Here is a 43,679-nt window from a genome sequence, read left to right as displayed (position 1 = left end):
GAAACAGATATGTTACCATTTCCATCTGCTTTTACCTGGCCCATGGCCTTTAATTGTGAATTTACTGTGTCCACTATCCTCACTGTGTAGCTGGTGCCGCTTGTAAAGCCTGACCCAACCACTTCCACCACTCCGTCAGAATAGGTTGCTTCAACAGTTCCTGACGCTGCTTTCGAAACCAGGGGCAGTGTGATACATATGAGTATTACCAGCATTACTGATAAAATTCGCTTATACATTGCTCTCCTCCTTTTCCGGAATTAATGGGTTGGAAACACAGAAGCGCGGGCAGAAGCGCGGGGACGGTTCTCTTGCTTCTGAGACAGTCGGGAAACGAGGGGGGACAGTTCTCTTGCTTTTGAGACTGTTGTAAGCAGGAGAACCGTCCCTCTACTTCGAGACCGTTGGAAGCAAGAAAACCGTCCCTCTGCTTCCATCAGTTTGTGCTGACGTAAGCATAAACTGTAACACCCATGTCTTCCCCTAAAAGATCAGGCATTCCGCTTGCGAGCCAGGCTTCAACCCTTGTTCCCTCAACCTGGTATGATACTGTGGCTTCACGGCTTAATGCAGACATCATTATCAGTGTTACATTTGCATTTACACCTGTTCCTTCCGTAAATTGTACAACCAGGTATTTTCCAGTCAGATCATCGGCTTTGGTTCCTCTTATGGTGATTGTACGGATATATCCTGCACCACCGGTATTTTCATCCCCTATTTCAAGAATGTAATCTTTTTCCTTCTGTTTTACATTAATAGTAAATTCTTTAGTATCACTTGCAGAACCTTTAGTAATAGTTGCTGTTAATGTTACGACTTCATCTCCTGATTCCAGCCTTGTAACCTTTCCATCAGGAGCAATAACTGCTTCATTGCTGGAAGTCCAGCTAATGGTACAGCCTGCTCCACCAGGTATGCTGGTAATCAGGTTAAGGTCTTCAGTTACGTTGTCAAGATTTGCATTATTTCCTCTAATGAGCTCTTCCGTCAATGCTTCCTTATCTGTCTCAACTGCTACAGTATCAGGTATATATTGCATTTCCTTAAATTCAAAGGAATACAACTCACTGTTTTTACAGTAGAATCTAATCTTTATGGTCTGTCCCTCAAGATTTATCAAATTGATTTTTCCGCCCCACCTTACAATATGATCAACCTGATCACCCTCAATAGCTGTACAACTGTCTTTTTCAAAGCCTTGAATAACATTATCATTCTCATCGAGAAGCTCAACTTTTATATAGCCTCCACTTTCAACCTTTGCATTGACATGCAGTGTACTACCATTGAAAATAAGAAATGACGTTGTAATAACTCCTTCTTCTGAACCACAATCAAGAGAGGCAAAACCGTTTAATCTCCATTTTGCTATACCTATTTCAGAACTTCTGTTGCTAGTGCCGTGGTCACCGTTCCAGCCGCCGTAGTAAAGCCAGGTTTCATTCCCTACGCGAATGGGGTAGGATGCAGTGTAAATAAGGTGAGAGTCGAATTCACCAACCTCGCCCAGGGGGATTATCGGCTCTGCAAATGGGCGTTGCCAGTCCTCAGTAAGATCCCTGGAAAACATTAGCATCACATCGTTAATACCGTACATTGTTCCCTGGGTGATTAGAAATCTCCAATCGAACCCAACATAAGAGTCACCCAACGGGTAAAGCCCCGCACCGTAGCTGTCCGCCCGCAGCACTCCCAGAGAATCAAGGGGCGTAGCCACTGAAAACATTCTCACTGGTTCATTCCAATTTATTAGATCATTGCTGACCGCCATACTGTGTGTACGCTTTGAATTCACAGGATTCTTAAACATGGCAATATACTGGGAATTTACCTCATCATAGGCTACTGTTACCACATCCAGCCCGTACATAATCTCCCCCTGATAGTCCCAGAGTATACCGTCAGGTGAGGTGTACAACACATAGCATCCCTCTGCAAGGGTGGAAATGCCGTTGAAAGCTATCATCTTGTAGCGTTTATTTGGATCTGGTTCCTTCATGTCTTTTATTACAGTAGGCGATGGCATACAGCCGTTATCTTCAGCGTCCAGCTTGCCTGAAATGCCAACAACGTTATTATCAGTGCTACCTCCATATTTGTATACGCCAAGGTTAAGCGGTTTATTCCAGTTTATGCCGTCTGCCGATGTAGCATAGCATACCCTGTATCCGGTCACCTGATACCACATCTTGTAGATCTGCTCTTCTTCATCATACAGTACAGATCCGTATAAATATGGCTTGCCTCCCTCCCAGGGATATTCTGCTTTAATAACTCCAGGAATTTTTTGTGCCTTATGGAAGGTCCGGGTTATATTGCTCGAACTTTCGATAATATAGTCATCAATTAACAACTGAGTATTTGATCCAATATCTTTCACAACCGGAACTATTGAAGCCTCGTCAATGTATGCCTTTCCATGGGTATCCTGCCTACAGCTCAATGAAATCGACATGAATGCTGACCCTTGAGGAGCTTGAGCTCTTACTTTGTATTCAGTCCATGCATCACCTGATATGACAGTTGAATTTCCACCAAGATAAGCAAAGTTTTCATCCCAAAACTCAAGGTTAAATATATAGCCTTCGACATCCGTACGTGCTTTTATTGAAGCTTCATATCTTTTTTCTGGTTCAACCGTGTTTAACATTGAAGAGCGTACACCGCCCTCACCTAAGCCAAAAGTTTCAATAGAAATTCCTTTTATACCATCAGTATACTGGCCTTTCATCCCGGCAACTTGAGATACAGCCATTCCATACGGTTTCCAGTTGAAAGGGAACGTACCGGCACCGGTATTACTTCTTCCAATGGTGTATTACCATATTTAAGTTTCCAACGAGTAAAATATGAATCTCCATAAAATAGAATTTTACCTTTTTGAACAGGCCTTTTTTTAAATTCAATTATTTCATTCTCCAGACGCAAAAGATCAACTTTTACAGGCATTTAGGCAGCCTCCTTACCACTTATTATTCCATTCATCATTCCATTTGAGCATTTGATCATCCTCTTTCATTACACGAAGTACCCTGGCAAGCTGCTCAGATGCAATTCTGATGCAACAATCCCCTATTCTTTTGTTGCATCCCTCAGGGGGATGACCATGATAAGCATTAGGATAGTTAACTCCCCAAAAACGTGTGGATTCAGTTAGTCCAACCTCGTCCAAATGTTTTATTTTATTCGTCGACAATCCATCAAGAGCATATATTCTGTCCATGCGTACAAGTTCCAGATAACTTCCTAGCATAAGGGCAGTCTCGCCGAAGCATGCATGTCCACATTCTTTCTTCTTTTCAACGAAATCTCGCAAAATTTCTATATCTTCATCTGTCAATTCAAATAAATATTCTCTGCCATACTTTCCAATTAGGTCCAATAACATGTATGGTGTTGTAAGTTTAATATTATATGATAAAACTACATAATCCTTCTTTTCATACTGGGTGCTGCGGATGAAGTAAGTCAAGAATGCTTTGTTACCACCATGGCTATTAACCAAAAGTATTTTTTTAAACCCGTTCCTTGCAATTTCTGCACATAGTTCCTTCATAAGCTGCATTTCAAGTTCCGGTGAAAGGCGCACTCCACCTTTATGAGTAGTGTGTCCCGGTATATTTCCAAATTTATAGTCAGGGAAGACACACACAGGTTCAATTTCTGCAGCTTTTTTTAATATATATGATGCTTTCAAAATGTCTGTTCCTACAGGCAGGTGTTGGCCATGCATCTCTAAGCAACCTACAGGCATAGCGCATACACTTTTTGAAATTCTTATTGCTTCTTCGAATTCTTCTTCTCTAAGATACTCCCAGATCAAGATATTTCTCTCACTTTCGTATATTCATATTTATCTTATTTTTTCCTAGGATTTATTTAGAATGATTTTTATAAATTTAAATTGCGCCAATTTATTCCTGTTTAATAAACCTGAAATAACTTGACGCCCTGCCTAAATATGCATTATTAATTTTTTCTTGTTTGATGGTTTCATATATAATTACATAAAAATTATATATTACGGAAACTTAATCCTACAATGAACAAACAATATTGAATTTTGACCAAAGAATACATTCAAGAAAAAGAAGCAGAGGAAGCATTAGAACTTTCCTCCGCTTCTAATGTCATGACATCAATTAACTTTTTCAAGTGCAGTATAATATAATTTCATATATTTTTCTGCAGAACTTTTCCATGAAAAATCATGAGACATTGCCCTCTTTACCAGTCTGCTCCATTCCTCAGGATTTCCGGTATAAAGGCTTAACGCTCTTTCAATTGTATTTACCATCTGTTCTGATGAGAATTCATTAAAAGAAAATCCATTGCCTTTTTCATTATCTGAATCGTAATCGGTAATGGTTTCTGCAAGGCCGCCTGTAGCCCGTACTATTGGTATGGTGCCGAACCTTAAACTAATCAATTGGCCAAGTCCGCAGGGTTCAAATCGGGATGGCATTAAGAACATATCACTTCCGGCATATATTCTCTGAGCAAGAGGAAAGTTTAATTCCAGCCGGGCTCTGAATTTTTCCTTATATTTTTTCTCAATTTCCCGAAAGGCATTCTGATAATACTCATCCCCTTTACCCAGAAGAATAAATTGAAGATCCAGGCTCATAATACGGTCTATTTCTTTAATTATTAGATCTAATCCCTTTTGACTGGATAAACGGGAAATCAGCCCAACAACAGGCATATCTCCCACAGGCAGTCCTAATTCCTTCTGAAGTGCATATTTGTTTTGTTTTTTATAATCTACACTGTCCACATTATAATTTTTAATAATACTTTTATCTGTTTCAGGATTAAATTCTTCATAACTTATACCATTGACAATGCCATAGAGGTCTTCAGATCTTTTTCTAAGGAGCCCGTCCAGTCTTTCCCCGTACTCAGAAGTCTGAATTTCTCTGGCATATACCCCGCTCACGGTATTTATTATATCTGCATATACAATGCCTGCTTTCATAAAACTAAACATACCATAAAACTCTACTTTATCTGGCGTAAACACTTCTTTGCCCAGATTAGTAAATTTGAGTATATCTTCTGGGAAATTACCCTGGTATTCCAGATTGTGTATGGTAAAAACGGTAGCAATTCCATTGTAAAAAGGCTGCCTGTTGTATTGTTCTTTAATCATCATACATACAGGACCGGTATGCCAGTCATTACAGTGAATAATATCCGGCTGGAAATTTATTCTAGGCAACATCTCAAGTACAGCCTTGCATAAAAATAAAAACCTTTCTCCATCATCAAAATGCCCGTATATACCTTCTTTATCATAATAATTATAATTATCTACAAAATATACCGGATATTTCGTCATACCTTCTGATCCTGTGGCTAAAACTTCTGTTTCTCTAATTATGCATGTATCTTTTCTCTCTCCCATTTGTACAGGAAAATCGGTGACATAATTCATAGTTGCCTTTATACTTTTATATCTTGGCATAACTACCCTTACATCATTTCCTTTGAAAGCAAGTGCTTTTGGAAGTGAACCAGCCACATCCGCCAGACCTCCAGTTTTTGCAAAGGGTGAAACCTCAGCTGAAACAAAAAGAATCTTTAATTTTTTATTATAAGTCATTAACTAGCCCCCATCTCAATGAATGTTATGTCTAATGTTATTCTAATGTATTTTAATGTTATTTTAATGGTATTCTAATGTTATTTCTAACATTATATACTCTTTTATACAACATGCTATAACCGCAAGGTAAACAATAATGTTCATGAATTCGTACTTATAACCTAACATACAGGTTAATAAATATCAATAGATTTATATGGCAGAAAAATTGGCTGGAAATATTTATAAATAAACTGAATAAAATTTACAAGAAAAGAGGGATTGAGACTATAATTTGTCTCTCCCTCTATTAGAAATTATCCGGGAATACTCGGTTATACAATCTCATTCAACTTCCGGCATTTCCTCCATTGTAATATTAAATGTATAAGTCTTTTTATCGCTGTCTCTGTACACCTCTACTTCAACCACATCGCCGACTTTTAATTTATCCTTTTCTGCTTCAAGTTCATCAAAGGTCTTCATACTCTTTTTATTAAACTTTGTAATAATGTCATTTTCCCTTATTCCTGCTTTGTATGCGGCACTCATTGGTTCAACCTGGACTACCAGCAGGCCTACAGGAAGATTATATCTTTTTGCAAAAACTTCATTATAGTTTGGATTAATAGATATTCCCAAATACAGTCTTCCTTTGACTCTTTTGTACTCAATCAAACTATTTGCAATGTCCAAAGCTGTATTTGAAGGGATGGCAAAGCCTAATCCTTCGTATCCACTGGCAGCAATTTTTATAGTATTAATTCCTATAACCTCTCCTTTGGAATTAACGAGGGCGCCCCCACTATTACCAGGATTAATGGCTGCATCTGTCTGTATCAGAGTCAGGACTTTGCCATCCTCGGTCTTTATTGACCGGTTAAGACCACTGATAACACCTGCTGTAACCGAACCCATAAAATCTAAGCCACCAGGATTTCCAATGGCAACAGCAAGTTCCCCTGGCCTTAATTCATCTGAATCTCCAAAAGTTGCGGCAGGCAAACCTGTTGCTTCTATTTTAAGTACTGCAAGATCAGTTTTAGGATCCCTTCCTACTACCTTTGCTTCATAGGGTGTATCTTTTTTGCCCGGAAGGAATACTTCTATCTTCGCACCTCTTACCAAAGTGTTGGACATATTGTCAGCCATAGCTGCTTCGATCACATGATTATTGGTCAAAATATATCCGTCGCTTCTCAGTATTATACCCGACCCTTCTCCCGGGACAGTCATTGTTCCATAGAAGAAATTTTGGATGGTTGTCGTAGTCCGTACTCCAACTATGGATGGACTTACTTCTTCAGCAATTGCAATTACTGGAGAATCTACTTTTTCAATCTCATATCTTCTTATAGTATTATCAACTGCCTGTGTTTTATTGCTTTCATAAACATTTTGTCCCAGCACATTTCCAAGATAACCGTTTATTGCCGGCTGTATAGCAGGTGCCACGAATTGGAAAGCTGCAAATACTACAGATCCTCCAAGTATTGAACTCAATATTGCGACCAGAATTAACTGTCCTATATTGCTTTTATTCTTCTTCTGTTTTGCTTTAGAATAATTCTCGGTATAAAATACAGGTATTCTGTCGCTGCCGCTTTCCCTTAGGTACGGATTACTTGAATATGAAAATATGTTATCTGAATTATTACTATCATTTGAATTATTTGAATAGTTATTATTTAGGTTATTATCATCTATATTCCATTCACTCACATCAACCGCCTCCTTGTTACAATCTACTTTTCCTATTTTATTTTACGATTTTATTCTAAGCAATCATTTTGAAAAAAGTATGAATATTTTGTTAACATTAATTATTTGAATTTTTAGCCTTTTCAAGTGTAAAAATAAATTTTGAACCATATCCAGGTTCACTTTCCACCCAAATAGTTTCTTTGTGGTCATTTATAATATTTTTTACTATGGCAAGACCAAGACCAGTACCAGTTTTATCCTGGCTTCTTGATCTGTCTGATTTATGAAATCTTTCCCAGATTAAATCAATTTCTTGTTTTTCAATTCCCATTCCACTATCTTCTATTGAAACATACACCTTCTCTTTATCGCTCCAGGTTCTGGCTACAATCATTCCTTCCTCAGGAGTAAATTTTATAGCGTTATGTATTAGATTTATTAATACCCTTTCTATGGCATCAGGATCTGCAAGTACCTTCATGTTTTCTTGTTCAAAATTAGCAGAAACTTCTATTTTCTTTTCAGTAATAAATCTTTCCATTTTTATAATAGATATTCGTATAAGTTCATTTATATCAAAAATTCTAATATTTAGTTTCTTTTCACCTGCTTCCATTTTTGCAAGGTCCAGTAAATCATTTACCAGCCTGTTTAGTCTGTTTGTCTCTTCTCTTACAATATTCAGATAATAACCATGTTTTTCTTCAGGTATTGTACCATCCAATATACCTTCTATAAAACCTCTTATTGAAGTCATTGGTGTTCTGAGCTCATGTGACACATTGGCAATAAAACCTTTTCTCATCTGCTCCAGGTTTTCAAGAGAGGATGCCATTTGATTAAAACTTCGTCCCAGTTCTCCTATTTCATCCGTAGATTTTATTACTAATCTTTCTCCAAAATTACCCTGTGTTATGCTTCTTGCTGTATTATTAATTTCCCTTAGAGGCTTGGTTATTCTCTGGGAGAAAAAATATATCAATACCAACGATACTAAAGTTGCAACAATAGCTGAAATTAAAAAGAATTTAAAAACTTCCGCCCTGGCTTTAAGTATTTCTGGTACGGGTGTATGCAAATAGACCGCATAAACAATTTTCTCGTCACTATAAGAAGGGGTATATGTATATGGATTCTGAACTGTCAGCCATTTGTTTCCAAAATCTTTAAATGCTTTGTTGCTGAAAAAACCATAAAAATCACCGATTTCTTTTATAACTTTATTCTGTCCGGACATTGCTTTTTGATATTGCCTCTCATCAGGGAGTTTAATATTACCCTGAATATCCATCATACTTTCCTTGATTTGCTGGGGTATATCAGGTTCTGAAAACAAGATATAACCTTCCTTGGAAACTATCCAGATATATGAATTTGTATATCTGCTGTAGAGCTTCAGAGAGGTTTGAAATATGTTTCTTGTTAATAATCTTGATATAAGATTATTATAGTTTTCTAAATATACTTCATATGAATTACTTACTATGTCTCCACTTTGTTCAAGAGAAGCGGCTTTTTGTTCTGTAATAAAATCATCGAGAAAAATTATCAGCATTATGCCTACGATTAAGAATGCTAATAGTAAAATGCTGATAAAAATAATTACTAATTTGCTAAAAATGGTTTTGAACATTATTTCACCTCAAATTTATAGCCAACACCCCATACTGTTTTCAACTGAAATGATTGATTCTGAGAATCAAGCTTCTCTCTAAGCCTTTTTATATGAACATCAACAGTTCTTGAATCTCCATAAAAATCAAATCCCCATACCTGGTCAAGCAGTTGTTCCCTTGTAAACACCTTATTGGGGTTAGTAGCCAGAAAATATAACAGTTCAAGTTCTTTTGGAGGCATTTCAATTTCCTTGCCATTTAGTTTAACGGTATAATTTGTTTTATTAATCACCAGATTGGGATACACTACTTCCTGGGAATTGACATCTTTATGTTCATACCTTCTTAAAACTGCTTTAATTCTTGCCACAAGTTCCTTTGGTTCAAAAGGTTTTACAATATAATCATCGGCACCTAACTCCAGGCCAAGTACTTTATCAAATATTTCTCCTTTTGCAGAAAGCATTATAATTGGTATGTTGCTTATTTTTCTAATTTCTCTGCATACCTGCCAGCCATCAGAACCAGGGAGCATAATATCAAGAATAACTATATTTGGCGCAAAATCTGAGAAAACTTCTATGGCTTTATTACCATTGTAAACAGTTAATACTTCATAGCCTTCTTTTTCAAGGTATAATCTGATAAGCTCACAAATGTTTATATCATCATCAATAACCAACACTTTTGTGTTATTGTGCATTCTCAAACTCAGCCCCCTTGTTCTGATATTTTGCCAATAAGTCATTTAATTCATTGCTGTCCATGATTTTATCCAGATTTATTATGTAAACTAACTCCTCTCCTTTTATACATATAAAATCCAGGTATGAATTGCTACTGTTAAGTACTATCTTTGGCAATGCTTTAATATTCTGGCCGCCAATGTTTAATACTTCACGGACATCATTAACAACAAATCCCAGATTCCCGTTTCCACCATTTCCAATTATTATTTTTGTTTTTTCAGTAATTTTTTCTTCCCCAAATCCAAGCTTCTTATTCATGCTAACAACTAAGGTATCGGTTCCTCTAATATTTACAATACCTTCCGTGAATTCAGGAATATCTTCCATTTTATAAATGTCATCATAGCTGATAATCTCCTTTATTTGCATCGCATCTACACCAAAAACTTGATTGTCATTCAAATTGAAAAATAAAACCTGCATATCTTTCATTATCATATCCTCCTTCGGTTTATCTCCTTTTAAACACCATGAAGTTTTTAGTAAATATCTGAAGATTCTTTCTTTTTATAGTACCATTATATTACATATTCCATTATCTATCTATAGCAAGTTAAGGGGACAGCAAACTCGCTTCGCCCGGGGATTCAGTGGGGGCTTGCAATCCCCACTGAACAAGGTTTAAAGGATAGGGGCACTCCTTTCCACTTTCTTAACCTTTAGTAAAGAAGCGTCATTTAAACTTTCAAGGAGTGTCCTCTTAACTTTTCATCTTGACATTATACTCCAGCTGTGGTATGTTATATCGCAACGAAATATAAGTTTTTCACTTCTTACAGAGGCAGAGAAAAAACTGCTTCTGATTATTAAAAATATTTTAATGGCAATGAAAAGGGAAAGTAGGTGTATAAGCTTCTTAAGCGAGCCGGAGATGGTGGGAGCCCGGTGAGGTAGTACAACTGAAGTTCCCCTTTGAGCTGCGGGCTGAAACATTTTAGTAGGCCTGGCCGGAACTTCCCCGTTACAGGAAGAGTGTATCGGATTATTTCGAGTACATCGGATTAATTCCCGTACATGGAAAGTGGGTTTTACACCAATTTGGGTGGTACCGCGTGGATTAATGCTCCTCGTCCCATAGGATGAGGAGTTTATTTTTTATAAATTTTTCTATTGTAATTTATTACACATAATATTGATTGAATTCTAATAAAGATAATAGCTAAAGGAGGTTTTTCTATGATAGTAATAATGAGTCAGTATGCCACTAAGGAAGATATAAATAATGTTGAAAAAAAATTGTCTCAACTTGGTTTTAAAACACATCCCATTTTCGGTCAGGTTAAGACAGTAATAGGTGCAATCGGTGATAAAAGGCTATTAAATACACGGGATATTATATCAATGCCTGGTGTTGAAAACATAGTACCTATAATGAAACCTTTTAAACTGGCCAGCCGTGAGTTTAAGCAAATACCAAGTATTATAGATATAGAAGGTGTAAAGGTCGGAGATAATGAAGTAGTTGTAATAGCCGGTCCATGTGCAATTGAAAATGAGAATATTTTTTTGGAAACTGCAATCAAAGTAAAAGAAGCAGGAGCTAAAATTTTGAGAGGAGGTGCTTTCAAGCCAAGAACTTCACCCTATGATTTTCAGGGGCTTCAGGAAGATGGTTTGAAAATAATGGCCTCAGCTAAAGAAGTTACAGGTTTGAAGCTTGTTACCGAGGTTCTCGATACAAGGGATGTGGAATTGGTATCGTCCTATGTAGATATCCTTCAGATTGGTGCCAGAAATATGCACAATTATAGGCTGTTACAGGAGGCAGGCATGTCCGGCAAGCCGGTTTTGCTCAAAAGGGGGCTTTCTGCCACAATAGAGGAATGGCTTATGGCTGCTGAATATATTATGGCTGCCGGCAATCATAAGGTTATCTTGTGTGAAAGAGGAATCCGGACCTTTGAAACCGCCACAAGAAACACCATTGACATGAGCGCCATACCTGTAATAAAAGAAAACTCTCATCTTCCAATTGTATTGGATCCAAGTCATGCCACCGGAAACTGGAAATATGTAAGTGCCCTGGCAAAGGGAGCCATAGCTACAGGAGCTGACGGACTAATAATTGAAGTGCATTCTGAACCTTGCCAGGCACTATGCGACGGTGCTCAGTCCTTAAGACCTTCAAAGTTCGCCCAGCTTATGCAAGAACTAAAACCCGTCGCAAATGCTGTAGGCAGAATTATATAAGCCTTCATCCCATGACCAAAGTCATGGGCTTTCGGCCAGGCTTTTGTAAGTTATCCATAGAGAAACTTGTAAATAGAATAATATATTTTAACCCTTTTAAGAAAAGTTTCTGTTTCTCTGAATGGAATTCTATTCAGTGACTGACCTGTCATGCTATATTCTTCATTTTTAAGCCATTGGGAAACATTGCCGCTTCCTCCGTTGTAAGCGGCAATGACCAAATCTGTATTATTATTGAATTCATCCATTAATTTTCTCAAATACCAGCAGCCTATTTTTATATTTATCTCCGGTGTAAACAGACTTTCCTGCGTATAATTCTCCAGCTTTAGTTCAGCGGCTCCCCATTCTCCGGTGATCTTGGAAATCTGCATTAGCCCGCGGGCATCCTTTTTGGATACGGCATCCGGCCTGAAATTGCTTTCCGCCTTTATTATTGCATATACTAAAAAAGGATCTATGTTATGCTGCCTGGAATATTCAATTACAAATCCCTGGAATTTTAGCGGAAAAATTCTTTTTGCAGTATACTCAATGGCAAACACGATTACCAGGGCTGCTGCCAAAACTAACAGCATACCTTTAAAAACTTTTATAATTAATCTATTCAAAGTATCACCTAAATATCAGAATATCACTTTAATAATAGTAACATTACTTTCTGTTTTCACTCTTTGAAAAATACAATTTTACTACCTTTTGTTCTAACTCTTCTACACTTCCATTGTTTTCAATTACTTCATTGGCAACAGCCAAATAATCTGACTGAGCAATCTGGGAATTAATCCTGCTTACAGCTTCTTCATAGGACATATTACTTCGTTCCATAATTCTCTTTATCCTTACATCTCTTTCAGCATCAACAACCCATACTTCATCAACAGTATCCAGAAAACCATGTTCTACCGGAATTGGAGCATCAATTGCAATTACTCCATTATATCCTTCCTTAGCTTTTGCATCTATCATTTTTAATATTCTGTCAATTATATGTTTATGGGTAATGCTATTTAATAATTTGAGTTTATCTGGGTGGCTAAAGACCAAAGCAGCAAGCTTTTTCCTGTCTAATTGGCCATTTTGTCCTATATATTCCTCTCCAAAACAGTTTACAATCTCATTAAAAGCTTGTTCACCAGGAGATGTAACCTCCCTTGAAATTTTATCTGCATCAATTACTACAGCCCCCAGATCCTCTAAAATCCTGGAAACTGTGCTTTTCCCACTTCCTATACCGCCTGTAACGCCTATAATCCTCAAAATCCTTTCCTCCACAAAATAATTTTAGTTCAACTCATCTTTCCGATGTTATGTAATTATATCGGAACATTTGAATGGCATCCCCCCTACTTGGTCTCAAACCAGCTCTTTCCGGTCTTTACCTCAACAACCAACGGCACTTTCAGTATTGCTGCGTTTTCCATACATTCCTTTATTATATCTTCAACTTCTTCTTTTTCATTTATATGAGTTTCTACAATAAGCTCATCGTGTACTTGCAGAATCAGCCTTGAACGCAAATGTCTGGCCTTTAATTCTTTGTATACCTTCACCATTGCAATTTTAATAATATCTGCAGCACTTCCCTGGATGGGGGCATTCAGTGCGACCCTTTCGCCAAAAGACCTGATAGTATAATTCTTTGACTTTAATTCAGGAAGATATCGTCTTCTGTTAAATAATGTTGTCACATATCCTTTTTCTGAAGCTTCGGCAACAATATCATGCATATACTGTTTAACCTTTGGATATCTGCTCAGATACCCGTCAATGTATCTTCTAGCTTCTTTCCTGGTAATACCTAAATCCTTGGCAAGGCTGAAATCACTTATTCCATATACTATTCCGAAATTAACTGCCTTTGCGTTTGATCTCATAATGGGCGTGACCTTTTTAATGGGTACCCCAAAAACACTGGCCGCAGTAGATGTATGAATATCCTCATTGTTGACAAAAGCTTTAATCATGTTCTCATCCCCGGTAATATGGGCAAGTACCCTTAGCTCTATCTGAGAATAATCTGCATCTGATAATATATATTCATCTCCGTCAGGTATAAATACCTTTCTTATTTCCCTGCCTGCTACAAGCTTTATAGGAATATTTTGCAAATTTGGTTCTGTACTGCTTATTCTTCCTGTTGAAGTGACAGTTTGATTAAAACTGGAATGTATTCTTCCTGTATATGGATTAATCAATGGCAGCAATCCATCCACATAAGTGGATTTAAGTTTTACCAATTGTCTGTATTCCAGTATTTTTGATACAATCTCATGACGGTCAGATAGCTCTTCAAGCACTTCTGCATCAGTTGAATAACCAGTTTTTGTTTTTTTCAGTATAGGCAGTTTAAGCTTTTCAAACAGTATTACCCCTAACTGTTTGGTTGAATTAATATTAAACTGCTCGCCTGCCAGCATATATATTTCTTGAGTAAGTAAATCAATCTTTTCCTGCAATTCACCAGAAAGTTTCTTTAACTTTTCAGTATCAATCTTGAATCCCCAGTTCTCCATATCTGCCAACACTTCGACAAGAGGAAGCTCTATCTCGTAATACAATTCTCTCTGATTGCATTGGATAATCAGAGAATCAAGCCTGGGATAAAGCTTCAGTATAGCATCTGCATAGGCTGCTGCGGCAGGAGAAATTATTTCTGTTTTCATATTTGAAAAATGTACAAAGTTTTTTCCCTTTCCTGCCAGGTCTTCAACGGATGTTATTGTACTTTCCAGATACTCTCCTGCCAACTCTGATACTGTATATGTATCCCTTGAAGGATTTATTAAATATGCTGCAATCATAGTATCAAAGGCAAGTCCTTTTAATTCTATATCCTTTTTCTTAAGATAGACCAGAAGACTTTTTAAGTCATGACCGATTTTTTTAATATTTTCGTTTTCTAATATGTCTTTAAAATTAATTAAAAAATCATCTTCCTTTAAGTTCCCGTTTAGGCTTATATAACATGCTTTATCCTCGTCACAGGAGATACCTGCCCCAATAATTTTAGATTCAAAATTATTGATTCTGTCAATAAGAGGAAATATTGAAAACATCCCTGACTCTATTATTCTTTTTTTTAGGGAAATCAAGTCATCTGAATGATTAACAACCCATAATTCAATTTTTGGTGCTTCTGAAGAAACTTTTTCTTCAAGCCCGAATTTTTCAATCATACTTTTAAATTCAAGCCGGGTGAATAATTTATACAGTCTTTCATTATTAAATTCTTTAATCTTTAATTCTTCTATCTTGCATAATTGCGGCATTTGCCTGTCTATGCATGCTAATTTTCTGCTTAAAAAAGCCTGTTCTTTATATTCAATAAGATTTTTTCTGATACTGGGCTTTTTTATATTATCAATATTATTAAATACATTATCAATACTTCCGTAAGTTTTTATAAGTTCCAAGGCTGTTTTTTCACCAATACCCGGTACACCTGGAATATTATCCGAAGGATCTCCCATAAGGCCTTTAACATCTATAAATTGTGAAGGCGTTATTCCATATCGTTCTATTACTTTGTTATAATCATATTCTTCGGTATCAGTTGATTTTCCTCTTGTAACAGGAAGCTTAATTCTGGTGGTCTCCGAAGCCAACTGCAGAGAGTCCCTGTCCCCTGTCAGTATTACAACTTCCAGTCCCTGTTCTTCAGCACACCGGGATACTGACCCCAGTATATCATCGGCTTCAAAACCTTCATATTCCAATCTTTTAATATTCATACAATCAAGCACTTCTTTTATTATAGGGACCTGCATGGCTAATTCTTCCGGCATACCTTTTCTGTTTGCCTTATAGTCCGAGAACTCTTTATGGCGGAAGGTTGGACCTTTCAAATCAAAAGCCACTCCCAGGTAATCTGGTTTTTCTTCCTCCATATACTTATAAAGAATATTAATGAAACCATATACACCATTAACATATGTACCATCTGAAGTAGCAAGCATACTCCCTCCCTTCAGAGCGTAAAATGCCCTGTTGAGTATACTATTACCATCTACCAGCATTAATTTCCCATTTTTCATAAGTATATCCCCAATCGATAACCTTCATTTATTAATGTCCTATTATATACATAAAAAGCATATCTTAATTATTATTTTATCCTATATGGTTTATTCTACACGAAAAAAGAACAGGCGTCCATATGACCTGTTCTTCAAATGACATATCTTAAACACAAGACTCACATCTGATAGTTCCTACTCTAGTTTTTATATAGCAATTCATCTATTCCTTTTTTTATTATTCTTCTTTTTCAACGACCTTTACGTTAATATACATATAACCTGCATTAAAGACTAACTTCTCAATTTCATCTCTTATAGATTGTTTCATTACATCGATATCCTGAGCATTTTTGTATTCTTTATCAATATTATTCAATGTGTCAGTCAGAGCTTTCTTCAAGGGAGCAATATCCTGGGAGTTAATATTCTCAATAATTAAGTTTTCAGTACCATATCTTTTTGTAAGTTTCTCCATTAAGCTGTCATATAACATATCCGGCACTTTTGCATTGATAACATTATATTTTTGCGTTGGTCCGGTACAGATTGAATACTGCTGCAATGCATCACTTTTATCGCTGTTCTCTTCCTTTTTTATGTCCTCTTCTTTTTCCACGGGTTCAGCACCGTTATCCATGATAAAAAGCCTTAAATCTTCAAATCTGGAATCTGCGTTATCTAACTTCAATACTATATCTACAGTGGTAATGCTCTCATCGGCGGCCCCTTCACCACTCTTGGTTGTCGCTGACATGCCTCTTTCTACAAAAGACCGGGCAGAATCTGTAGTGGCTGCAGAATGTTGCATTACTTCTCCCTCTGCCATAATAAAAAACTCATTACCAGAATTATCTGCCTCCATTGCAGAATCTTCTGCAACATTTGGCTCTTCCTGGCTTACTGAGGCTGAATAAGCCGCAGATGAAAGTTTACCGGATGAATCATCCATTTTTACCTTTGTATTAAATATATACTGGTTAAGAAATACTCCTCTGAAAAGTATTACTAAAAGCAATCCTGCAGCCAGTGCAGTAAATGTCTTAATATATTTACTGCTGAATAAGGATTTTCTGGAAAAATCTATTTTATTATTACTTTCATTTATTAACCTTTCATGCAATTTAGCTTTAAAATCTGATGGAAGTTCCTCTTCTTCAATATCCTTACACAATCCTATTATTAATTCATATTTATACAGTTCATCTCTGCATGAACTGCAATTTTTAAGGTGCTCTTCAAATTGGCTACGTTGCTGATAATCAAGTTGATTATCTATATAATCAAACATTAGCATATTTACTTTAGCACAATTCATCTTATCCGCACCTCCTTTTTATCTGATTTGACGTAATATCCGTCGATAAGTTCCAGCTTTTTTTCAAGCATCTCCTTCAATGTTTTTCTTCCTCTGTTTATCCGGGATTTAACCGTACCTTCAGGACACTCTAATATCCTTGCTATCTCCTCATAACTAAATCCCTGAATATCCCTTAATATCAAGGCTGATTTATGCTGATCCGGTAGTTTTTCTATGGCATTATAGATTATTCTCTTTATTTCTTTCTTTTCAGTTATTAAATCTGGAGTAGGACCGCTATCTTCTAATTGCCGTTTCATGTCACTATCTTCGGATTTAATATCTTCATCTATATATACAATGTTTTTATTTTTTCTTCTTCTCAATTCATCAAGGCATGTATTGGTGGCAATTCTATAAATCCATGTTGAAAAAGAGGACTCTTCCTTAAAGTTTTTTATAGCCTTATATACCTTAATAAATACTTCCTGGGCAATGTCATATGCATCTTCATGATTGCCAAGCATTCTTAAAGCCAAATTAAATACCTTTTTTTGATGTTTTTCAATTAACTCTTCAAAGGCCACTACATCCCCATTTTTAGCTCTGTCCAAAAGTTTTTTTTCAAGTTCTTCCACTCTTAGTCCTCTCCCCTCCTTATGAAAAAACGTCTGTTTAATTATTAAATTACAGCCCTGATACAAATTTTGATAACTTCCCAATTATAATTGGTAAATAATGGATATTATTTTGAAGTTATAGTTCAGAACTATTATACATGTTTTGCGCTTTGTTTTAAACCATATATTAAATATTTCATATAAACTTAATATATTTTGTCAATAAAGTAACACATCCACCCGGATAGCTTATAGTAACTTTTCCGCACCTGGCAAGCATAGGTCCCAGAAAAATAATGGATGACCTCATTTCGGTAGCAAGGTCTACAGGAATCTTCGTCTCAGTTATGGTAGAACTATCTACCGTTACTACATCTTTTTCCCATTTAATCTTACAACCTACACTTTTTAATATCTCCAATGCAACTTCAACATCCCTGAGTTTAGGACAGTTTTTAATGACACTAATGCCACTGTTTAATACAGTGGCAGCAAGAATGGGCAATACGGCATTTTTTGAGCCCTCAACCAAAATTTCACCATTTAATTTCTTACCACCTGTTATAATTAATTTGCTCATACACTTCCACCTCGCACTACAATAATATACTATGCAAGGCTGGAAAAATTGTTACATTACATAAAAAAAATGGGACATACCTCAATTTATTAATACAAGGAGGTGTGTCCCATTTCCTTAATTTAGGACATACCTCAAATTACTGTTTTAGGGAAGTGTGTCCCATTATACACCCCTATTCGTTACTTATTAACTTTTCTATAACTTCATAAATCTTTTCAGATGCATTTTGAATGCCAATTTTCTTAGAATTAGCAGACATTTTATGTAACTTTGTTTCATCCATAAGCAATTTATCTATTTGACTATACAACACCTCTTCATTAAAATCCTTTTCAAGAATAACCACAGCAGCCCCTTGTTTTTCTAATGATCTGGCATTATACTCCTGGTGGTTTGCGACAACATTTGGTGAGGGTATCATTATGGCCGGAAGTCCAAGTACAGTAACTTCACTGCAGGTAATTGCACCGGACCGGCATACCATAATATCGGCGGCGGCATACACATCAGCCGCATCATATATATAAGGAACAATCTTTATAGAAGGTTTGGAAAAACCCTCCAAGGATTTCTTTACGGTTTCATATTGGGAGTTGCCTGTTGAAAATATAATATTGTAATCAATTAATTTCCCATACTTCAAAAGCATGCTGGTTACAACCTGATTTATTTTCTGAGCTCCAAGGCTTCCTCCCGCAATTACCACAAGCTTTTCTCCAGGTTTTAAACCAAGCTTTTCTCTAGCAGAGGACCTCTTAGACTGTATTATTTCCTGTCTGATAGGGTTGCCTGTATATACCAGTTTCTCAGGATGTTTGAAGTACTTCTCCGATTCTTTGAAACTTATTGCTACAGCATTAACAAACCTGGCTAAAATCCTGTTAGTAACCCCAGGGAAAGCATTCTGCTCATGAATAAGCGTTGGTATCTTCATTCTCCAGGCCATATATACCACAGGTCCGCATACATATCCTCCTGTTCCTATTACAATATCAGGTTTAAACTCATTTATTATTTTTTTAGCCTCTCTCAGGCCTTCAAAAAGCTCCTTCACCACAACCAGATTGTCAAAGGAAAGGCTCCTTTTAAATCCCCTTACTTTTATGAACTTTATATTAAATCCTTCTGCAGGTACCAGTTTCCCTTCCATGCCTCTCCTGGTACCAACAAATAGAATATTAGCATCCGGGTGCTTGCTCCTGACAAATTTGGCTATGGCAATTCCGGGATTAATGTGTCCCGCTGTTCCGCCTCCTGATATTAATACATTCAATTTTCTACACCTCAAATCTTCTCAATATTAGAGTACCTGGATATATTAAGCAAAATTCCCACTTCATATAAAAACAACAAAAGTGAAGTACCTCCTGAACTGAAGAAAGGCAAGGATACTCCTGTCGGTGGTACTGATGCGGTTACAACCGCAACATTAAACAAGCTCTGTACTGCTATCAGCGAAGTAATACCTAGAGCTACCAGGCATCCAAACATATCTGGCGCATTTAATGCCACTCTTATTCCTCTCCATATAAAAATCAGAAAAAGCATCAGTACTGCCAGCACTCCTATAAAACCGAGCTCCTCGGCCATTACAGAAAAAATAAAATCATTATGGGGTTCAGGTAAATACAGGAATTTTTGCATACTTCTGCCCAGACCCCGTCCAAAAAGTCCTCCGGAGCCTATGGCATACAAAGATTGTACAGCTTGCCATCCTGCTCCCTGAAGATCACTCCAGGGGTTAATGTATGCTTCTATTCTGTCTCTCATATAATCTGTAAAAAATATTATTATTCCAATCCCGGCTACTGCAGGAATTACCATTATTAAGAAATGGCGTATTTTAGCTCCTGCACCGAATAACAGAATAAATGCAACGGACACAATAATTATAGTTGCACTCATATGCCTTTGATATCTTAATATAATAACAAATATTCCTAACAACACCAGATAAGGAAAAAGGCCCTTAAAGAAGGAATCAAGTTTATCTTTCCTCTTTGAAAGGCTATGTGAGAAGAACAGAATTATAGCAAGCTTGGCAACTTCAGAGGGTTGGAACTGAAAATTTCCTATATAAATCCATCTCCATGTACCCTTTGTTTCTCTTCCAATTCCAGGAACTAAGGCAAGAATCATGAGACCTATGCTAAGTACAAGTATTAACGGAGATAATTTTCTGAGTTTCCTGTAATCGATAACAGACGCCACTAGCATCCCTATAACTCCTATCACCGCATATAGAAGCTGTCTTTTTAATATGTAATATGCATCCTGGGTTGTATTATAAGCTGTCGGAGCACTTGCACTAAAAACCATTACCAATCCAACTGACAACAATATCAGCACCGACATAAATATCCAAAAATCTACAGGCTTCTGGGCTTTCATCCATTGCCTCCTTAAAATGAATTATTCCTCTTTAGTAATATACTCAGCAAATTTATTTATTAGAATCCTAGTTTAATATTCAATGTTTGGTATGCTAAAACATAATCCGTAAAGCAGTTAATGCAATAATACAGAAAATCACAGTTACTGTCCAAAAAACCCCCACAACCTTTGTTTCCTTCCAACCTAATAGCTCAAAATGATGGTGGAGAGGTGCCATTTTAAAAATCCTTTTACCTCTTGTCTTGAAAGAAACCACCTGAATTATTACCGAGGCAGTTTCAACAAGATATACAATACCAACTAAAAGTAGAACCCATGGCATTTTTGTTATGACAGCCACGGTTCCTACAGCTCCTCCGAGAGCAAGTGAGCCAGTGTCTCCCATAAAAACTCTGGCTGGATATTTGTTAAATATCAAAAACCCCAGACAACCACCTGCAACAATAGAAGAGAACATTTTCACATATGACCATCCGGGAAATGCCATGGTTATTATGGCAAAAAATACCATAACTATTAATGTAATTCCTGCAGCAAGCCCATCAACTCCATCAGTTAGATTTACTGCATTGGTCATAGTTAAGAGCACAAGAATATTAAAAGGTATAAATATCCATACTGGCAATTCAAGAGTATGTTCCAGTCCATAAAAAGGAAGGATTATATCTGTCCCCAGTTCAGGGTTAAATGAAACATAGGCTACAAAAACTGTACTTACTGCAAATAGCCCCAGCATCTTTTGACTGGGATTCAATCCATCTTTCCTCTTTCTTGTAACCTTGATAAAATCATCAATAAAACCAACCAGGCCAAAGCCTACAGTTACAAAAACAAGAGGCAGCATTTGAGGATATTCGAAATAATATATAGAAGCTACAATTATTATAGGTATTAAAAAAATAATTCCCCCCATTGTTGGGGTTCCTTTTTTTCTAAGGTGTGTGGAAGGTCCATCATCCCTTACTGTCTGACCAAATTTCAGCTTTCTTAGTATAGGTATAATAATAGGACCTACAACAAGTGCTAATGCGAATGTTAATGCAAAAGCCTTTGCCTGTGCCGAAAAATATATTGAAATATCAGGCAAATCTAATCTCCCCTTTTATTGTATAGTATTTCTGTCTGTCATTAGTTTATTTACAATTTCCTCCATCTTCATACTCCGGGAACCTTTTACAAGTATTACATCCCCAGACATAATTAATTCTTTCAGGTAATTCCATCCTTGAGCATTATTCTCAAAAGTTTTCACATTTTCAGGGTTTGCTCCGGAATTCAATGCACCTTCAGCTATTTTTTTAGCATTGTTTCCTACGGTTATAATATAATTTATGCCCTTTGAAAAAGCAAGTTTTCCAATACCGTAGTGAGCCTGATCAGCCCATTCCCCCATTTCCAGCATGTCACCTAATACAGCTATTTTTCTTGAATTTCCTGCCACATCTTTTAAAACATTTAATGCTGCTTCCATTGACTGGGGATTGGCATTATATGTATCATCTATTATCTTTATATCTTTTAGTTCAATGATATTTAATCTCATTTTTTCAGGTTTATATTCTCTTATACCTTTTATAATATCATCAACAGGTATATTTAGTTCAATTCCTGAAGCTATTGCAGCAAGAGCATTATATACATTATGTATTCCAGGTGCAGGTACATAAATTTCATAATCCACACCATCTATTCTGATTTCAAAATAAGAACCTTTTTCACCGGCTAATCTGATATTTTCTGCTTTATAGTCTACTTCTTCCTCGGTTCCGAAATACTTTGTCCTAAATCCCAGCAAACCTCTCATACCCGATAAAAGCTTGTCATCACCGTTAAGTATAACCAGTCCCTCTTTACTTAAACCTTCAAGTATCTCCAGTTTTGCTTTTAGAATATTCTGCCTGGAACCAAGTTTCTCAATATGAGCCATACCTATATTAGTAATTATCGCAACATCAGGTTTTACAATAGAAGTCAGACGGCTGATTTCTCCGAAGCTATTCATGCCCATTTCAAAAACAGCAGCCTGATAGCGTGAGTCCAGATTTAATACTGATAGTGGCAGGCCTATCTCATTATTATAGTTTCCCATGGTTTTAAGTGTATTTAGATGCTGACCGAGAACACAGGCTACCATTTCCTTGGTGCTGGTTTTACCAACACTTCCTGTTATTCCGATAAATGGTATATTGAACTTGCTTCTATAGTAAGCCGCTAAATCTCCAAGAGCCTTCTTAGTGTCATTGACTTTTATTACTACAATACTACCTCCGTCAATCTTGATATCCTTACTTGTTAATACGGCTTTTGCTCCTGAATTAACTGCTTGTTCTATAAAGTCATGGCCGTCATAACGTTCACCTTTTATAGGTATAAATAGGTCTCCATCCATTATTTTTCTTGAGTCTATAGACACACCTGTTATTTCGGCATCAGGAGTTCCATTTAGTAAAACTCCCCTTACGGCAGCTAGTATTTCACTACATTTTAAAGCCAGCATTAATCATCACTCCAAATTCTTGCCTCTTATTTCATACAGTATTTCTTTTACCACTTCTCTTTCGTCAAAATTAATAGTCTTGTCTTTAAAAGTCTGATATGTTTCATGCCCTTTACCGGCCAGGACAATAATGTCACCAGGTTGAGCATTCATTATAGCGTATTTTATTGCTTCCCTGCGGTCTACTATCACTATGTATTTTCCGTCTGTCTCCTTAATTCCTGCCTCTATATCCTTCACTATTGCAGAAGGTTCTTCAGTTCTTGGATTGTCCGATGTTATTATTGTAAAATCAGCTATTCTACCTGATACTGCTCCCATAAGTGGTCTCTTTGTTTTATCCCGGTCTCCTCCGCAACCGAATAAACTGATAACCCTTCCCGGAGCAAAATCCTTTACTGTGCTTAATATGTTTTCCAGACTGTCAGGTGTATGAGCATAATCAATCATTACTGTAAAGTCAGTACCTGTATTTACCACCTCTGCTCTTCCCGGAACATTAACTCTTTCCAGTCCTGCTTTAATATCTATATAGGATATTCCCATCATACCGCATATACCAATTGCAGCCAGTGAATTGTATACAGAAAATATTCCTGGAATGTTAACTGTAATTTTCCCCTCAAACCATGGAGTTATAGCTTTATATTCCACCTTGTCCGGATATTTGACAATATCTACAGCCCTGATATCTGCATCTTTATATATTCCATAGGTTGTAATACCGCATTCAGCACCTGCTATTATTCTCTGGCTGTATTCACTGTCTGCATTCACAAGGCCTTGTTTGCACATTTTAAACAGTTTGGTTTTGGCCAGGAAATATTCCTCCATATTTGCATGTTCTCCGGGAGCTATATGATCTTTTGACAGGTTTGTGAATACACCGATATCAAAATCAGTGCAGCTTACTCTATGAAGGGCAAGCCCCTGGGAAGACACTTCCATCACAGCAGAATCCACAACCCTTTCCGCCATCTCAGCAAATAAATGCTGGAGATTATATGATTCAGGAGTTGTCCTTTCGGTATATATAATCTCATTTCCTATGTGATTTGCTATAGTTCCTATAAGTCCTACCTTCTGGCCGGATTTTTCCAAAATGGACTTAACCATATAGGTTGTTGTGGTTTTTCCTTTTGTTCCTGTAATTCCTGTTAAGTGGAATTTTGTTGAGGGATACCCGAAAAAAACACTGGAAACATAAGCTAGTGCATATCTTGAGTTCTTTACCAAAATTACAGGTATATTCTCAGGAACGTTTACTTCTTTTTGTACAATTAATGCAACAGCTCCATTTTCAATGGCATCTTGAACAAACAAATGTCCGTCCGTCTTAGCTCCTTCCATACAAACAAAAAGGAAGTCTTTCTTTACTTTTCGGGAGTCATATGCAATATCTTTTATCCTGATATCCATATCACCCCTGGCTGATACTATTTCCATTCCATCAATAAGTTCTCTTAATTTCATAAATATGTACCTCCACTTAAGCCAACTTTGTTGGTTACTCAATATTATCTACATGTTGAAAATCAACTGCTATTACCTCACCAAGTGGTACAGCCTCTCCTGGTTGGACATATTGTTTAACCGCAATACCCATGCCTGATATTTTAATATTCAAACCAACCTGCTCCAAAGCTTCAGTGGCTTCATCAATAGTTTTATTCAATACATTCGGCACTGCAACTTTAGTTTGTTCTGCAGGCTTATATGTATATAATATAACAAGGGATTTCTCGGTCAAGATAGCATTTGGCAGGGGTGTTTGCTCCAGAACCAATGCATCTTTATTATTAGCATCTCCTTCCACTCTGTATTTCAAACCATATTCCGCCAATTTTTTTGCTGCTTCAGCTACAGTCATATTTCTTACCTCAGGAACATATACTTCCCTCAGCATCATTTCCTTGTCCTTTTCAGTATACCTTCTCTCAACCCCGAGATAGCTTAACACTTCTTCAACTAATTTCCCTGCTGTAGGAGCTGCTATTGCGCCGCCCATATAAGATTCTCCTCTTGGGTCAAACAGAGCTACCAATGCACATATAACCGGGTTATCTGCAGGAGCTATGGCTACAAAAGAAGCTATATAAACATTATTTTGTGTTGTCTGCGATGTTCCTGTCTTTCCTGCCACCCTGTATCCTTTAACATAAGCATTGCTTCCCGTACCTTCAGATACAACACCTTCTAATATATTCAACATTGTACTTGCAGTCTGCTCGGATATTACAGTTCTTACCACCTCAGGTTCAAATTTCTTTACTATGTTACCTTCAGAATCAGTAAGTTCTTTTACAAGTCTTGGTTTCATCAGTTTACCACCATTAGCAATAGCGGTATAGCTGGTAATCATTTGAATTGGGGTAACTGTAAGTCTCTGTCCGAAGGAGGCTACTGCCATGTCAATTTCAGTAGGTTTTTCATGAACAACACCAATTTCCTCCTTAGTAACTTCAATTCCTGTTTTACTAAAAAAACCAAAAGCTCTTACATAAGAATAAAACCTGTCTATCCCTAAACTTTGCGCTATCTTAACGAATACAGGGTTACATGAATTGTATACTCCTTCTCTGAATGTTTCATTGCCATGGGGATTTGCCCTCCAACAACTGATGGTCCATCCGGCAAGTTTTACAGGAAAATCATTAACAGGAGTATCAGGTGTTATAATACCTTCTTCCAGAGCTGCAGCTGAAGTAATTGTCTTGAAGGTTGACCCTGGCTCATAAGTGTCCATTACATTTTTGTTTCTCCATACAGTTTGCCTTAAGATGTCTACGTCATCGTTACTGGCAGAGCCCCTCCATGTTGTGGCATCTACAAAAGGAGGTGGAGCATAGGGATCGTTTAAATCGTAGTCAGGTTTTGATACCATGGCCAGTATATCACCATTTCTTGGATCCATTACAATTATTACGCCACCACCTGCCACTTTATAATCGTTTATTGCAGTCTCCAATATATTCTGGGCTATATACTGAATGGTTTCATCAATTGTAAGAACTACATTTAAGCCATCCTGTGCTTCTATCCGCTTCTCAACACTAAAAGGAAGTGCTCTTCCTCCCGCATCCATTTCGCTTAATATCTTTCCGGGGACTCCCTTCAGATATTTTTCCATTACTGCTTCAATGCCTTCAATGCCCCGGTTATCTATATCTGTGAATCCTATAACCTGGCATGCCAGGTTTCTGCCGGGATAAAACCTCTTAGTATCTTCATCAATATATATTCCCTTTATATTTTCCTTCTCAGCCCATTCCCTTACTTTATCACCAATTTCTTTATCAACTCTTCTTTTAATGTATTCATACTGTGTATTCTTTGATAGTTTCTTAAGTACATCTTCCTTATTAAGATTCAATATGTCTGAAAGGCCTTCAGCAATCATATCAAGAGACTTTCCTGATTTTGCAATATCATTGGGATTGACAGAAATAGTCTCTACTGAAGCACTTATTGCCAATTCTCTTCCGTTTCTGTCATAAATTATTCCTCTGGCAGGGCTTATTGTCCTTCCCATTTGTTGCTGTTGAAAAGCTTTTTTCTGAAGCTCGTCTCCCTGAACTATCTGTATGTATGCTATTCTACCTATTAAAGCTACCACAACAAGAAAGTAACATAACAAAATAAATAATAATCTTTTCTTGGTAGTTATACTTGCTCCTGCCAATATTTACCCCCCTGTCAAAGTCCATTTATAAAAAAAGACCGCAGATTGTGCAAAAATATTTACACTTATCTAAAGTCTCTGTCTTATGTCATTCCATATTTTTGTATAATTTATAAACATGTTGATAAACATTAGTCTATTAATCCTATCATTTTATTCACTATATTCATAAGAAACGCAAATAATTTATTGCTTTTATCGTTTTCTTCCATGTAGTTTTTTGCAACCTTCGTAACATCATTCTTTGGAACCCTTATATATACCTTCTGGTATCTGTCCGGGCTTTGCATTCCTAATCTTGTCTCGGCCATTTCTTTTACTTTTGACAGACTCATTTCGGTTTCTATTTGAACTTTAAGTCTTGAATTTTCATTTTTTATTTCGTTATATTTTCTATCCAGATCACTAACCTGGTAATTAAGTTCTGTTATTAAGGCATACCTGGACATTAAAAGTAAACTGGCTGCGAACACGAAAATAATGGTAAAAACTATCCTCAGCCTTACTTTATATTTTGCCTTTTGTTTCTTTTTTTCTTTAAGAACCTTATTATCTTCATAGACATCATATTCTATTTTGGGGACAGCTGTACCATAAACGTAATTTTCTGAGCCATGTTTCATTCTTATTCACCTCAAACATGATTTATGAATGCACATGAGGTTAAAAATTAAAAATTTATCTTTTGTATATTTATTGTTTTTTCTTTTGTATGTTTTAATTTTTATCCTTTGCAAATAATAACCTTATCTTCTGTGTTTTTCTTCTTTTTCCTTATCTTTTGCGTATTATTCTTTATCTTTGGTATTTTACCAGTCTGTCTATGTTAAATTGCTGATAAACAAATAATTTGAAATTAGTATTAAACCACTAAACCTTTTTTGCAACTCTTAATTTCGCACTTCTGGCTCTGGGATTATCCTCCAGTTCTTCTTTCGAAGCTGTAATTGGTTTATTATTTACAACATCCAGAGTTTTTACAGCACCGCATACACATACCGGTAGCTTCTTTGAACATCTGCATGGATCACTTCTGTTTTTAAACTGTGTTTTTACTATTCTGTCTTCAAGTGAATGAAAAGTAATTATACAAAGTCTGCCTCCTGGATTTAACAGTGCTACGGCATCATCAATAACCTGTTCCAGTACTTTTAATTCATCGTTAACTGCAATCCTTATTGCCTGGAAAGTACGTTTAGCAGGATGAGGGCCCTCTCGCCTTGCTTTGGCCGGTATAGCAGCCTTTATTATGTCCACAAGCTGGAATGTGGTTTTAATTCTCTGCTTCTTTCTGTAATCAACAATGAAAGAAGCTATTCTTGAAGCCCATTTTTCCTCCCCGTACTCCCAAAGTATATTTCTTATCTCCTCTTCGCCAAACTCATTTACTATAATCTCAGCTGTCAATTCCCCCTGCCTGTTCATTCTCATGTCAAGTGGTGCGTCTTTCTGATAACTGAATCCTCTCTCTGCCTCATCTACCTGATGTGAAGATATACCTAAATCCAACAGGATACCATCCACATTTGTAATATTGTTTTTACGGCATATTGATTTCATATACAAAAAATTACTGTTTTCTAATATAAATGAAGCTTGTCCTTCCAATTGTGCAAGTCTTTGCCTCGATACTTCAATTGCAAATGGATCCTGATCAATTCCAATCAAAGTACCCTTTTCAGATAATCTTTTGTATATTTCTATTGCGTGTCCGGCTCCACCAATAGTGCCGTCAATATAAATGCCATCCTGCTTGATATCCAGATTATCAATGCATTCTTTTAATAAAACAGGCTTATGTTCAAAGTTCATATGTTTCCAACTACTCTTACTTACTATGTATTCTAAATGCCCAATGCAGACATTTTTTCAGCAATTTTATCAGCATTATCGTTAAAATCACTGCTATGGGCAATCCAGCTTTCTTTATCCCAGATTTCAACTCTGTTAATTGCGCCCAGGATATATGCATCTTTGCCAAGACCTGCATAATCCCTTAAATTTTGAGGTATAAGTATTCTTCCCTGTTTATCAATTTCACATTCCATTGCACCTGCTACAAAAAATCTTACAAAAGCTCTCCCTTCCTTATCTGTCAGGGGTATTGACTTTAGTTTTGAAAGTATTCCTTCCCACTCATCCTGTGAATACGCAAACAGACAGTTATCAAGACCTTTGGTTATAATAAACTTATCACCAAGACCTTCTCTAAACCTTGAAGGAATAATAATCCTTCCTTTTTGATCTATCGTATGTTGGTATTCACCGCAAAATAACATACTTACCTTACCTCTCGGTGACACTTGTCACCACTTTCCACCACTTTCCACCACTTATAATGTAATTTTATTTCATTATGGAATAATAATCAAGATGTAATTGGATTTTTTTTTAATATTCAAAAGCAAAGGGACAGTTCTTCGAAGCAAAGGGAAGCAAAGGGACGGTTCTTCTGCTTCCAAAAGGAAGCAGAAGAACCGTCCCTTTGCTTTCAAGAAACGTCCCCTTTCTTTCTGGTCCCCGTGCTTCTTTGCTAGTTTCACTTATTGCTGAGTAAAAAACATCCCCCGTTTTCTTCTCATGGATACACTTAAGATAACTCCAATTAATATGAAATTCGTAATCATGGCACTTCCACCCTGACTTACAAATGGAAGGGGTAAACCTGTTACAGGCATAAGCTGTAAACACATTCCAATATTCTGTATAAAATAAAATCCCAACATGCCTGTTAGTCCTGCTACTACATATGAGCCGTAATAATCACGTGCACTTCTGGCAATATGCAAACACCTGAATAATATTATAAAAACTAGAATTACAACAATTATACAACCGATAAATCCCAGCTCTTCACCAATAACTGTAAATATCATATCAGATTCCTTTACAGGCACTCCATTGCTTTGGGTTTGTATTCCCTGATATAGTCCTTTACCAAAAATACGTCCCGACCCTATCGTCATTTTTGCCCTCTCAGATTGAAAACTAGTTCCTAGTTCATCCTGTCCGGGAAACAGGAATTCTCTAATTCTATTTTTACGGGGTTCATTTAGTACATAAAACCAGAGTAATGGTGTGGAAAGCAAAAACAATCCTGCGGTAATAAAAATATATTTATATTTTATACCGAATACGAAAATCATTATGAAAAATGTAAAGACAAATACAAAAGCAGTTCCGTAATCAGGCTGCAGTCCTACTAATAATGTAGGCAGTACTGAATAAATTACAAATTTCACTATATCTTTTTTATTGCCTTGCCCATCCTTGATTCTTTCAAGAAAAACTGAAACAAACACAACAAAAGTTATTTTTGCAAATTCGGCAGGTTGGAAACTTCCAAATACAGGTATAACCAGCCAACTTCTACTTCCTACAGTTTCATAACCCTTACCAACAAAAAGAACCAGGATAAGAAGAAATATGCTGCCAAGATACAGCAACACACTTACATTCTTAAAAACTTTGTAGTCAATTGCACTGATTATTAATGCAAGTAAAGAACCAATAACAAAACTAAATATCTGTACTCTCATCATTCTCGCACCATCAGGCATATTTTTTGTGGCACTGCTCAACACAAATAACCCGATGATAGAAAGAGAAAGTACAGCACCAAAAAGTATATAATCAAATTGTTTTATAAAATTAATGTCTTTCGTTTTTTCAATAAAATACATTTTCGAACTCTCTTTATCCGGTGATTTAGAGATTATCTTCCTGTACATTGCCAGGTAATTCCGTATGATCCTTGGTTAATTCTCCTAATCGTCCTTCAGAATTTTCATCAGAATTCTCATGATAAATCTCTTCATTTACATTTTCCTGTTGATCGTAAAGAATACTATTATTTTCTTCTCCAACTTCATCCTTTAATATTTCATCTTCTTCATTTTTATCTTCTATTATATTGTCTTCTTCTGCAGCTTCATTTTCTGTTATTTCATCTTCATTTTGCTCACTATTTCTTATTTCTTTTAATAATGCACCATATTTGCTTTCTCCGATCACTAAATTGTTAATCATTTCTTCTTCCATCTTCTTTCTTCTAACCAGGAATGCTATTCCAAAAGCAATTGCAAATAAAGCAGCCAAGACCTGGGATATCCTTAAATTTCCAAGCATGAGACTATCCAGTCTTAATCCTTCTATCCAGAATCTGCCTATACCATATAAAATCATATAAAGGAAAAATATTTCACCTTCACGTTTCTTATGTTTTCTGTACCATAAAAGGATAAAGAAAACGCCCAAATTCCATAACGATTCATACAAAAAAGTAGGATGCACAGGTTGTGAAGGAGTTACATTTAATCCTGAATCCCGTAAATACTGTAATTCTCTTTTAATTATATCCCCTGTCATTCCCCAGGGTAAGCTGGTATTCGCCCCAAAAGCTTCTTGGTTTATAAAATTCCCCCATCTTCCTATTGCTTGGGCGAAAGGCAGATAAGGTGAAGCAAAATCAAAAAGCTTAAAAGCTCCGATTTTCCTTTTATTAGCAAATATATAAGCAACAATAACAGCTCCAATTATTGCTCCGTATATAGCCAGTCCTCCCTGACGGGTATTGAAAATATCCATCAGATTATCTTTAAAATCATCCCAGGAAAATATAACATAATATAATCTTGCAGTTACAATTGCCACAGGAACTGCATATAAAACCAAATCAATTATTGTGTCAGATTCTATGTCAAATTTCTTACTGTCGTGCATTGCCATTAATATAGATAGTAATATAGATGAGGCAATAATTATTCCATACCAATATATAGGTATGCCAAATAGATTAAAAGCAACGGGATTTATTGAGAAACGAAGACCCCATAATCCTGGAAATTCTACTATATTCATTTATATCCCCTACCTTTTAATTTTTTGAACTTCTCCACCTTATAACAGGTGAAGATTCTCGCTTCATACGCCTAGTTATCTACTGCGTCCACGAGCCTCACATCGGGTAGTCCCTGCCCTAGTTATGCTATAGCAATTCATCTCCTGCTTATTGAAGCGGGAGTACTCTTGCTGTTTTTATGATAATGGATTTATCACTGATAATGCAAATTTATCTAAGTTAAAATGTTCTTTGAAAACCTTTGAAACATACTCAAATGATATTTTATCATATACATCTAAATAGTCAAACATATTAACATTCTTAAAATATATGGATATAAAAGCATGGGAAATTCTTTCTATTGAATTAAACTGCCTAATAAATCTTCCATACATGGATTTTTTTACTCTTTCAAAACTTCCGGCATCAATTCCCTTATTATGCAAGTTTTCAATTTCCTGTGTAATAATCTTTTTCACTTTCAGAGGATCGCTTGATTCTCCTCCAATAACAGAGAAAGCATAATTCCTTTCCAATGAATAATCGAACTCGAACGTATTATTTATTAATCCCTGATTATATAGATTTCCGTATAACTGTGAACTCTTTCCCATAATCATTTCCAAAAGTATTTTCACTGCCACTTCCCTATTCAGATAATCAATATTCTCGGTTATGTCAGGGTTGTCCATAAATCCCATTTGGAACAAAGGAGTTGAAACCTGGAGATTTTGCTGAATGAAGTTTTTATTTAATTTTTTCTCCCTTTCGGGAAAGATTCTGATAATTTCAGGAGCATAATCCGTAATTTTTATGCTTTTTTCCACTTGTTCGAATACTTCCCCTGGATCTACATCTCCCACAACAAGTATCATCATATTGGATGGATGATAAAATGTATTATAACATTTATATAATATATCTCTGTTTATATTGCTTATACTTTCTACTGTTCCGGCAATATCTATCCTAACAGGATTATCTCTATAAAAAGCTCCCAATAAGTTAAAAAAAGATCTCCATCCCGGATCATCCTGGTACATCTTTATTTCCTGAGCAATTATACCTTTTTCCTTTTCTACGCTTTCTTCGGTAATATACGGATTTTGCACAAACTCCAGCAAAAGTTTAAAATTCTCACTGAAATTATTGGTGCATGAAAACAGATAAACTGTTTGATTAAATCCAGTATAGGCATTAGGATTCGCACCGAGCTCAGAGAATTTGTCCATTATATTTCCATCTTTCTGTTCAAAAAGCTTGTGCTCAAGAAAATGAGCAATGCCTTCAGGTACAATTGTTACTTCCTTATCCCCCGGAGCAATAAACTGATTATTTATGGACCCGTAATTCGTAGCAAAAGCTGCATATTTTTTTGAATAACCTTTTTTCTGTATTACAAAAGCCTTTAGACCGCTTTTATGGTCATAGCAATACATGGTCTCATTTATTTTGGAATAATTCTTTTCCTTAATGTTCATAGTAACCGCCTTCCAAAGTTTATTTTGCTTATGGAAATATTCATTTGCTTGTCAAAAAATAAATAGTATCAAGCTGGACTTTTTCTGCGACTTTTATAATATCCTGTTTTGTAACTTTTCTTAGTTTTTCAATAAGAGTTTCAAAATTATCCTTTGTATTGGCCGCAATCTGGCTTACGAAAAAATCCACCATCTGAATCTGGCTGTCCTGCAATGATCTAACTCCTGTTTCCATAGTTTTAAGTGCAGATTCATATTCATAATCAGAAATATTTCCTCTTTTTATTTCTTCCACCTGTTCAATAATTATTTTAACAGCCTTTTCTTTGTTTTCAATTTCAATACCGCAGCTAACAAGCAATAGTCCCTTGAATATTTCCTGCCGTGAGAAAATGTAATAAGCCAGGCTCTGTTTTTCTCTTACATTCTGAAACAGTTTAGAATGAATTCCACCACCTAAAATGCTGGTGTATAATGCAAGAGGGTAATATTCCTTGTCACCAGGAAAAATATTGGTTCTGAATCCTAAGGACAGCTTGCCTTGATTTACATCCATTTTTTCGGTAACTTCCCTGACTTTTTGTATTTCACTTTTTATATTCAAGAGTGATAACTCCTTTAGATTTCTACGTTTTATGCTTTTTAATTTTTTCAGTGCAAACCTAATGTTGTCATCACTAATATTCCCAGTTAGAAATACCTGCATAGGAAGTGTTTCAATGCAGGTCTTATAGTAATCATATAAATCCTTGTTCCCTATTTCTTCTAATTGGGCCACAGAGCCGTATTCATACACACTAAAAGGCTCACCTTTGCACATTTCCTCGTAACATCTGTCAACAGCATACTGAACCTTATCGTTTATCCTGCTTTCAATCAATTTCCTGAGATTTTCTTTCTCCTGCTTTAGATAATCTTCTTTGAACATGCCATTTTCGAGTACAGGCTGAGTGATTATTTCAAAAATCACTTCAAATGCTTTTTGAAATAAACTGTCATCAGAATCTGCATAAATATCAGCTAAGAACTCCATATAGAAATGCATTAACTGCCGTTCACCCTTTTTGGCAACTCCACAGTCAAAAACCGTTCCATACAACTCTTCAAGATAAAGGGCAATATCCTGGTACGTAGGCAGCTTTTGGCATCCTCTTCTGAGAACAGCCGGAATGAGTGCATTCTTCGTAGCTCTTTCTTCATCTAATACATCATGAAAAAAAATATTTACTGTATTTGTTTTAAATTTATTTGTTTTTATCAGGTAAACATCTATACCACAAAAAGATTCAATCAATGATATATTATTTTCCAAAGTATCCATCCCTTCCTTTTGAATATAGTATACTTATATAGAACTTAATTATTCAGTAGTATATTCACCTTTGGAAGAAAAATATTTTTTCCCTTCTAAAATATCTTTATTAATCTGTTCCACCAATTCCTCTACACTGTTAAATTTTCTCTCTTCTCTTAGTTGTGAGAGAAAGAAGATCTCTGCTTCCTTCTGGTAAACATCATCATTAAAGTCAAAAATAAAGGTTTCTACGCTGACTTTTTTCTGCAGTCCGAAAGTAGGTGCCATACCTACGTTGGTAATACTCTGATACTCCTTACCGTTTATTTTGGTAACTGTTATATATACGCCATATTTGGGCAAAGCGATGGTTTTTTCAGGATAGATATTAGCAGTAGGAAATCCCAGCTGGCTTCCTACATGTCTTCCTTTACCTACTTTTCCTCTTATTGAATAATTTCGTCCAAGAAGGCTAGATACTTTTTCCATGTTACCATTAAAAATATTAGTCCTTATTAAAGTACTGCTTACAATCTCATCATTTACTTTTATAGGAGGAATAACTTCAACCTTTAAATTGTATTTATTTCCGATATCTCTAAGCATGTCCGGATTTCCCTTGCCCTTATGTCCAAACCTGTAATTAAAACCAACAACAGCTAGTTTAGCATTCAGAGTGCCTATAATAATATTTTTAATAAAATCTTCAGGCTCCATTTTTGAAAAACATTCATCAAATTCATCAAAACATAAATAATCCAGGGAAGTTTTTGCCAATAATTCTGATTTCTTCTGGACAGTTGTTATGATAGGAGTTGAATTTTCTTTTGCTATGACATCCTCAGGATGCCTGGAAAAAGTATATACTAGTGAAGTCAAACCACTCTTCTTACTTTCGGCAATTAAGGTATTTATTAATGCCATATGGCCTATGTGAAGTCCGTCAAAATTACCAAGTCCAACTCCTGTTTGCTGTTTATTTACCAAAGCTAGCTTTTCTCTTCCGTATATTACTTCCATTAATTAATCCCCCATTACTAAAGTCGAGACTTAAAGTGCTAAAAAAACTTTTTTACTTTTACAAATACACCCTTCTGACTATTTACAATTTCCCCCAAAGCAATGAATTTATTATCAGTACTGTATACCCTTACCAACTCACCTGTTTTGAAAAAATTACCGCAAATTTTTGCAGCGGCCCCATTACTAAACTTTCTCTCTTCAAAACTATTGAGCATAACAGGCTTATACTCTTCAAGAACGCTATCAATTTTAATAATTTTACTGTCTAATTGTTTTGTTTTATAAAAATATAATATATCTTCAAGAGTTAATGCAGAGTAGATATGCATATTTCCAACAGCCATTCTGACCAAAAAAGACATATGTGCTCCACAACCCAGCTTTTTACCTATATCTGAACACAAAGTCCTCATATAGGTACCTTTTGAGCAACTCACATCAAAAAGCACTCTTCCCTTTGATTGTCGGATAATTTCAATTTTATATATTTCAACTTCTCTGGGATTCCTATCTATTTCCACACCTTTTCTGGCCAGCTCATATAATTTTTTCCCATTTACTTTAATTGCAGAATACATAGGTGGTACCTGCAGGTACTTTCCTTTAAAGCTGTTAATGACATTTATTATATCCTGTTCAGAAACTTTTACTTCACATGTATTAATAACATTTCCGAAGGAATCCTGGGTATCAGTTTCAGTTCCAAGAGTCAACTCAACCCTGTAAATCTTATTTTTGTTCATTATGTAATCAATTGCTTTTGTAGCACTGCCAAAACATATAGGCAACACTCCCACCGCACCGGGGTCAAGGGTCCCAGTGTGTCCTATTTTTCTTTGCTTTAATAGGCCCCGTAAATATGAAACCACGTCAAAAGAAGTCATGCCGGGTGGTTTTAAAACGTTAATTATACCATTCATAAATTTTATCAACTCATCAGTACATTTTTAATCTTATCCAGAAGCATTGTTTTTGCTTCCTCGAGGCTGGCTTTAATAATGCATCCCGCTGCCCTTTTATGTCCTCCTCCCGAAAAGTGATTGGCAACAGCAGCCACATCAATATAATTATTAGATCTTAAGTTTACTTTTATGGTATGATCACTATTTTCTTTTAGCATTACAGCAACCTCAACGCCTTGAATACTTCTGGCTATGTTTACTAAACCTTCGCTATCTTCGTCTTTGGCACCAACACTCTTAATGATTTCATCTGTAATTGCTGTAACCGCTACTTTTCCTCCATAAAACAGCTGCAAGGAATTTATTGTATGTGCCATGAGTTTCACTTTTTCCAGAGAGTTAGTTTCAAATACTCTCTGGGATATTTCTGATACATTAATATCTTTTTCTATAAGCTCTGCAGCTATTCTATGAGTTTCAGGCTTTGTATTGCTGTATCTGAATCCTCCGGTATCAGTTGAAATAGAAACATAGAGACATGCTGCAATATCCCTGTCGATATCCACATTCAAAGTATTAAGCAACCTGTATATTATCTCACCAACAGATGACACTTCTGCGCGTACATAATTTATGTGGGCAAATTCAGAATTTGTACTGTGATGGTCAATATTCAAAGTAACTCTTGAGTTTTTGAATATTGCAGCTCTCTTCCCAAGCCTGTCCAGGCTTCCTGTATCTAAAGCAATAGCCAGGTCATATTCTATATCGCAGTTTTCAGGTTCTTGGGTAATAATTCCTGTTAATTCTTTTCCTGGGAGAAAATCATATATAAATGGAATTGGCTCTTCAAGAAAAACTTTGATTTGTTTATTCATTTTTCTAAGAGCCAGTCCCAAAGCAAAGCTTGAACCCAATCCGTCTCCGTCTGCTGAAATATGTGGTAAAATTGCAATACTTTCAGCTTTATTGATCTCTGAAGCCAGACTATTAAATATCATGTTATACTGCAGCCCCTCATTTTCCCTTCATTGTATCATCAATAAGCTTGCTCAGGTATATTCCTCGTTCAATAGAATCATCAAGCTCAAAAAGTATTTCAGGAGTATATCTGATTTGTACCCTGTGGCCAATTTCACGCCTTATATAACCTGCGGCACTCTTTAATGCATCCATAGCATTCTTTTTGTCTTCCTCACTTCCCAGTATACTTACGTATACTTTTGCATACCTTAAATCCTTGGTGGTATCTACAGAAGTAATGCTAACTATCTGAGGCAGCCTTGGATCCTTAAGCTCATTTTGGATAATATTACTTATTTCCCTCTTTATCTCCTCAGATATTCTGCTAATCCTATTTGCCATATATCAGCACCGCCTCTCATTCTCTTTTTACTTCTTCCATTATATAGGATTCTACAATATCTCCTTCTTTAATATCATTAAATCTTTCAATTGACAAACCACATTCAAAACCTTGCGCAACTTCTCTTACATCGTCTTTAAACCTCTTAAGTGAAGCAAGTTTGCCTTCATGCACAACTATACCATTTCTAACAATTCTGACTCCTGAATTTCTTACAATTTTTCCGTCAGTTACATATGCTCCACCTATTGTTCCTACACCTGATGCTTTGAATAGCTGCCTTATTTCTGCATGCCCAAGGACAACTTCCTTAAAGGTGGGTTCGAGCATACCCTTCATGGCTTTCTCTATATCTTCAATAGCCTCATAAATTACTGTGTATAACCTGACATCAACCTTGTGATCTTCCGCAATTTCCATAACATTAGGTCCCGGCCGCACATTAAACCCAATAATTATTGCATTGGATACACTTGCAAGGGTAACGTCTGATTCATTGACCGCACCTACTCCACCATGAATAATATTAATTCTTACCTCTTCATTAGTCAGTTTTTCAAGTGCTTGTTTTATAGCTTCAACTGATCCCTGAACATCAGCTTTTACTATTATATTCAAATCCTTAACTTTACCTTCTTGAATTTGATTATACAAATCTTCAAGAGAAATTTTTGCCGTTGACTTAAGCTGCTCTTCTCTCTGCTTGTTCTTTCTCTTTTCTATCAGGCTCTTGGCAACTTTTTCGTCGGTAATTACATAGAACGTTTCTCCCGCTTCAGGTACTTCAGGCAATCCAAGTATCTCAACAGGAGTTGAAGGTCCTGCACTCTTAATGTTTTTGCCCTTATCGTCAACCATTGCTCTTACTCTTCCCATAATGCTGCCTGTTATAATTGTATCCCCAACATTCAATGTACCTCTTTGAACCAGTAAGGTTGCAATAGGACCTCTGTTCTTATCAAGTTTTGCTTCAATTACAGTACCCTTAGCCTGTCTGTCAGGATTAGCCTTAAGTTCCATAATATCTGCAGTAAGTAGTACCATTTCAAGAAGCTGGTCAATATTTGTCTTTTGCTTAGCTGAAACAGGTACCGCTATTACATCTCCACCCCATTCCTCAATGAGGAGTCCATACTCTGCCAACTGCTGCTTTACTCTCTCAGGATTTGCATCAGGTTTATCTATTTTATTAATAGCAACTATTATCGATACATTTGCTGCTTTAGCATGATTTATTGCCTCAATAGTCTGTGGCATAACACCATCATCAGCTGCAACTACCAGTATGGCAATATCTGTTACCTGTGCTCCCCTTGCTCTCATGGAAGTAAAGGCTTCATGTCCCGGAGTATCAAGGAATGTAATAATTCTATTGTTAATTGTTACTGTGTACGCACCAATATGCTGTGTTATTCCACCTGCTTCACTTTCAGTTACATGGGTTTGTCTTATAGCATCAAGGAGAGAAGTTTTTCCATGGTCAACATGACCCATGACTACCACTACAGGTGGCCTTGGTTTTAATTTGCTTTCATCATCTTCAGTTTCGTCAAATAAGATATCTTCCTCGTTAATAACGACTTCCTTCTCAACCTTTATATTAAATTCATCAGCTACAATAGCTGCAGTATCAAAATCAATTTCCTGGTTTACTGTTACCATGAGACCCATACTCATGAGCTTCTTAATAATCTCGGTAGATGTTTTCTTTAAAGCTTCAGCAAAATCTTTCACTGTTAGACTTTCAGGTATTTTTATAGAGGAAACAGCTGCTTTATGGGGAATATTCTTGGTTTTTTCTTCGCTAACTGAAGTATTCGCATTAACTTTTGATTCTTTTTTAGGTTTTTGTACCTTCCTTGATTTTTTAAGCTCCTGTTCATCAATTAAAAATTCATCGTATATAAAATCTTCTGAAAGAACCTCGGATAACCCCCTTTTGTCATGAAGCATAAAAGCCTTGGGCTTGATTTTCTTGGTTCTTCCGCCCTGATTGGAAAGGATATCCTTCTTGGAAACCTTCTTCTCTCCTTTTACAAATTCTTTTTCTAAATAGTCACGCTTTAGTTCACTTCGCTGACTGCCTAGTTCTTTCTTGGATGCAGTAAGATCAGGCTTTGAAATCTCAATAGTTTTTTCTGGCTGTTTGCTACCAGATTTGGGAGCATCTTTTTCATTCTGATTAATATTTGATATAGTCTTATCCTCTTTAATGCCTTTACTAAATTTCTCAACATTAACCCTGTGATGCTCAGCAGCTTCCCCCTGTTGCTCCCTTGGCTCAGTTCTATTGACAACAGCAACTTCTGGCTTTGCTTCATTGTTTATGACAGAAGCAGATTCATGGGTGAAGTCAACTTTACTAATATGTGTGTCTTCTTTCTTTTCAGCAGCTTGCTCATGTATTTGAACAGTCTTCTGTTCCAGGCTTTTTTCGGTTTTTTGTTCTTCCTGCATAAGTTTAGTTTCCTGTTTTGCAGCGTCCACTCTTTTGTCTATCTGCTCATGTGCCTGAGAAGCTGTCTTGTTGCCGGCAATGAGATCCTTCCTGATATCTTGTCTTATTTCCTGTTTAATTTCCGGCTTAACTTCCTGCTTAGTTTCAGGTTTAACCTCAGGCTTAACTTCAGACTTAGCTTCATGTTTAGATTCTGGCTTGATTTCAAGCTTGGCTTCTTGTTTAGCCACAGGTTTGATTTCTTGCCTTACTTCCTGCTTTATCCCTTGTTTTACTTCATGCTTTATTTCCTGTTTAGGTTCCTGTTTAAGTTCTTGTTTTATTTCCTCATAGCTTTGCGGCTTCTTGCTTTCATCACTCTGTTTTATATTCTTTTTCTTATTTAAAGATATCAACTCCATTATAGAGTCGTATCCTGTATCTCTTACAAACCCAGCTCTTAATCCTGAATTATCATCAGCAACTCTTACAAAATCTCTTTTAGAATTATTATATTTGCCACTCCGGTTACCTGATGCCTTCGTACTGGGAGGAACGGTTTTTTCTTTCTTTTCGGAATCAACTCTTATTTCTGTAGTCCTGATAATTCTCGGTGCATTCTTCTTAATATTCTTTAAGTTTCTATTACTTTCTACTGATGGCTGAGCTTCTGGCATTTTCTTTTCTTCTTCTTTTGCTTCACTATCCTGCTGAATAACACCTATATGTTTATACAGAGCTTTAATCTCATGTTCTTCCAGAAGACTCATATGATTTTTTACTATTATATTTATTTCAGCCAACTTTTCTATAAGCCTTTTACTTGTTGTATTCAGTTCTTTCGCTAGTTCATAAATTCTAACCTTTTCCAATCTATTCACCCCCATTTTCAACTCTAGAACTTTGGGTCAGTTCTCTTAAGCGTGCCGCAAAACCCTCGTTGGTTATAGTCAATACCGAACGCACATCCTTCCCTATATATTTGCCAAGAAGCTCTTTCTTGCCATAAAACACTATGTCAACTTTTTTATGCATACAAATATTATTAAACTTTTTTTTAGTATTATCCGTTGCATCTTCGGCAACTATAACAAGTTTTGCTTTACCGGAGCGGATAGCTCTTTCGCAGGTATCATCGCCCGATACAACCTGACCTGCTTTAGCAGCCAAGCCCAGAAATCCATATATTTTATTGAACACTATCTCCCTCCACTTGTTTTGCCAATAGATCATATACCTCGTCACTTATTGATGTTTCAAAAGCTTTTTCAAATTTTTTTCCCTTCCTTGCTTTTACAAAGCAATCTATATTTCTGCAAATGTATGCACCTCTGCCGGGCTTCTTGCCAACTAAATCAACACTAACCTCGTTCTCCTTATTGCAAACTACCCTGACAAGTTCTTTTTTAGGCTTCATTTCATGGCAACCCAGGCACATACGCATAGGAATTTTTCGTTGTTTCACATTGAATCACCATTCCTTCCATCTCTGAAAAACTATCTAATGTCATCTTCAAAGAAGTCAGGCTTATAATTCTCGTCATAATTTAATAATTGCTGTTCAATGGTTGCTCTTAACTGGGATTCACTCTTAATATCAATTTTCCAGCCTGTTAGTTTGGCTGCAAGCCTTGCATTCTGCCCTTCCTTGCCAATAGCCAAAGACAACTGGTAGTCAGGTACTATTACCCTTGCACTTTTTTCCGCTTCATCAATATCAACCCTAACCACCTTGGCAGGGCTCAAACTGTTGGATATATATTCCGCAGGATTACTACTCCATTTTATAATATCAATTTTTTCTCCCCTAAGTTCATCAACTATTGCCTGGACTCTTGTTCCTTTCTGTCCTACACATGCTCCAACAGGATCCACATTTTCATCTTTTGAGAAAACAGCTATTTTAGTCCTGGAGCCAGGTTCTCTCGACAAACTCTTTATCTCAACTGTACCATCATGGATTTCAGGAACTTCAAGTTCAAATAATCTTTTTACCAATCCGGGATGCGTCCTCGAAACAGTAATTTGAGGCCCTTTTGAGGTCTTTTTTACTTCAACAATATAAACCTTCAGCCTATCATTAAAGCGGTATTCTTCTCCCGGGGTTTGTTCCTGAGGAGGCAATACAGCTTCCGCTCTTCCCATGTCAATAATCAGATTTCTTTTCTCTGCTCTCTGAATAATCCCAGTTACAATTTCATCTTCTTTATTATAGAATTCATCGTATATAATCCCTCTTTCTGCCTCCTTAAGGCGTTGAACAACTACCTGCTTGGCAGTCTGGGCAGCTATTCTTCCAAACTTCCTTGGAGTTACCTCTATTTCTGCAACATCGTCTATTTCCAAACTTGGATTTATTTTTTTCGCATTCTCAAGGGATATCTCCGTTGCTTCATTCTTTGGATTGGCAACCACTTTTTTCAGTGTAAAAACTTTTACTGCTCCTGTTTCTCTATCTATATTAATCCTGACATTCTGTGTTGAACCAAAATTTCTCTTATATGCAGAGAGCAAGGCCGCTTCTATGGCCTCGATTATTGTTTCCTTATCTATTCCCTTTTCCCTCTCCAACTGCTCTAACGCATGTATTAACTCTGCGCTCATTCCACTAACCTCCCACTTTCCCTATTTAATTATTAAATTATTATTTATTAAAATTTAACAACTCTTTTAACCAAAGCTACTTTATCTCTATCAAATTCTAAAATTTGTGATCCATTCTGTCTAATTCTGATTTTATTGTCTATCAAACCTTCCAATTCTCCAACAAAAACCTTAACTTTATCTATAGGCTGAAAAAGTTTTACTTCAACTGTTTCTCCCTTATACCTTTCGAAATCCCTGTCTTTTTTTAAAGGCCGGTCCAGGCCAGGTGATGAAACCTCCAGAATATAACTCTGACTTATAGGGTCCTTCTCATCTAATACTTTATCCAATTCCTGGCTTACAATCTGGCAATCATCTATGGTAATGCCCTGGGGTTTATCAATGTATACCCTTAAATACCAAGCCATTCCCTCTTTAACAAACTCAACATCCACTAATTCAAAAGAATATTTCTCCACAATCTCTTGTGCTAACTCAGTTACTATTCCTTCAATTTTTTTCTTTGACATACATAAATCCTCCAAAATATTGACTTTAACAAGGACATAATACGAAAGAGTGGGATAAGCCCACTCTTCGAAAAAAATATATATCCTTAAGTCAACTAGTATTATATCATTATTATTAACATATATCAATTATTTTAATCAAATTATTGTGTTTATTTTATGATAATGTCACCTTGTTAATTATTTTGATAAAATGTCACTATGAAGGGCAAGGTGTATTATCTAATGTCACAAGAGCAGCTTAAAAGGTATACTGTCATTGAGAAAACACTT

The 43,679-nt window shown here is 36.2% G+C and carries 38 protein-coding genes and 1 other annotated feature; of the genes, 1 reads left to right on the top strand and 37 read right to left on the bottom strand.

Annotated elements, in window-relative coordinates; all coding sequences use genetic code 11:
• The 9 genes from GXX20_11835 to GXX20_11795 form a co-directional block, all read right to left on the bottom strand.
• The coding region (locus GXX20_11835; GenBank protein HHW32341.1) for a hypothetical protein at positions 1-239 on the bottom strand (239 nt) is incomplete at its 3' end.
• 197 nt (positions 240-436) lie between these two features.
• Positions 437-2,758, bottom strand: a complete 2,322-nt coding sequence (locus GXX20_11830) for a glycoside hydrolase family 32 protein (GenBank protein HHW32340.1) — start codon at positions 2,756-2,758, stop codon at positions 437-439.
• Positions 2,731-2,952 carry a hypothetical protein gene (locus GXX20_11825; protein HHW32339.1) on the bottom strand — a complete coding sequence of 74 codons (222 nt, stop codon included), beginning with the start codon at positions 2,950-2,952 and terminating at the stop codon, positions 2,731-2,733. Before GXX20_11825 ends, GXX20_11830 begins: the two co-directional genes overlap by 28 nt.
• A 13-nt stretch (positions 2,953-2,965) precedes the next feature.
• The gene (locus tag GXX20_11820) at positions 2,966-3,826 is read right to left on the bottom strand and encodes a creatininase family protein (protein HHW32338.1); all 861 of its coding nucleotides are present in this window, start codon (positions 3,824-3,826) and stop codon (positions 2,966-2,968) included.
• Between the two features lie 315 nt (positions 3,827-4,141).
• A complete protein-coding gene (gene glgA, locus GXX20_11815; GenBank protein ID HHW32337.1) occupies positions 4,142-5,608 on the bottom strand; it encodes a glycogen synthase GlgA in 1,467 nt (488 codons plus the stop codon).
• A 327-nt stretch (positions 5,609-5,935) separates the two neighbouring features.
• Positions 5,936-7,312, bottom strand: a complete 1,377-nt coding sequence (locus tag GXX20_11810; protein ID HHW32336.1) for a PDZ domain-containing protein — start codon at positions 7,310-7,312, stop codon at positions 5,936-5,938.
• A gap of 97 nt (positions 7,313-7,409) precedes the next feature.
• The gene (locus GXX20_11805) at positions 7,410-8,927 is read right to left on the bottom strand and encodes a cell wall metabolism sensor histidine kinase WalK (GenBank protein ID HHW32335.1); all 1,518 of its coding nucleotides are present in this window, start codon (positions 8,925-8,927) and stop codon (positions 7,410-7,412) included.
• A complete protein-coding gene (locus GXX20_11800; protein ID HHW32334.1) occupies positions 8,927-9,613 on the bottom strand; it encodes a response regulator transcription factor in 687 nt (228 codons plus the stop codon). The genes GXX20_11805 and GXX20_11800 overlap by 1 nt, the downstream gene beginning before the upstream one ends.
• Positions 9,603-10,091 carry a purine-binding chemotaxis protein CheW gene (locus tag GXX20_11795; GenBank protein HHW32333.1) on the bottom strand — a complete coding sequence of 163 codons (489 nt, stop codon included), beginning with the start codon at positions 10,089-10,091 and terminating at the stop codon, positions 9,603-9,605. The genes GXX20_11800 and GXX20_11795 overlap by 11 nt, the downstream gene beginning before the upstream one ends.
• A gap of 385 nt (positions 10,092-10,476) precedes the next feature.
• Positions 10,477-10,737, top strand: a binding site (T-box leader).
• Between the two features lie 98 nt (positions 10,738-10,835).
• Between GXX20_11795 and aroF the strand changes: the two genes are divergently transcribed.
• On the top strand, positions 10,836-11,849 hold the full coding sequence (aroF, locus tag GXX20_11790; protein ID HHW32332.1) for a 3-deoxy-7-phosphoheptulonate synthase: 1,014 nt from the start codon (positions 10,836-10,838) through the stop codon (positions 11,847-11,849).
• 50 nt (positions 11,850-11,899) lie between these two features.
• Here aroF and GXX20_11785 read toward each other — a convergent pair whose 3' ends face one another.
• From GXX20_11785 to GXX20_11650, 28 genes are all read right to left on the bottom strand, one after another.
• Positions 11,900-12,427, bottom strand: a complete 528-nt coding sequence (locus GXX20_11785) for a lytic transglycosylase domain-containing protein (GenBank protein ID HHW32331.1) — start codon at positions 12,425-12,427, stop codon at positions 11,900-11,902.
• Positions 12,428-12,503: 76 nt separating this feature from the next.
• Positions 12,504-13,109 (bottom strand): dephospho-CoA kinase, encoded by a 606-nt coding sequence (locus tag GXX20_11780; protein HHW32330.1) that lies wholly within the window; start codon positions 13,107-13,109, stop codon positions 12,504-12,506.
• Between the two features lie 86 nt (positions 13,110-13,195).
• The gene (polA, locus tag GXX20_11775) at positions 13,196-15,886 is read right to left on the bottom strand and encodes a DNA polymerase I (protein ID HHW32329.1); all 2,691 of its coding nucleotides are present in this window, start codon (positions 15,884-15,886) and stop codon (positions 13,196-13,198) included.
• A 220-nt stretch (positions 15,887-16,106) separates the two neighbouring features.
• Positions 16,107-17,186, bottom strand: a complete 1,080-nt coding sequence (locus tag GXX20_11770; GenBank protein HHW32328.1) for a zf-HC2 domain-containing protein — start codon at positions 17,184-17,186, stop codon at positions 16,107-16,109.
• The gene (locus tag GXX20_11765) at positions 17,183-17,806 is read right to left on the bottom strand and encodes a sigma-70 family RNA polymerase sigma factor (protein HHW32327.1); all 624 of its coding nucleotides are present in this window, start codon (positions 17,804-17,806) and stop codon (positions 17,183-17,185) included. Before GXX20_11765 ends, GXX20_11770 begins: the two co-directional genes overlap by 4 nt.
• 178 nt (positions 17,807-17,984) lie before the next feature.
• On the bottom strand, positions 17,985-18,368 hold the full coding sequence (locus tag GXX20_11760; GenBank protein HHW32326.1) for a UDP-N-acetylglucosamine 1-carboxyvinyltransferase: 384 nt from the start codon (positions 18,366-18,368) through the stop codon (positions 17,985-17,987).
• Positions 18,369-18,543: 175 nt separating this feature from the next.
• Positions 18,544-19,644, bottom strand: coding sequence for an undecaprenyldiphospho-muramoylpentapeptide beta-N-acetylglucosaminyltransferase (gene murG / locus GXX20_11755; protein ID HHW32325.1), 1,101 nt, complete (start codon positions 19,642-19,644; stop codon positions 18,544-18,546).
• 11 nt (positions 19,645-19,655) lie between these two features.
• Positions 19,656-20,762, bottom strand: a complete 1,107-nt coding sequence (gene ftsW, locus GXX20_11750; protein HHW32324.1) for a putative lipid II flippase FtsW — start codon at positions 20,760-20,762, stop codon at positions 19,656-19,658.
• Positions 20,763-20,856: 94 nt separating this feature from the next.
• Entirely contained in the window at positions 20,857-21,837 is a 981-nt protein-coding gene (locus GXX20_11745; protein ID HHW32323.1) for a phospho-N-acetylmuramoyl-pentapeptide-transferase, read from the bottom strand.
• A 30-nt stretch (positions 21,838-21,867) separates the two neighbouring features.
• Positions 21,868-23,262, bottom strand: a complete 1,395-nt coding sequence (locus tag GXX20_11740; GenBank protein ID HHW32322.1) for a UDP-N-acetylmuramoyl-tripeptide--D-alanyl-D-alanine ligase — start codon at positions 23,260-23,262, stop codon at positions 21,868-21,870.
• 6 nt (positions 23,263-23,268) lie between these two features.
• Positions 23,269-24,735, bottom strand: coding sequence for a UDP-N-acetylmuramoyl-L-alanyl-D-glutamate--2,6-diaminopimelate ligase (locus GXX20_11735; GenBank protein ID HHW32321.1), 1,467 nt, complete (start codon positions 24,733-24,735; stop codon positions 23,269-23,271).
• 34 nt (positions 24,736-24,769) lie between these two features.
• The gene (locus GXX20_11730; GenBank protein HHW32320.1) at positions 24,770-26,944 is read right to left on the bottom strand and encodes a PASTA domain-containing protein; all 2,175 of its coding nucleotides are present in this window, start codon (positions 26,942-26,944) and stop codon (positions 24,770-24,772) included.
• Positions 26,945-27,075: 131 nt separating this feature from the next.
• Entirely contained in the window at positions 27,076-27,567 is a 492-nt protein-coding gene (locus GXX20_11725; GenBank protein ID HHW32319.1) for a cell division protein FtsL, read from the bottom strand.
• A 247-nt stretch (positions 27,568-27,814) separates the two neighbouring features.
• Complete coding sequence (gene rsmH / locus GXX20_11720) at positions 27,815-28,756, bottom strand: 16S rRNA (cytosine(1402)-N(4))-methyltransferase RsmH (GenBank protein HHW32318.1); 942 nt, start codon at positions 28,754-28,756, stop codon at positions 27,815-27,817.
• 32 nt (positions 28,757-28,788) lie between these two features.
• Positions 28,789-29,223, bottom strand: a complete 435-nt coding sequence (mraZ, locus tag GXX20_11715; GenBank protein ID HHW32317.1) for a division/cell wall cluster transcriptional repressor MraZ — start codon at positions 29,221-29,223, stop codon at positions 28,789-28,791.
• 264 nt (positions 29,224-29,487) lie between these two features.
• On the bottom strand, positions 29,488-30,627 hold the full coding sequence (locus GXX20_11710) for a rod shape-determining protein RodA (protein ID HHW32316.1): 1,140 nt from the start codon (positions 30,625-30,627) through the stop codon (positions 29,488-29,490).
• A gap of 25 nt (positions 30,628-30,652) precedes the next feature.
• A complete protein-coding gene (locus GXX20_11705; protein HHW32315.1) occupies positions 30,653-31,804 on the bottom strand; it encodes a prolipoprotein diacylglyceryl transferase in 1,152 nt (383 codons plus the stop codon).
• 177 nt (positions 31,805-31,981) lie between these two features.
• Entirely contained in the window at positions 31,982-33,268 is a 1,287-nt protein-coding gene (locus GXX20_11700; GenBank protein ID HHW32314.1) for an insulinase family protein, read from the bottom strand.
• Positions 33,269-33,308: 40 nt separating this feature from the next.
• Positions 33,309-34,589 carry an insulinase family protein gene (locus GXX20_11695; protein HHW32313.1) on the bottom strand — a complete coding sequence of 427 codons (1,281 nt, stop codon included), beginning with the start codon at positions 34,587-34,589 and terminating at the stop codon, positions 33,309-33,311.
• Between the two features lie 39 nt (positions 34,590-34,628).
• Complete coding sequence (locus GXX20_11690; GenBank protein HHW32312.1) at positions 34,629-35,582, bottom strand: bifunctional riboflavin kinase/FAD synthetase; 954 nt, start codon at positions 35,580-35,582, stop codon at positions 34,629-34,631.
• A 38-nt stretch (positions 35,583-35,620) separates the two neighbouring features.
• Positions 35,621-36,505, bottom strand: a complete 885-nt coding sequence (gene truB, locus GXX20_11685; protein ID HHW32311.1) for a tRNA pseudouridine(55) synthase TruB — start codon at positions 36,503-36,505, stop codon at positions 35,621-35,623.
• A gap of 8 nt (positions 36,506-36,513) precedes the next feature.
• The gene (locus tag GXX20_11680) at positions 36,514-37,488 is read right to left on the bottom strand and encodes a bifunctional oligoribonuclease/PAP phosphatase NrnA (GenBank protein ID HHW32310.1); all 975 of its coding nucleotides are present in this window, start codon (positions 37,486-37,488) and stop codon (positions 36,514-36,516) included.
• Between the two features lie 16 nt (positions 37,489-37,504).
• Positions 37,505-37,852: a 30S ribosome-binding factor RbfA gene (rbfA, locus tag GXX20_11675; protein ID HHW32309.1), complete on the bottom strand. Its 348-nt coding sequence runs from the start codon at positions 37,850-37,852 to the stop codon at positions 37,505-37,507.
• Positions 37,853-37,868: 16 nt separating this feature from the next.
• On the bottom strand, positions 37,869-41,177 hold the full coding sequence (gene infB, locus GXX20_11670) for a translation initiation factor IF-2 (protein ID HHW32308.1): 3,309 nt from the start codon (positions 41,175-41,177) through the stop codon (positions 37,869-37,871).
• Positions 41,164-41,523 (bottom strand): 50S ribosomal protein L7ae, encoded by a 360-nt coding sequence (locus GXX20_11665; GenBank protein ID HHW32307.1) that lies wholly within the window; start codon positions 41,521-41,523, stop codon positions 41,164-41,166. Before GXX20_11665 ends, infB begins: the two co-directional genes overlap by 14 nt.
• The gene (locus tag GXX20_11660; GenBank protein HHW32306.1) at positions 41,480-41,755 is read right to left on the bottom strand and encodes a YlxR family protein; all 276 of its coding nucleotides are present in this window, start codon (positions 41,753-41,755) and stop codon (positions 41,480-41,482) included. The genes GXX20_11665 and GXX20_11660 overlap by 44 nt, the downstream gene beginning before the upstream one ends.
• Before the next feature lie 32 nt (positions 41,756-41,787).
• Complete coding sequence (gene nusA / locus GXX20_11655) at positions 41,788-42,894, bottom strand: transcription termination/antitermination protein NusA (GenBank protein HHW32305.1); 1,107 nt, start codon at positions 42,892-42,894, stop codon at positions 41,788-41,790.
• 47 nt (positions 42,895-42,941) lie between these two features.
• On the bottom strand, positions 42,942-43,406 hold the full coding sequence (locus GXX20_11650; protein HHW32304.1) for a ribosome maturation factor RimP: 465 nt from the start codon (positions 43,404-43,406) through the stop codon (positions 42,942-42,944).
• Positions 43,407-43,679 lie beyond the last annotated feature (273 nt).

It is taken from the genome of Clostridiaceae bacterium (assembly GCA_012840395.1).
Classification (GTDB): domain Bacteria; phylum Bacillota; class Clostridia; order Acetivibrionales; family DULL01; genus DULL01.
This window is presented reverse-complemented; position numbering and strand designations above follow the sequence as displayed.

Excerpts from the sequence above, each read along its gene's own strand:
- GXX20_11830 (HHW32340.1), bottom strand. The coding sequence starts at position 2,758 with ATGGCTGTATCTCAAGTTGCCGGGATGAAAGGCCAGTATACTGATGGT.
- GXX20_11825 (HHW32339.1), bottom strand. The coding sequence starts at position 2,952 with ATGCCTGTAAAAGTTGATCTTTTGCGTCTGGAGAATGAAATAATTGAA.
- glgA (HHW32337.1), bottom strand. The coding sequence starts at position 5,608 with ATGACTTATAATAAAAAATTAAAGATTCTTTTTGTTTCAGCTGAGGTT.
- GXX20_11805 (HHW32335.1), bottom strand. The coding sequence starts at position 8,927 with ATGTTCAAAACCATTTTTAGCAAATTAGTAATTATTTTTATCAGCATT.
- GXX20_11800 (HHW32334.1), bottom strand. The coding sequence starts at position 9,613 with ATGCACAATAACACAAAAGTGTTGGTTATTGATGATGATATAAACATT.
- GXX20_11795 (HHW32333.1), bottom strand. The coding sequence starts at position 10,091 with ATGAAAGATATGCAGGTTTTATTTTTCAATTTGAATGACAATCAAGTT.
- aroF (HHW32332.1), top strand. The coding sequence starts at position 10,836 with ATGATAGTAATAATGAGTCAGTATGCCACTAAGGAAGATATAAATAAT.
- GXX20_11785 (HHW32331.1), bottom strand. The coding sequence starts at position 12,427 with ATGCTGTTAGTTTTGGCAGCAGCCCTGGTAATCGTGTTTGCCATTGAG.
- polA (HHW32329.1), bottom strand. The coding sequence starts at position 15,886 with ATGAAAAATGGGAAATTAATGCTGGTAGATGGTAATAGTATACTCAAC.
- GXX20_11770 (HHW32328.1), bottom strand. The coding sequence starts at position 17,186 with ATGAATTGTGCTAAAGTAAATATGCTAATGTTTGATTATATAGATAAT.
- GXX20_11760 (HHW32326.1), bottom strand. The coding sequence starts at position 18,368 with ATGAGCAAATTAATTATAACAGGTGGTAAGAAATTAAATGGTGAAATT.
- ftsW (HHW32324.1), bottom strand. The coding sequence starts at position 20,762 with ATGAAAGCCCAGAAGCCTGTAGATTTTTGGATATTTATGTCGGTGCTG.
- GXX20_11740 (HHW32322.1), bottom strand. The coding sequence starts at position 23,262 with ATGCTGGCTTTAAAATGTAGTGAAATACTAGCTGCCGTAAGGGGAGTT.
- GXX20_11735 (HHW32321.1), bottom strand. The coding sequence starts at position 24,735 with ATGAAATTAAGAGAACTTATTGATGGAATGGAAATAGTATCAGCCAGG.
- GXX20_11725 (HHW32319.1), bottom strand. The coding sequence starts at position 27,567 with ATGAAACATGGCTCAGAAAATTACGTTTATGGTACAGCTGTCCCCAAA.
- rsmH (HHW32318.1), bottom strand. The coding sequence starts at position 28,756 with ATGAACTTTGAACATAAGCCTGTTTTATTAAAAGAATGCATTGATAAT.
- mraZ (HHW32317.1), bottom strand. The coding sequence starts at position 29,223 with ATGTTATTTTGCGGTGAATACCAACATACGATAGATCAAAAAGGAAGG.
- GXX20_11710 (HHW32316.1), bottom strand. The coding sequence starts at position 30,627 with ATGTATTTTATTGAAAAAACGAAAGACATTAATTTTATAAAACAATTT.
- GXX20_11705 (HHW32315.1), bottom strand. The coding sequence starts at position 31,804 with ATGAATATAGTAGAATTTCCAGGATTATGGGGTCTTCGTTTCTCAATA.
- GXX20_11700 (HHW32314.1), bottom strand. The coding sequence starts at position 33,268 with ATGAACATTAAGGAAAAGAATTATTCCAAAATAAATGAGACCATGTAT.
- GXX20_11695 (HHW32313.1), bottom strand. The coding sequence starts at position 34,589 with ATGGATACTTTGGAAAATAATATATCATTGATTGAATCTTTTTGTGGT.
- GXX20_11690 (HHW32312.1), bottom strand. The coding sequence starts at position 35,582 with ATGGAAGTAATATACGGAAGAGAAAAGCTAGCTTTGGTAAATAAACAG.
- truB (HHW32311.1), bottom strand. The coding sequence starts at position 36,505 with ATGAATGGTATAATTAACGTTTTAAAACCACCCGGCATGACTTCTTTT.
- GXX20_11680 (HHW32310.1), bottom strand. The coding sequence starts at position 37,488 with ATGATATTTAATAGTCTGGCTTCAGAGATCAATAAAGCTGAAAGTATT.
- rbfA (HHW32309.1), bottom strand. The coding sequence starts at position 37,852 with ATGGCAAATAGGATTAGCAGAATATCTGAGGAGATAAAGAGGGAAATA.
- infB (HHW32308.1), bottom strand. The coding sequence starts at position 41,177 with ATGGGGGTGAATAGATTGGAAAAGGTTAGAATTTATGAACTAGCGAAA.
- GXX20_11665 (HHW32307.1), bottom strand. The coding sequence starts at position 41,523 with ATGATCTATTGGCAAAACAAGTGGAGGGAGATAGTGTTCAATAAAATA.
- nusA (HHW32305.1), bottom strand. The coding sequence starts at position 42,894 with ATGAGCGCAGAGTTAATACATGCGTTAGAGCAGTTGGAGAGGGAAAAG.
- GXX20_11650 (HHW32304.1), bottom strand. The coding sequence starts at position 43,406 with ATGTCAAAGAAAAAAATTGAAGGAATAGTAACTGAGTTAGCACAAGAG.